The organism is Enterobacter sp. 118C5, from assembly GCF_034107645.1.
GTDB classification, from domain to species: Bacteria; Pseudomonadota; Gammaproteobacteria; order Enterobacterales; family Enterobacteriaceae; genus Enterobacter; species Enterobacter nematophilus.
This window is the reverse complement of sequence record NZ_JAWNEU010000018.1, coordinates 1-55785: the sequence shown is the minus strand read 5'-3', so window position 1 is coordinate 55785 and position 55785 is coordinate 1. Positions and strand designations below refer to the sequence as shown.

The following is a 55785-nucleotide window of genomic DNA, read 5'->3' as shown; positions in this document are numbered from 1 at the left end:
GTCCAGCTGCTGCCGGGCCGCGGTGAAACCGTCGGCGCGAAGCTGACCTCCGATAACCGCGTGCGCGGCGTGATGTTTACCGGTTCGACCGAAGTGGCTTCTCTGCTGCAGCGTAACATTGCTACCCGTCTGGATGCGCAGGGCCGCCCTACGCCGCTCATCGCCGAAACCGGCGGGATGAACGCCATGATCGTTGACTCCTCCGCGCTCACCGAGCAGGTGGTGGTCGACGTGCTGGCCTCCGCCTTCGACAGCGCCGGTCAGCGCTGCTCCGCCCTGCGCGTGCTGTGCCTGCAGGACGACGTGGCGGACCACACGCTGAAGATGCTGCGCGGCGCGATGGCGGAATGCCGCATGGGCAACCCGGGCCGTCTCACTACCGACATCGGGCCGGTGATCGACGCGGAGGCCAAAGCCAACATTGAAAACCACATTCAGGCCATGCGCGCCAAAGGCCGTCCGGTGTTCCAGGCGGTGCGCGAGAACAGCGAAGATGCCCGCGAGTGGCAGACCGGCACCTTCGTGCCGCCTACGCTTATCGAGCTGGCAAGCTTCGACGAGCTGAAAAAAGAGGTCTTCGGCCCGGTGCTGCACGTGGTGCGCTACAGCCGTAACAACCTCAACGAGCTTATCGACCAGATCAACGCCTCCGGCTACGGACTGACGCTCGGCGTGCATACCCGTATCGACGAAACCATTGCGCAGGTCACCGGCACGGCCAAAGTCGGCAACCTGTACGTCAACCGCAACATGGTGGGCGCGGTCGTGGGCGTGCAGCCGTTCGGCGGCGAAGGCCTCTCCGGCACCGGTCCGAAAGCGGGCGGCCCGCTCTACCTGTACCGCCTGCTGGCGAACCGTCCGGAAAACGCGCTGGGCGTAACGCTGGCGCGCCAGGACGCACACTATCCGGTGGATACGCAGGTGAAAACCGTGCTGACCCAGCCGCTGGAGGCGCTGATCGCCTGGGCGGAAAAACGTCCTGAGCTGCGTACGGTTGCCCGGCAGTACGGCGAGCTGGCTCAAGCGGGCACGCAGCGCCTGCTGCCGGGGCCAACCGGCGAGCGCAACACCTGGACGCTGATGCCGCGCGAGCGCGTGCTGTGCGTGGCGGATAACGAGCAGGACGCGCTGGTGCAGCTGGCCGCGGCGATGGCTACCGGCTGCGAAGTGCTGTGGCCGGAAGATGCGCTGCATCGCGATCTCGCCAAGCAGCTGCCGAAAGCGGTCTCGGCCCGCATTCGCTTTGCGAAGGCCGATGCCCTGCTGACCCAGCCGTTTGATGCGGTGATCTACCACGGTGATTCCGACCAGCTGCGCGAACTCTGCGAGCAGGTGGCTGCCCGCAGCGGGGCGATTGTTTCCGTGCAGGGCTTCGCCCGCGGTGAAACCAACCTGCTGCTGGAGCGCCTGTACGTGGAGCGCTCGCTCAGCGTCAACACCGCGGCGGCGGGCGGTAACGCCAGCCTGATGACAATCGGCTAACGCTGTGCTAATAAGGCTCCGGAGACGGAGCCTTATTTTATTGGGGAGTATATGAAACGATATCTTATCGCCGGTGCGGCACTGCTGTTCAGCGCCAGCGCGCTGGCCAACGAGTGCGACAAAGCGACCACCCAGCTTGAAATGAACACCTGTAGCGCGCAGCAGTACCAGGCTGCAGATAAAAAGCTCAACCAGACCTATCAGGCCGCCATTAAGCGTGCCGCGGCTCCCCAGCGCGATCTGCTGAAAAAGGCGCAGCAGGCGTGGATTGCCCTGCGCGACGCGGACTGCGCGTTTATCGGTTCGGGTACGGAGGGCGGCAGCGTTCAGCCCATGATTGTGAATCAGTGCCTGGCGGAGAAAACCGTGGAGCGCGAAGCGTTTCTGTCCTCGCTGATGCAGTGTGAAGAGGGCGACCTAAGCTGTCCCCTCTCCCCATAGGGGCGAGGGCGAAAAGACAGCACAGAACAGTCCCCTCGCCCCTCCGGGGAGAGGGTTAGGGTGAGGGGGAACTAGCGCACGCGGATCCCTTCAATAATCATCCGCTGCACGTTTTGCAGGGTACTGTGGAAAAACGCCTCGTCCTGGAGCGTTTTTCCGGTTACCGCCTCGACCTGGGCCGCAAAGTCAGCGTAATGCTGGGTAGCGGCCCAAATCATAAAGATCAGGTGCTGCGGGTCGACCGGGGCCAGCTTTCCGCTGGCAACCCATCCGGCGATAATCGCCGACTTATCGTCCACCAGCTGCTTTAAATCTCCGGTTAATACCCCCTGCAGCAGCGGCGCGCCCTGCAGCATCTCAAGACAGAACAGCCTTGACGCCTGCGGGTAATCGCGCGACACCTCCAGCTTCAGGCGAATGTACTCCTCTATAGCCACCAGCGGGGCCAGCTCTTCGCGGAACGCCTTAAGCGGCGCCAGCCAGATATCGAGGATCTGCTGCATCACCGCCACATAGAGCGCCTCTTTCGACGGGTAATAGTAGAGCAGATTAGTTTTGGATACCCCGGACTGCTCCGCCACCTGTTCCAGGCGCGTGCCGTGAATGCCAAACTGTGAAAAGGTCTCCAGCGCGGCGCTGAGGATCGCCTGTTTCTTGGCGCTCACCGCCTGCGAACGTTTACCTGGTGTTTTCACTGCGCCTTGTGTCATTCCCGCTCTCCTTATTCTGCGTTGCCCTCAGCATAGCAAAACCCCCGTCTCGCCACGACATTCTGCACTCCCATCGCGCATGAGTGCCTGTTTTCTGTGCAATGTTTTTGACCATTTAGTCCACATTTAGCAGCATCAATTCCCCAACCTCTGATTAACACATTAATAACACAGCCATTTTCAAAACTGGCATTGCCTTTGCAAAACCACCGTTACACCTGCGACGTAATGAAGAGAGGTTCGTGATGAAAATTGGCGTATTTGTACCCATCGGCAACAACGGCTGGCTTATCTCGACCACTGCACCGCAATACATGCCCACCTTTGAGCTGAATAAAGCCATCGTACAAAAAGCGGAGCACTACCATTTCGACTTTGCGCTTTCGATGATCAAGCTACGCGGCTTTGGCGGCAAAACTGAATTCTGGGACCACAACCTGGAGTCCTTCACCCTGATGGCCGGGCTGGCGGCGGTCACCTCGCGGATCCAGATCTACGCCACCGCGGCCACCCTCACCCTGCCGCCCGCAATCGTGGCGCGCATGGCCTCCACCATCGACTCCATCTCCGGCGGGCGCTTCGGCGTTAACCTGGTAACCGGCTGGCAAAAACCGGAGTACGAGCAGATGGGGCTCTGGCCGGGCGACGATTACTTCTCCCGCCGCTACGACTACCTGACCGAATACGTGCAGGTGCTGCGCGACCTGTGGGGCACCGGCAAAAGCGACTTTAAAGGCGACTTCTTCACCATGAACGACTGCCGCGTCAGCCCGCAGCCGTCTGTGCCGATGAAGGTGATTTGCGCCGGGCAGAGCGACGCGGGGATGGAATTCTCCGCCAAATACGCCGACTTCAACTTCTGCTTCGGCAAAGGCGTTAACACCCCAGCCGCCTTCGCCCCAACCGCCGCGCGGATGAAAGAGGCCGCCGACAAGACCGGGCGCGACGTGGGCTCCTACGTGCTGTTTATGGTGATTGCCGACGAAACCGACGACGCCGCACGCGCTAAATGGGAGCGGTATAAGGACGGCGCTGACGACGAAGCCCTGAGCTGGCTTACCGAGCAGAGCCAGAAAGACACCCGTTCCGGCGCGGACACCAACGTGCGCCAGATGGCCGACCCGACCTCCGCCGTCAATATCAACATGGGCACGCTGGTTGGCTCGTATGCCAGCGTCGCCAGAATGCTCGACGAAGTGGCGGCCGTACCCGGCGCGGAGGGCGTCCTGCTGACCTTCGATGATTTCCTCACCGGCGTGGAAACCTTCGGCGAGCGCATCCAGCCGCTGATGCAGTGTCGCGCCCATATTCCTGCCGTCACGAAGGAGGTGGCGTAATGACGACCCTAAACGCTCGCCCGGAAGCCATCACCTTTGCGCCGCAGCAGAGCGCGCTGATCGTGGTGGACATGCAAAACGCCTACGCCAGCAAGGGCGGCTATCTGGATCTGGCGGGGTTCGACGTCTCCGCCACAAGGCCTGTGATCGAGAACATCAAAACCGCCGTCGCCGCGGCGCGCGCGGCGGGCATGCTCATCATCTGGTTCCAGAACGGCTGGGATGACCAATACGTCGAGGCAGGCGGCCCCGGCTCGCCCAACTTCCACAAGTCCAACGCCCTGAAAACCATGCGTAAGAACCCAGACCTGCAGGGCAAGCTGCTGGCCAAAGGCGGCTGGGATTATCAGCTGGTGGACGAGCTGGTGCCGCAGGCGGGCGATATCGTCCTGCCGAAACCGCGCTACAGCGGCTTTTTCAATACCCCGCTCGACAGCCTGCTGCGCAGCCGGGGCATTCGCCATCTGGTCTTCACCGGTATCGCCACCAACGTCTGCGTGGAGTCGACCCTGCGCGACGGCTTTTTCCTTGAGTATTTCGGCGTGGTGCTGGAGGACGCGACCCATCAGGCCGGGCCGGAGTTCGCCCAGAAAGCCGCCCTGTTCAATATCGAAACCTTTTTTGGCTGGGTCAGTAACGTTGCCGATTTCTGCAACGCCCTGACCCCGCCGCTCGCCCGTATCGCCTGAGGAGACGCCTGATGCCGAAATCCGTGATTATTCCGCCGGGTACCAGCACGCCCATTGCCCCGTTTGTTCCCGGCACCCTCGCCGACGGCGTGGTGTATGTCTCCGGCACGCTGCCGTTTGATAAAGACAACAACGTGGTGTTTATCAACGACCCAAAGGCGCAAACCCGCCACGTGCTGGAGACGATCAAAACCGTCATCGAAACGGCGGGTGGCACCATGGAGGACGTGACCTTCAACAGCATCTTTATCACCGACTGGAAAAACTACGCCGCGATTAACGAAATCTACGCCGAGTTCTTCCCCGGCGATAAACCGGCGCGGTTCTGCATTCAGTGCGGGCTGGTAAAACCGGACGCGCTGGTTGAGATCGCCACCGTTGCGCACGTCGCGAAGTGAGGCAGGCATGAAACTTTCCGTCTCGCCGCCGCCGTACGAGGGTGCGCCCGTGGTGGTCTTTATTTCCGGTCTCGGCGGCAGCGGCAGCTACTGGCTGCCCCAGCAGGCCGCGCTGGAGCCGGAGTATCAGGTGGTGTGCTATGACCAGCGGGGAACGGGTAATAACCCCGCCACCCTGCCGGAGGGTTACAGCCTTGCGCAGATGGCAGACGAGCTCGCCCAGGCGCTGGCTGACACGGGCATTGCGCGCTACAGCGTCGTCGGGCACGCGCTCGGCGCGCTGGTCGGCCTGCAGCTGGCTCTAGACAGGCCCGACGCCCTCACCGCGCTCGTGTGCGTCAACGCCTGGCTGACCCTCAATGCCCACACCCGCCGCTGTTTTGACGTTCGCGAGCGGCTGCTGCATTCCGGCGGCGCGCAGGCGTGGGTCGAGGCGCAGCCGCTGTTTCTCTACCCGGCAGACTGGATGGCCGCCCGCGCGCCGCGACTGGAGGCCGAAGAAGCGCTGGCGCTGGCCCATTTCCAGGGCAAAACCAACCTGCTGCGCAGGCTCAGCGCCCTGAAAAAAGCCGACTTCCGCCGCCAGGCCGCACGCATTCGCTGCCCGGTTCACATTATCTGTTCCGCCGACGACGTGCTGGTGCCGTCCGTCTGTTCCGCTGAACTGCACGCCGCCCTCCCGCACGCCCACAAAACGGTCATGCGCCAGGGCGGGCATGCCTGCAACGTCACCGAGCCGGACACCTTTAACACTCTGCTGCTGAACGGGCTCGCCAGCCTGCTGCACAGCCCTGAACCCGCTTTATAAGGAGCTTTAATGAGCGAAGCCATTACCCCCGCCGCGCTGGAAACGCTGTTCACCGGCGCCCGCACCCACAACGGCTGGCTGGATATGCCGGTCAGCGACGAGACGCTGCGCGAGATCTACAACCTGATGAAATGGGGGCCGACCTCCGCCAACTGCTCCCCGGCGCGGATTGTGTTTGTGCGAAGCGCAGAGGTAAAAGAGAAGCTGCGCCCGGCGCTCTCCAGCGGCAACCTCGAGAAAACGCTTACCGCCCCGGTCACGGCCATTGTCGCCTGGGACGGGGAATTCTACGAGCGCCTGCCCGAGCTGTTCCCGCACGGCGATGCAAAGAGCTGGTTTACCGCAAGCCCCGCGCTGGCGGAAGAGACGGCCTTTCGCAACAGCTCAATGCAGGCCGCGTATCTGATCTTCGCCTGTCGCGCGCTCGGGCTGGATACCGGGCCGATGTCGGGCTTTGACCGACAAAAGGTCGACGAGGCCTTTTTCACCGGCACCACGCTTAAAAGCAACCTGCTGATCAACATTGGCTATGGCGATACGCGCAAACTTTACGGGCGCCTGCCGCGCCTGACCTTCGACGATGCCTGCGGGCTTGCGTAAGGAGCGATCATGACGACACCGGATAAACAGACCTTTCGCGACGCCATGGCCTGCGTTGGCGCGGCGGTCAACATCATCACCACCGACGGCCCGGCGGGGATGGCGGGCTTTACCGCCAGCGCGGTATGCAGCGTCACGGATTCCCCTCCCACCCTGCTGGTGTGCCTGAACCGCGGCGCGTCCGTCTGGCCCACGTTCAGCGAGAACCGCACCCTGTGCGTGAATACCCTGAGCGCCGGACAGGAGCGTTTATCCAATCTGTTTGGCGGCAAAACGCCGATGGAAGAACGCTTTGCCGCCGCCCGCTGGCAGACGGGCGACACGGGCTGCCCGCGTCTGGAGGATGCGCTGGCCTCGTTTGACTGCCGCATCAGCCAGGTGGTGAGCGTCGGTACTCACGACATTCTGTTTTGCGACATCGTTTCCATTATTCGCCACCCCGCGCCGCAAGGTCTGGTGTGGTTTGACCGCGGCTACCACGCGCTTATGCGACCCGCCTGCTAAGGCGCTTTAAGGAGACAGACCATGTTCGGATTTCCCCACTGGCAGTTGAAATCGACCTCCACAGAAGCAGGCGTGGTCGCGCCGGATGAACGGCTCCCGCTCGGGCAGACGATGGTGATGGGCGTCCAGCATGCGGTCGCGATGTTTGGCGCGACGGTGCTGATGCCGATGCTGATGGGGCTCGATCCCAACCTGTCTATTCTGATGTCGGGTATCGGCACCCTGCTGTTCTTTTTTGTTACCGGCGGGCGCGTGCCCAGCTATCTCGGCTCCAGCGCCGCCTTTGTCGGGGTGGTCATCGCTACTACCGGTTTTAACGGCCAGGGGATCAACCCCAACCTGAGCGTGGCCCTCGGGGGCATCATAGCCTGCGGTCTGGTGTACACCCTGATTGGTCTGGTGGTGATGAAGATCGGCACGCGCTGGATCGAACGGATGATGCCCCCCGTCGTCACCGGTGCAGTGGTGATGGCAATAGGCCTGAACCTCGCGCCGATTGCGGTGAAAAGCGTCTCCGCTTCGCCGTTTGAAAGCTGGATGGCGGTTATAACCGTGCTGTGCATCGGCCTGGTGGCGGTGTTCACGCGGGGGATGATCCAGCGGCTGCTGATCCTGGTCGGGCTGATTGTCGCCTGTCTGATATACGCCCTGCTGGCGAACGTGTTCGGCATGGGCAAGCCGGTGGATTTTACCCTGCTTCATCAGGCCGCCTGGTTCGGTCTGCCGCAGGTGACCTCGCCCACCTTTAACACGCAGGCGATGATGCTTATCGCCCCGGTGGCGGTGATCCTGGTGGCTGAGAACTTAGGTCACCTGAAGGCGGTCGCGGGGATGACCGGGCGCAGCATGGATCCGTACATGGGCCGCGCGTTCGTCGGCGACGGGCTGGCAACCATGCTCTCAGGCTCCGTGGGCGGCAGCGGCGTGACCACCTACGCGGAAAACATCGGCGTGATGGCGGTGACCAAAGTCTACTCGACGCTGGTCTTCGTCGCGGCGGCGGTCATGGCGATCCTTCTTGGTTTCTCACCGAAGTTCGGCGCGCTGATCCACACCATTCCGTCGCCGGTCATCGGCGGCGCGTCGATTGTGGTGTTCGGGCTGATCGCCGTGGCCGGAGCGCGCATCTGGGTGCAGCATCGGGTCGACCTCAGCCAGAACAGCAACCTGATCATGGTGGCCGTCACGCTGGTGCTGGGCGCGGGCGATTTTGCCCTGACGCTGGGCGGATTTACGATTGGCGGGATTGGTACGGCGACCTTCGGGGCGATCCTGCTTAACGCCCTGCTGAGCCGCCGGATGGCCGCTGCGCCGCAGGGTGCCGTGGTGCATCAGGATTCGTGAAACCGATATGTCGGGTGAAGGCTACGCCTTACCCGACCTGCATGCTCCTTAAGAGCGATCACGCCTGCTCAAACAGCCGTTCGATAGATTTTGTCGGGAAGAACAAAGAGTGGCTGTTTTCGCCTGCCAGCGGGATAAAACCCAGCTTCAGATAAAATCGTTTAGCCTGCTCGCTAAGGGCATCAACAAATATTCCGTGTACGCCCACAGCCTGCGACGCCAGGTAAACCACGCGCATAGCGTGTGCAACAAGCGTTATTCCCCACTCGTTTCCCTGTAGTTCTTTATGAATAGCCAGACGTCCCAGCGTCACGCTGGGTACGTTGCTATAAGGGATCCCTCGCTGCTGAGTCTTAGAAGGAAGCATCGCTCTCTCAAAGTAACTTCCCGATAGCGTGTAATAGCCCAGCACGCGCGGATGGTCGCGCTCTTTAAGCAGGTAGGCTCGTAGAATACGCCCATTGTGCTGGCGCACCAGGTGTTCTCTCAGAAAGGCATTTAGCGAGGGTTCACCACAATCAAAATCCCCGAAATCGTAATCGGTTCCCTCTGAAAACATTTCAATCGTGAGATTTTCCAGGACGCTTCACTCCATGTTTCGAAGACGTTTTGCCGCTCGCTTGAGGCGTTCATTTGGCTCTGGTGGATTGTCGATGGCATCCATCACCGCATTCCATGAGGCTTCGTTCAACACGAGACGACGGTGCTGCTCGATGACCTCTGCAGCACGCTCTGACGCACTGTTCACCATAAACTGGGTGATCGTTTGATTCGTCATCGCCGCCGCTTCTTCAATCATTGTTTTGTCTTCGTCCGTTAAGCGAAGATCGATACGCTGTTTTTTAAGTGCTGGCATGGTTTACATCACCGTGTACGGTTTTAATCCGTACGCACCCTAAGTAACGTTGCGCTTTTTTTCAATCTAAACCTTTCTCAGCAGTCAAATGACTCGCTTCACGCCGCCGCTTTCTGAGCTTTAGCTCGCTCACCAGCACCCCGGCGACAATAAACGCCGCGCCCACCAGCGCCAGCAGCGGCAAACGCTCGCCAGCGAGTCGTCCGAAAATCCCCGCCCACACCGGTTCGCCGGTATAAATCACCGTCGCGCGCGTTGGCGATACGCTGCGCTGCGCCCAGTTCATGGTCACCTGAATAATGGCGCTGAAGATGCCGAGCCCCAGCGCGACCACCACCAGCCCCGTGGATATCTGCGGCACGGATTCCCCGGCGGGCACCATCGTCGCGAACGCCACCAGCGACGCCGTCGCGAGCTGCACCACCGTCACGCGCTTGACGTCCACTTTCCCAGCCCAGGCGCTGATCAAAATAATTTCCGCCGCGATGGCAATGGCCCCTACGAGGGTAATGATCTCGCCCGGCCCCAGCGCCAGCAGGTTATTTTCCGGCCCGGCTAATAAAATCAGGCCGATAAACGCCAGCACAATGCCAATGCAGGACATCAGGCCCGGAATTCTGCCGAGACAGAGCCACTGCAATAGCGGAACCAGCGGTACGTACATGGCGGTAATAAATGCAGATTTGCTGCTGGAGATGGTCTGCAAACCCCACGTCTGCAGGCTGTACCCCATCGCTATCGCAATCCCAATCGCCACGCCGGCCTTGAGCTCCTTCAGCGTCAGACCCCGCAGCGTTTTAAGGGAGATCAGCCCCACGGCTATCGCCGCCGTCGCAAAGCGCAGGCCTACAAAAAAGAACGGATCGCTGAGGGTTACCGCGTACTGGACGGCAAGAAAGGTCCCGCCCCAGAACATGGTGATGAGAATAAGGATGGCTTCCTGCGGTTTTATGGAGAATTTAAAGCGTGAGACGGACATGCGACACCAGCAAGTGAGATCAATTCTGTAGTGTGCGTTGCCTTTGGTTACAGTTCAATGTTGCAGAAATAAAAAAACCGCCGGGAAACCCGGCGGCAGGGAGTCAACCCGGCGTACTACTTGTTGCTGCCGTGGCTATTTTTACCCCCTTTTTTACCAGCCTCTGACGCGCGCTGAGGGTCATTCTTGAAGTTACCCCCGCTAGACTGGCCACCTTTACGACCTGCTTCTGATGCTCTTTCACGGTCTTCAGCGAAATTACCTGAACCACCACGATGGTTTGCCATCTCTAACCTCCAGAGTGTGAAACATTAGACATCATATTGCATTCAGTAAAAGAGGATTCTTTCACCTCGCGGCTAAAGGACAGGGCCTTTATCTGTGCCGCGTGAAACTAAGCTTAGTGGACTGAGGCTATCCGGCAAGCCACGGGTAATATTCTGCAACATGATCTTCGCCATTCAGGTCAGATAACGCGACGGAAATCTATAAGCCTTTCTTATCATTTTAAAATTCGGCGACCAGAAAGTTGTTTCATTTTGCTACAGTAGCCTTATTGTAACCATATTGTTATAAATCAAAGAAATGCCGTTCATTTTTGCAGTCTGGCCGTGATGTCATATCTTTAAATGAACGCAGCGATCCGCTGTCAGAAAAAACCAACGAGGAGTGATGCAAAATGGCAAAAGTTCTGGTGCTCTATTATTCCATGTATGGACACATTGAAACCATGGCTCACGCGGTAGCAGAAGGCGCAAACAGAGTGGACGGCGTTGAGGTTGTGGTAAAACGCGTACCGGAAACCATGCAGGCGGAAGCGTTCGCCAAAGCCGGGGGAAAAACCCAAAATGCCCCGGTCGCCACCCCGCAGGAGCTGGCGGAGTATGATGCCATTATCTTCGGCACCCCGACCCGCTTCGGCAATATGTCAGGCCAGATGCGTACCTTCCTCGATCAAACCGGCGGGCTCTGGGCATCCGGGGCGCTGTACGGCAAGCTCGCCAGCGTATTCAGCTCTACCGGCACCGGCGGCGGGCAGGAGCAGACGATTACCTCAACCTGGACTACCCTTGCTCATCATGGGATGGTGATTGTGCCAATTGGCTACGGCGCGCAGGAGCTGTTTGACGTTTCTCAGGTGCGCGGCGGCACGCCGTACGGCGCAACCACCATTGCCGGTGGAGATGGCTCACGTCAGCCAAGCAATGAAGAACTCTCTATCGCCCGCTATCAGGGTGAATACGTTGCGGGTCTCGCTAAAAAACTGAACGGCTAACCCAACAGGAGGAAAAGTATGCCAACACAGGAATCCAAAGCTCACCACGTGGGCGAATGGGCAAGTTTACGCAACACCTCTCCGGAGATTGCCGAAGCCATCTTTGAAGTCGCGAAGTACGATGAAAAGCTGGCAGAGCAGATTTGGGAAGAAGGCAACGATGAAGTGCTGATTCGCGCTTTCGAAAAAACGGACAAAGACTCGCTCTTCTGGGGCGAGCAAACCATCGAACGTAAAAACGTCTAAGCGTTTCCCCCCGCCGCCGCGGGGGGTTCTCTTTTACTTCGCCGCGTTATTCATAACCGCATTGAATTTATCCACCGGACAGAAGCCGTTCGCGTCCACCGGACAGCCCTTCAGCTCCAGCGTCACGCGCTGCGCGGGCGACTGCAATGACAGCACGCTGGCGTTGCGCAGCTGCTCCGCGCTCTGGTAGACATACTCAATTTTCATCAGCTCCTTATTGCCGTTTTTGTCGTGCCAGCGCTGGAAGACAATTTTGCCGCCAATCGGGGTCCGTTCCTGCTGGTCGTGCAGCTGATACGGCCTGAAGTCCAGCGCGGTGAGCAGTGAAGCGATGTTCGAATCGTGCCCTACCAGCAGGGTGATCTTCGGCGCTTTCGCCTGTTCGGTGACCAGCGTTTTATCGATATATTTGACCAGCGGCTTCGCCACGTTCTGCGCCACCTCGGTGGAGGTAAACAGCGAGCCCTGATAGCCGTTCTTCAGCTTCGACAGCACGCGCCACTGCTGGTCGGTCTTGATTTCACCCCACGCGACCTGGTCGGCCGGGAAGCCTTCGTAATACTGCAGCGTAAACGCGTCCACCAGCGAGTTACCCACCTTCAGCGGGCCGGATACGCCAGGCTCCTTTTCATAGTCGGCGCTGAAGGTGTCTTTCGCGTCCGCCAGTGAGCAGACTTTTTTCTCTTTGCAGGAAGGGGAATCGGCGTAATTCGTCATCTGCTCCAGCAGCTTATAGCTTTCGCCAAGCTGCATTTTCTGCCGCTCGGTCTCCATCGCCTTCAGCGCTTTTTCGCGGAATTCCGGCGAGTTATCGGTAATCACCGGATTAAAAGTCGGATCCATGGTGCCCATTTTTTCCTGATGGTGCACGGGAACGTCGCACCCCGGGAACGCGCCGGTAATGAAGAACTGCGCGGTGGCGACGGTACGCTGCAGGCTGTTGGCGTAAGCATAGACGCTATCCGCCGCTGGGCACTCTCCCGTCTTCACCATCCCCTGCTCTGCCAGCCACTCGCGCATGTAATGGCCCATATAGACTTCCAGCACGCCGCCCTTGGTGGTGAGCTGACCGCCCGGCACGTCCCACTCCGGCCACTGCTTCGGCGTGGACTGCTCCAGCACGCTGCCATTGTTGGCGAGCGGCGCGCGCAGGTTGTGACGGCTCATGATTAACACCTGCTGCAGCTGATAGCCTTCCGGCGTCTCCTGCGCCTGTGCGCCAAAGGTCATTGAAAGGGTACCTGCCACGGCCACTGCGAGTAGTGCTTTTCTCATCCCTCGTTCCTCACGCTTTTTTAATGTTCCGCTGAGTGTGACAGATTCGTGACAGTTTTTTCGGGAAGCATTTCTCAAACTGATGATTAACGTGCTTACGGTGGGCGCTAATTAGTTTTATAATAAAACCACACCCCACCGGAGACCTTACCGTGAAACGTACCCGCCTTGAAGAGAGCCCCTGCCCCGTCGCCCGTTCGCTGGATATCATCGGCGACTGGTGGTCGCTGCTGATCGTTCGCGACGCGCTGCGCGGGATTAAACGCTTCGGCGAGTTTCAGAAAAGCCTCGGTATCGCGAAAAACATGCTCACCTCGCGGCTGAAGCTGCTGGTCGACGAAGGCATCCTCCGGCTTCAGCCCGCCTCCGACGGCAGCGCATGGCAGGAATACGTTCTGACCGACAAGGGACGCGCTCTCCAGACGGTGCTGGTCGCCCTCTCCCAGTGGGGCAATGAATTTTTGTTCGCGGAAAACGAATGCGGCACCGTGCTGGTCGATAGCGAACAGCGCAAACCGCTGCGTAAACTGGCGCTTATCGCCGACGATGGGCGCGAGCTGACGCCTGAAGAGATCGTGGCTAAACTCCCCTCCTGATCGTTCCCAACGGCAAAAGCACAAAATGCCCAGCAAAATGGTTGCATTATAAAACCAAATAGCAGAGAGTTAATTCAGTTTCATATTGAAACCAAACAACCCACTTTGCCTTGAGGTAACACACGATGACTACGCAAATCACCACCGCCCTGATCACGGGCGCCTCTTCCGGGATCGGTGCCGTCTATGCCGATCGCCTGGCCGCGCGCGGCGCAAACCTGGTCCTGGTCGCCCGCCGCGAGGATCGCCTGAAAACCCTCGCCGCCGCCCTGCGCGCGCGCTATGGCGTGGCCGTCGATATTCTGGTGGCCGATCTCAGCGATGAAGCCGGGATCCGCGCCGTGGAAGAGGAACTGCGCAGCAATACCGCCATCGATACGCTGGTAAACAACGCGGGCACCGCGCAGATGGCCCCGTTCCTCGCGGGCGACGTGGCGCAGCATCAGGCCATCAACACCCTCAACACCACGGCGCTGATGCGTCTGACCTACGCCATCCTGCCCCGCCTGGCGAAGAACAATCGCGGGACGCTGATCAATATCGCCTCGGTGCTATCGCTCCATGTCCGTGCGGGCAGCTCGCTGTACAGCGCCACCAAAGCCTGGGTGCTGAGCTTTACCCGCGGGCTGCAGGAAGAATTTGCCGACAGCAGCGTGCGCATTCAGGCGGTGCTGCCCGCCGCCACCGCGACGGAGATCTGGAGCCATTCAGGGGTTACGGTGAACGATTTGCCGGAAGGGTCGGTGATGACCACCGACGATATGGTCGATGCGTCACTGGCGGGTCTGGATCAGGGCGAACAGATCACTATTCCGCCGATGCATGACGCCACCTTGTGGACTCGCTACGAAGCGGCGCGCCTTGAGCTGTTTAACAGCGCGCGCACCGGTATTCCGGCACCGCGCTACGCTAAACTCTAGTCTGGCGTCAGACGAGTCGAGCTACACGCCAGGAACAGAGCTGCTGGTGGACGGCGGAATGGGGAGTCTGTAACTCAAAAGGCGCTGATGCCGGTGACCGCGCCGACATACAGCGCCGCCCACGCGCAGGCGGAAAGCAGGCTGACGGCGTAAACTTTGACGGCGTTCAGCCTGAGCATCCCCGCCGCCAGCGGCACGACATAACGCAACACCGCCAGAAAGCGCGACGTAAACAGTACGATGATGCCGTTCTTTTGCAGCTGATGCTGAACCCGTAAAAACGTAGCGGCATGCTTCGCCGTAAAGCGCGCGACCAGCCGGGTGTGCCCCATCAGCTGGCCGATATGGTAATTCAGCGCCGAACCGGCCGTTGCCCCCAGCACCACGGCGAGCCACGCCAGCGCGGGATGCATGCTCCCCTGGCTGACGCCGATGCCCGCCAGCAGCATCACCGAAGCGGGCGGCAGCACGGAGGAGATCAGCACCGTGGACTTGCTCAGCGCCATCACGAATAACAGCGCGAACAGATGTGCGGGATAATGCGCAAAATGATTCAGCAGATTATCAAACCACGCCATTTTTCTCCCCCCGTTAATTAATCCTCCATTTAAAAGGAATAACCTTAAATAAACCCTCAACATTTTATTATTAAGATTTACCTAAACCTTTCTTAAACATTATTTAATTTCCTGAGCGGTAAATTTAAACAGGCGTATTATTCCTCACGCTTTACAACGATCTCGTTATGGCGAGGCTCCTGTACAAATACACGTTATCGCTCTGGTGGGTTCGAGAGAACCGGCACAGGGTAAAACAGGCACTGTCGAATCAAGGCTTTGTCAGTATAACTTCCCTTGCGGGATACGGTGTACAGTGCTGAACCCAGGACGTGGGGATCTCCTTTCCGACATGCCCTGTCTTGCTCGCCCCTGAGAGATATTATTATTCAAAGGGAATTCACTATGTCTTACGCTATTCACAACCAAAACCTGGCATTCAACGACAGCGCGGTCGCGCAATATATGAATACCGATTTTATCGTCCTCGACGTTTCATTATGCGTGGCGCTGGCGCGCGAGCAATTCTTCGAAAAATTAAAAGACGATGATATTCCGTCGCATATTTTTATTGAAGACCATGGACGCCTGGCGGGGATGATTGCGGTGCGCAAATTATTGCAGGTCACGGATACCGTGCAGCCAGTTAAAAGCCTGATGATTTCTCAGTTTTTGCAGGTCAAACCGGAAGATGAACGCGCTGATGTCGCCGGGCTTCTGGCCCACGGCGAGGCGGACGTCGTGCCGGTTGTGACCCACGGCAAGCTCGTCGGCTGCCTGACCGAGCGCGAAATTGCCCATCTGCTGGAAGATGACGTCACCGAAGACGCCCAGCTCCAGGGGGCGACGCTGCCGCTGGAGAAGCCCTATCTGGAAACCAGCGCCTTCAGCCTGTGGAAGAAACGCTCCGTCTGGCTGCTGCTGCTGTTTGTCGCGGAAGCCTACACCAGCTCGGTGATCCAGCACTTTGAAGAGGCGCTGGAATCCGCCATCGCGCTCGCGTTCTTTATTCCGCTGCTGATCGGTACGGGCGGCAACAGCGGAACGCAGATCACCTCCACGCTGGTGCGCGCCATGGCGCTGGGTGAAGTGCATCTGCGCGACGTGGGCCGCGTGCTGCGCAAAGAGATGACCACCTCGCTGATGATTGCCGTCACGCTCGGTATTGCCGGGTGCATCCGCGCCTGGATGATGGGGATCGGGCTGGAAATCACGCTTATCGTCAGCCTGACGCTGGTGTGCATTACGCTCTGGAGCGCGATTGTGTCGTCAGTGATTCCGATGGTGCTCAAGCGCTGCGGTATCGACCCGGCGGTCGTCTCCGCGCCGTTTATCGCGACGCTTATCGACGGTACCGGGCTGATTATCTACTTCAAGATCGCGCAGTATACGCTGGGGCTGGAGTAGCGCGGTCCGCCAGCTGAATCACCGCACGTGAAAACGCCTCAACCGCCAGCGCGACATCCTCAGCCATCACCGATTCCGCCGGGTGGTGGCTGACACCGCCCCTGCAGCGCACGAACAGCATGCCCACCGGCCAGCGTTCCGCGATGGCAATCGCATCGTGGCCCGCGCCGCTGGGCAGCGACAGCGAGCGCCCCTGTACCGATTTGACGGCCTCCCCCAGCACGTTCTGCAGGTGGAGATCGCACGGCGTGGCGGCAATGCGGTAAAACTCCTCGGCGCTAAACGCCAGCCCGCGGCGCGATGCGATCGCCCGGGCATGTTCCAGCAGGTCGTTGAGCAACCTGTCCAGCGGTGCATCCTGCGGGCCGCGAATATCGAGGGAGAGCTGAACCTCGCCGGGGATCACGTTCACCGCCCCCGGCAGGCAGCGCAGCTCACCAACCGTCGCCACCAGGTTGCCGCCCTGCTGTCGGGTCGCGTTTTCAATGATAACCATCCACTCGGCGGCGGCGGCAAGGGCGTCCCTGCGGTGGTGCATTGGCACGGTTCCCGCGTGCCCGGCCTCGCCGGTGAAGCGGCAGTTCAGGCGACGAGCGCCGTTAATGGCCTCCACCACGCCAAGCGCGAGCGCCTCCTGCTCAAGGCACGGCCCCTGCTCAATATGCAGCTCCAGATAGGCGCTGAAATCCTCCTGACGGCGCGCGGCATGCGACACGCGGGCGGGATCGAGCCCCGCCTGGGTCATCGCCTGCGCCACGCTGATGCCGCTGGCGTCGGCTTTTTCCAGCCAGCCCTGCGGCCAGGTGCCCGTCAGCCCCCGGCTGCCCAACAGCGTAATGCCGAAGCGGGTGCCCTCTTCATCGCAAAAGCCGACAATCTCAATGGCCTGTGCCAGATGCACACCCTGCTGGTGCAGGCTGTCCACCACTTCAATGGCCGCGAGCACCCCGAGCATGCCGTCGTAGCGTCCCGCGTTGCGCACGGTATCCAGATGCGATCCGAGCAGCACCGCCTGCGCCCCTTCCTGCGCGCCCTCATAGCGGCCGCTGATATTGCCCACGCTGTCCTGCCAGACGGTCATTCCCGCCTGGCTCATCCACTGCCCCACCAGCTGGTTGGCCTGCAGATGCTGCGTGGAGAGGTAGACCCGGGTCAGCGCATCCGGGGTTTCGCTGATGGCGGCCAGCGCGTCGGCGCGGGCCATCACCCGTTCTGCCGCCGGGCTCATTGCGGCGTCTCGCGGCGATAGTGGTCCCACGCGGCCTGCATCGCCGCACCCTGCGTGGTGGTGAATTTCAGGTAGTTCAGCACCGACTCCAGCGCGCTCAGGGTGGTCATCACGCAGTCCTTACGCGCGTTATAGCCCATGGTGCCGATGCGCCACACCTTGCCGTGCAGCGGGCCAAACGAGGTGCCAATTTCAATCCCGAAATCCTCCAGCATCAGCTTACGCACCTGGTCGCCGTTGATGCCCTGCGGAATAACCACGCCCAGCACGTTGTTCATCTTGTGCTTCAGGTCGCCGAAGGTCTCCAGCCCCATCGCCTGAATGCCCTTCAGCAGCGCATCGCCGTGCAGCTTATGACGCGCGATGCCGTTATCCAGCCCTTCCTGCAGGATCAGCCGCGCGCACTCGCGGGCGCCAAACAGCGCGGTGGTGGCTTCGGTATGGTGGTTGAGGCGCTCCGGCCCCCAGTAGTCCATCACCATGCCGAGATCGAAATAGTTGGAGTAGATCATCTCCTCGTCGCCGTCGCGGTGGGCGTCGGTGCGTATGCCCTCCTCAACGCATTTACGGCGGCGGATCGCCTCCTCCATGCGCGCGCTGAGTGTGATCGGCGAGGTGCCCGACGGGCCGCCGAGGCACTTCTGCATTCCGGCCGAGACGGCATCCAGCCCCCAGGCGTCGGTCTCCAGCGCGTTACCCCCGAGCGACGCTGTGGCGTCGGTGTAGAACAGCACGTCGTAGCGGCGGCAGATGGCCCCGAGCTCGGCGAGCGGCTGTAGCATGGTAGTGGAGGTGTCGCCCTGTACGGTCAGCAGCAGGCGCGGACGAATACGCTTAATCGCGTCCTCGACCTGGTCCGGGGTGAACACCTCGCCCCACGGCACCTCGATGGTGTGCACCTCCGCGCGGCAGCGGCGGGCAATTTCGCACAGCAGGTGTCCAAAGCGGCCAAAGACCGGCACCAGCACTTTATCTCCGGGGCGGATGGCGGAGACCAGAATGGCTTCAATCCCCGCGCGGGAGGTGCCGTCCACCAGCATCGTCCAGCGGTTCTCGGTGCGGAACACCCCGCGGTAGAGCGCCATCACCTCGTTCATGTAGTGGGTCATGGCCGGATCGTACTGGCCGATCAGCTGGCTCGACATGGCGCGCAGCACGCGCGGGTCGGCGTTGATCGGCCCCGGCCCCATCAGCAGGCGCTGGGGCGGGTTAATTTGCGGAAAGCGTGCGATATCCATTTGTCAGTCCTTATCAGTTGAGGCCGCGCACGGAGGAGATGAACTGCTTCAGTTCCGTGGTCTGCGGGTTGGCGAACAGCGTTTTGCTGTCGCCCTGCTCCCAGACTTTCCCCTGGTGCATAAACACCACGCGGTCGCCCACTTCGCGGGCAAAATTCATTTCATGGGTCACGAGGATCAGGGTCATCCCGTCGGCCGCCAGCTGCTCCAGCACCTTGAGCACTTCGCCCACCAGCTCCGGGTCGAGCGCGGAGGTGATCTCGTCGCAGAGTAAAACCTTAGGCGACATCGCCAGCGCGCGGGCAATCGCCACGCGCTGCTGCTGGCCGCCGGAGAGGCTCGACGGGTAGTAATCCAGACGATCGCCAAGCCCCACTTTCTCCAGCATGCGCTGCGCCAGCTCGCGGCATTCGGCGGCGCTTTTCTTCAGCACCCGACGCGGGGCGAGCATCACGTTCTCCAGCGCCGTCATGTGCGGGAACAGGTTGAAGCTCTGGAACACCATCCCGACCGAGCGGCTGATTTCGCGCGCCTGGGAATCCCGGTCGGTAATGGTCATGCCGCCCAGCTTGATGCTCCCGTCCTGATACCCTTCCAGGCCGTTGATACAGCGCAGCAGCGTGCTTTTGCCCGAACCGCTGCGCCCGATAATGGAGATCACCTGGCCCATGTCGATATCCAGATCGACGCCCTTGAGCACGTGGTTATCGCCGTAGTACTTCTGCACCTGATTAATGGTGATGAGAGGCATTGAATTTGGTCTCCAGATAGCGGCTGTAGCGCGACAGCGGATAACACAGAATAAAGTAGCCGAGCGCCACCAGCGCAAAGACCTTAAACGGCTGATAGGTCACGTTGGTCAGCATGGTGCCGGCCTTGGTCAGCTCGATGAAGCCGATAATCGACGCCAGCGCGGTGCCCTTGATCACCTGCACGGCAAAGCCGACCGTCGGGGCGATGCCGATGCGCAGCGCCTGCGGGGCGACCACGCGAAACAGGGTCTGGCCGAAGGTCAGCCCCAGGCAGCGCGAGGCTTCCCACTGCCCTTTTGGCAGGGCGCGAATGCTGCCGTACCAGATATCGAGCAGAAACGCGCTGGTGTAGAAGGTTAACGCCAGCGAGGCGGCGGTCCACGGCGAGACGTCGATGCCGAACAGCGCCACGCCGAAGAAGGCCAGGAACAGCTGCATCAGCAGCGGGGTGCCCTGAAACAGCTCAATATAGCCGCGGATGATGCGCTTCACCGTGCGCCCGCCCGTCAGGCGCAGCAGCAGGAGCGGCAGCGTTACCGCCGCCCCGCCGACAAACGCCACCAGCGACAGCAGCACCGTCCAGCGCCCGGCCAGCAGCAGGTTGCGAATAATGTCCCAGTCGGTAAAGGTGGTCATCATGCCTGCACCCCCAGCCATTTACGTCCTGCCGCCATCATCAGCTGGCGCAGGGTAATCGACAGCGCTAAGTAAATCCCGGTTGTCACCAGATAGACCTCAAAGCTCAAAAACGTTCTGGACTGGATCAGGTTGGCGGCGAAGGTCAGCTCTTCATACGAGACCTGCGACACCACCGACGAGCCGAGCATCACGATGATGCACTGGCTCACCAGCGCCGGATAAATGCGCTGCAGCGCGGGCGGCAGCACCACGCGAATAAACGTCTGCAAACGAGTCAGCCCTAATACGCGCCCGGCCTCCCACTGCCCTTTCGGCGTGACCTGAATGCCCGCGCGGATTATCTCGGTGCTGTACGCGCCCAGGTTCACCACCATTGCCAACAGCGCCGCTTCCCCCGCCGTCATCTTCAGTCCCAGATTCGGCAGGCCGAAGACGATGAAAAACAGCTGCACCACAAACGGCGTGTTGCGGATGATTTCCACGTACGCGCCCCAGATCCGGCTGAACCAGGTGGCGCGTCCGCTGCGGATCGCCGCCCCGAAAATCCCGATTGCCAGCCCGCCGACGGTCGCCATCACCGTCAGCTGAATGGTGACCCACAGCCCCGCCAGCAGCTCCGGCCAGTGCGGCCAGAGGGCTGAAAAATCAAGTTGCTCCGTCATCGGCTCAGGCGCCAAGGTTTGCCGGCAGCGGGGCCTTCAGCCATTGCTCGGACAGGCCGTTCAGCGTGCCGTCCTTGATACCCTGCTCAATCAGCGCATCCACTTTTGCCTTCAGAGCCGGTTCGTTTTTCTTCAGCCCAATAAAGCACGGCGAATCTTTCAGCATAAAGCTCGGCACGGGAGCTTTGTCCGCGTTCTGGCGCGAAATGGCCGCCACCACGAGGTTGCCGGTCGCCACGTACTGCACCTGGCCGGAGAGGTAGGCGGAGAGCGTGGTGTTGTTGTCTTCGTAACGTTTCACGTTGGCGTCTTTTGGCGCCAGGCCGGTCAGCACCATGTCCTCCACCGCCCCGCGCGTCACGCCGATGGTTTTCCCGCTCAGCGCGGCGGCGTCCTTCAGCTCGGCCCCTTTCGGGCCAAACACGCCGAGGAAGAACGGCGCGTAGGCGCGGCTGAAGTCGATCACCTTCTCGCGCTCCGGGTTTTTACCGAGGCTGGAAATGACCAGATCCACCTTATCGGTTTGCAGGTACGGCACGCGGTTGGCGCTGGTCACCGGCACCAGCTGAAGCTTGAGCTTCATCTGTTTCGCCAGATAGCGCGCCATATCGATGTCGTAGCCCTGCGGCTGCAGATCGGTCCCCACCGAGCCAAACGGCGGGAAGTCCTGCGGAACGGCAATGCGGATGGTGCCGCGCTTCTCGATATCCTGAAGCTGGTCAGCCTTTGCCGGCAGCTGAGTGAAGAGACAGGCGGCCCCGGCCAGTGCAATTAACAGTTTTTTCATGGTGCTTCCCCGTAACGTTAACATGAAACAAAAGATTCTTTGAATGTGATTTTGCAACTAATGTGCCAGATAAGGCGAAGCGGGGAATATTCTTGTAAAGCCTGATAAAACGAGGACGGGTCGAAAAAAGCCTGCGTTTTCCCGACCCGTCAACTGCACCATTTTAATGCAAAGCACCAGCCTGATGCCCCATTATCGTTGTTCGAGTTCATCCAGCTGCTGGTAAAGGGAGGCAATTTCGTGAATGCGCGGACGGCCTTTATCGAGAATTTCATGCAGGAAGGCGTTTGCCAGCAGGTTAATCAGGCTGTTGACCGAGGAGTAGCTGTCGTAGGCGGAGACGCTGTCCAGCGGGGCGCAAAGCTGCCAGCTCGCCAGCGGAAACAGGCTGTGGGCCTGCGGCTCGCACATCAGCAGCACCGGAACACCGCTACTCTGAAGCTGCTGCATCAGCGGGCGGATGATGCGCGGGCGGCGGCGAAAGGCCATCATCACCACCAGATCGTCCGGCGTTAAGTCCACCAGCTCCTCGCTCAGGCTCTGCCCCGGCTGCGGCAGAACCAGCACCTGACCGCGCGCCTGCAGCAGCTGCTGGCGCAGGTGCAGCGCCGCCGGATAGGCGTTACGCATGCCGATAATCACGATGCGCCGCGCCTTGACCATGCAGGCCATGGCGTCGGCAAACTGCTGCGCGTCAAGGGCATTGACCCACTGGGTCAGGTTCGCCATCTCCTGCTTGTAGTGGCGCGCCAGCAGCGTATTGCCCTGCACCGCATCGCGGTTATCGGTGAGCGGCATCCCGCTCTGGCGCAGGGTGCGCAGCTCGTCGCGCATATCCTTATATTTCTCATAGCCCAGACGCTTAAACAGGCGGCTCACCGTGGCTTTCGACACCCCGCTCAGCTGCGCCAGCTCGGCGCTGTTGTAGCTAATCAGGTCGTCAAAATGGTCGAATATAAAATCCGCCACCCGCTGCTCCTGCGGCGACAGCGACGGGTACTGTGCTTTCAGACGTTCATCCAGTTGTTCCATAGCGCCTCTGTAACTTTTGTTTCATCACATTATGCCATTCTTTAATACGTATTCATTATACGTGCCAGTTTACTGAAACTTTTCTCTCAGAACTGGAACAGCTTTTGCAGCGCCTTGTGACTTTCAGGGTTACGAGGACTTCTCATGCAAAGCAATGTCTCCACGCACGGCATGGCCGTTGCGCCCCACCACCTTGCCAGCCAGAGCGCGCTGGCGGTGCTGCGCGAAGGCGGCAGCGCGATTGAAGCGATGGTCGCGGCAGCGGCCACCATCGCCGTGGTTTACCCCCACATGAACGGGCTGGGCGGCGATGGCTTCTGGCTTATCGTTCCGCCGGAAGGCGACCCCATCGCCATTGACGCCAGCGGCGCGGCGGGATCGCGGGCAACGCTTGCCGCCTACGACAGGCTCACGCACATTCCCCATCGCGGACCGCAGGCGGCGCTGACCGTCGCCGGTACGGTGAGCGGCTGGGACGAGGCGCTGAAGGTCTCGCGCGAGATGACCGGCAAGTCGCTGCCGCTGGCCCGCCTGCTGGGCGACGCCATCGACTATGCGCAGAACGGCACGCCGGTCACGGCCTCACAGGCCCATGCCACGGCCAGTAAATTCGACGAACTGAAGGCCATCCCCGGCTTCGCGGAAACCTGGCTGGTGGACGGTAAGCCGCCGCAGGTCGGGAGCCGTTTTTACCAGCCCGCCATGGCCACAACCCTGACGCGCCTGGCGGAAGACGGTCTGGACAGCTTTTATCGCGGCCCGCTGGCGAACGTGCTGGCGCACGGCATGGAGACGCTGGGCCTGCCCGTGACGCTGGCCGATCTTAACGCGCACGCAGCCCGGCGTACCGCGCCGCTGAAGCTGCAGCATCAGCAGGGGGAGATCTTTAACCACGCCCCGCCGACGCAGGGGCTGGTCTCGCTGGCGATACTCGGCATCACCGACCGCCTGAATATGGCGGAGGCCGACGACGCGGACACCATTCACCGCATCGTTGAAGCCACAAAGCTGGCCTTTGGCCTGCGCGATGCCCACATCACCGACCCGCGCGAGCTGAAAACCGATGTTCAGGGTCTGCTGGATCCCGCCGCCCTGCAGGCGCTTGCCGACAGGGTTGACGACGGCCGCGCCGCGCCGTGGGGCACCGGAAAAGGGCCCGGCGATACGGTGTGGATGGGGGTGATGGATAATAGCGGGTTTGCCGTGTCGTTTATCCAGAGTATTTATCACGAGTTCGGCAGCGGCGTGGTGCTGCCCGATACCGGCATCGTCTGGCAGAACCGGGGGGCGTCGTTCAGCCTCGACCCCGCTCATCTGCTGGCCCTCGCGCCGGGCAAACAGCCTTTCCATACCCTGAACCCGGCGGCGGCGCGTCTTAAGGACGGGCGCGTGATGGTCTACGGATCGATGGGCGGCGACGGACAGCCGCAAACCCAGGCCACGCTCTTTACCCGCTACGTGGTTCAGGGCATGCCGTTGCAGGAAAGCATTTCCCGCCCGCGCTGGCTGCTGGGACGCACCTGGGGACAAACCTCAGACACCTTAAAACTGGAAGGACGCTTTAGCGCTGAGACGGTCGCTCAGCTTCGCGGGCGGGGGCACGAGGTGGAAATGTTCCCTGACTTTAGCGAAGCGATGGGCCACGCGGGCGCGATTGTCCGCCACCCCAACGGGCTGTTCGAAGGGGCGTTTGACCCGCGCAGCAACGGCGCGGCCGCCGGATTCTGAGGAGAAAATAATGACGACACAACAACCCGACTGGCCAGCGTACCTGGCGCAAATGGAGTCCGTGCTCGGCGTGACGCTGGACGATGCCCGCCGCGCCGAGCTGCAATTACAATTCAGCCGCATTGCCGGCATGGCCGCCCCGCTGATGGCGCTGCCGCTCGACGACCGTCTGGAAATCGCAGGAGTGTATAAAGCATGACGCTACACGAGATGAGTATCAGCGACATTCAACAGGCGCTGAGCGCGGGCGAGCTGAGCGCCCATGAGATTGCCCGCCAGACGCTGGAGGCGATCGGGCGCGTTAATCCGCAGATCAACGCCTGGACCACCGTGACGGAAGCACGCATGCTCGCCGAGGCCGAGAACATCGACACCCTGCGCCGCGAAAAGCGCCCCCTGCCGCCGCTGGCGGGCGTGCCCTACGCGGTGAAAAACCTGTTCGACGTTGCCGGACATACCACCCTCGCGGGCGCAGAGCTGTTCAGCCAGCGCCCCGCCGCGGCTGCTGACAGCTTCGCGGTGCGCCAGCTGCGCAGCGCGGGCGGGCTGCTGTCCGGGATGGTGAATATGGACGCCTACGCCTACGGCTTTACCACCGAGAACAGCCACTACGGCGCGACGCGTAACCCGCACGACCTGACGCGCATTGCGGGCGGCTCCTCCGGCGGTTCAGCCGCCGCCGTGGCCGCCGGGCTGGTGCACTTTTCGCTCGGCACCGACACCAACGGGTCGATTCGCGTCCCGGCCTCCCTGTGCGGCATCTATGGCCTGAAGCCCACCTTCGGCCGCCTGTCGCGAACCGGCAGCCATCCGTTTGTCGCGAGCCTGGATCATATCGGCCCCTTTGCCCGCCGGGTGTGCGACCTGGCGTCCGCGTACGACGCGCTGCAGGGCCGGGACGGCAGCGACGGTTTTCAGGCAGAGAGCTCGCGCGAGCAGACGCGCCCCCTGCTCGATCGCGGGCTTGACGGCCTGCGCTGCGCGGTGCTCGGCGGCTACTTCACAACCTGGTGCGATGCGGACGCCAGAGACGCCGTGGCGCGGGTGGCGAAGGCGCTCGACGTGCAGGATGAATTACAGTTCCCGGACGCCGAGCTGGCGCGCTCCGCGGCGTTTATCATCAGCGCCTCCGAAGGGGGAAATCAGTACCTGCCCGCGCTTCGCCGCGAGACCGAGCGCTTTGAGCCGCACTCCCGTGAACGCCTGCTGGCCGGCGCGATGATCCCCTCCGCCTGGTATATTCAGGCCCAGCGGTTCCGCGCGCACGCCCGGCAGGCGTTTCACGCGCTGTTTGCCCAGGCCGACGTGCTGATCGCCCCCGCGACGCCGCGCAGCGCCACGCGGATCGGCGAACAAACCATGGAGATTAACGGTCAGCCGCTCCCCATCCGCGCCAGCATGGGGATGCTGACCCAGCCAATTTCATTTTTGGGCCTGCCCGTGACCACCGTTCCGCTGCGCACCGCTCATGGCGCGCCGATTGGCCTGCAGCTGATTGCCGCACCGTTTAACGAGCAGGCCTGCCTGCGCGTCGCGCGCGTGCTGGAAGAGAGCGGCATCACCGATGCCCGTCCGGCGGAGGTTGCAGCATGATAAATCACGATGACATTAACCTGCCGTGGGTGGTGGCCGAGGTGACCGCCGCGTTTTATCGCTACGAAGACGCGCTGGTGAGCAACAACATTGCCGTGCTGGACGAGCTGTTCTGGCACGACAAAAACACGGTGCGTCTGGGGGCGGGTGAAAACCTGTACGGGATCGATGAAATCCGCGCCTTTCGCGCGGCCCGCCCGTCTGCCGGATTGCAGCGGACGCTGCGCCACACCGTGATTACCACATTCGGGGAGGATTATGCCGTATGCAGCACCGAGTTTACCCGGGAGGGCACGGAACGCATTGGCCGCCAGCAGCAGACGTGGGTGCGGTTTGCGTTTGGGTGGCGGATCGTGGCGGCGCAGGTGAGTTTGATGGCGTAGGCCGGGTAAGGCGCAGCCGCCACCCGGCAAAACACCGCACACTTACTTCTGAAACGGATGCACCTCCCGCCAGTGGTCGGCAATCTGCTGGCGGGTACAGACCCACACCCGCTCGTGCTGCTGCACGTAGTCAAGGAACCGCTGCAGCGCGCGAAAACGCCCCGGCCGCCCCAGCAGGCGACAGTGCATGCCGATGGACATCATCTTCGGCGCGCTTTCCCCCTCCTCGTACAGCACGTCAAAGCTGTCCTTCAGGTAGGTATAAAACTGCTCGGCGGTGTTAAACCCCTGCGCGGTCGCAAAGCGCATGTCGTTCGCATCCAGCGTATAGGGCACGATCAGGTGCGGTTTGCGGGTGCCGTCGCCGCAGGCCACTTCCGTCCAGAAGGGCAGGTCGTCGCCGTAGTAGTCGCTGTCGTAGTCGAAGCCGCCGTGCTCCACCACCAGCTGGCGGGTATTGGGGCTGTCGCGCCCGGTGTACCAGCCCGTTGGCGGCTTGCCGAACAGGTCGGTCAGCACGTGCACCGCCTTATGCAGGTGTTCGCGCTCCTGGCTGATGTCCATGTTCTGATAGTGGATCCAGCGCCAGCCGTGGCTGACCACGTCGTAATCCGCCGCCCTGATCGCCTCAACGATCTCCGGGTGACGCGCCAGCGCCATCGCCACGCCAAAGACCGTCAGCGGCAGGCCGCGCTTTTGAAATTCACTGTGGATCCGCCAGAATCCGGCGCGGCTGCCGTATTCGTAGAGGGAGTCCATCGACATGTGTTTGTCCGGGTAGCTGGCCGCGCCGATGATGTCCGACAGGAACTGCTCGGATCCGGCATCGCCGTGCAGAACGTGGTTTTCCGCCCCTTCTTCATAATTGAGCACAAACTGCACGGCGACGCGCGCCTGATTCGGCCACCGCGCGTGCGGCGGGTTGCCCGCGTAGCCGCGCAGATCGCGCGGGTAATCCTGTTCAAAAAGCCCCATTGCCACCCCCAAAAAATTAAAATGGATTCAGTGCCTGAAAATGTCCGCTTAACGCTTTTTTCTCCGGGAAGGCCAGATCCCCGTGCTTGCTGGTCGAGAGCCCCAGCGCCACCAGCGACTCCACCATCTTCACCGCCGCGCTGACGCCGTCGATAACCGGCACGCGCAGCTCGCGGGTCAGCTCGTGCGCCAGGGTCGCCATGCCGCCGCAGCCCAGCACGATGGCGCCGCAGCCGTCCTCCTTCAGCGCCTGTATACAGCGCGCGCGCACCTTCTCCTGCGCCAGACCGCTGCCGTCTTCCAGCGCCAGCACGGGGAGATCGATGGCGTGCAGTGCCGCGCACTTGTCCTGAAAGCCGTACTGGTGCAGCAGATGGCGGGCAATAATCAGCGTGCGCGGCAGCGTGGTGACCACCGAAAAGCGCGTCGCCACCAGCGTCGCCATATGCATGGCGGCTTCCGCAATGCCGACTACCGGCCCCTGCGCCAGCTCGCGCGCCGCCAGCAGGCCCGGATCGCCAAAGCAGGCGATGACGTGACCGTGCACGCCCTGCTCTCTCCCGAGCCTGACCTGTTCGAGAACCCCCACGGCGGCGATGGCTTCATCAAAGTGGCCCTCGATAGACGGCACGCCAGCGCTGGGGCAGACCGCGAGGATCTCCGTGCCCGGCGCCGCCACCGCGCGGGCCGCCGCGCCGATGGTTTCCGTCATCGCGAGGCTGGTGTTGGGGTTAATGACTTGTATACAGACAGATGACATTACGACTCCTTGTGGCCGGCAAACAGCCGGGCAAAATCAGGCAGGCACTCGCCCGCCCGCTCGAAGCATAGGCTGGCGACGATATGTTCAAAATGGTGCATTAGGGCATCGCTCAGCGGCTGCAGCGCCTTCTGACGCAGCAGATCCACCAGCTGTTCGTGGTCGTTGCAGCGGCAGCCCTGACGCCACGGCGCGCCCCAGGTGGCAATCACCAGCGAGGAGCGCTGGCTCAGGCCTGTCACCATCTCCGTCAGCACCTGATTGCCGGAGATGGCCTGCAGCTGAATGTGGAAATTGGCGGAATGTCGGATCGCCGCCGGGCCGTCGTACGCCTCGTGCGCCTGCTGCTCCTGACGATTAATGGCCTCCAGCGCGGCAAGGTGCGGCGGCTGGCAGCGGGCCAGCACGTCCGGCAGGTTGGCGACCTCCAGCAGGGCGCGGGTGCGGAAGATGTGCCGCGCCTCTTCGACCGTCGGGCTGGCAACGTGTGCACCACGCTTGGGCGTTAAGGTGACCATTTGCACAGCGGCGAGTCGTTGAAGCACCTTGCGAATGCCCGTGCGGCTCACGCCAAACACCTCGGCCAGCGCCTCTTCCGGCAATTTGCTTCCCGGCAGCAGCTGATGTTCGACAATCGCGGTCATCAGCGCCTGAAAGATCGATTCGTCTTTGTCATGCAGGTCTGGCGCGGTCTGCAGGGCGTTTACGATGTTCATTTACCACTCCATCTTTTACCTTTCGTTAGCGAATCGTATACATAAAAATAAAATATTGCATACAAGATTTATTATTTTGGCCTGAATCCTGCAATACCGTTTGCACTCCCACTCAACGGGTTTTCATTAACAGGAGCAGGATTCATGCCAAACAGTCAAAACGCACAGCAGGGTACGGCCGCTGATTCCGGTGCGGTTTACAGCCCACGTCTTTGCAATGAGGATCTGGCACCAACGCGTGACCAGAACTGGAGCTGGTACAACATCTTTTCTTTCTGGATGTCCGACGTTCACAGCATGGGGGGTTACGTTGTTGCCGCGAGCTTCTTTACGCTCGGGCTGGCAAGCTGGCAGGTGCTGCTCTGCCTGCTGGTGGGGATCTGCATTGTGCAGCTGTGCGCCAACCTGGTCGCAAAACCTAGCCAGATGGCGGGCGTACCCTACGCGGTGATCAGCCGTCAGGCGTTTGGCGTCTTCGGGGCCAATATTCCGGCGGTGATCCGCGGGCTTATCGCCTTTGCGTGGTACGGCATCCAGACCTGGCTTGCCGCCAACGCGCTGATGCTGGTGGTGCTGAAGTTCTGGCCTTCTCTGGCGAGCCTTACCACCGGTGCCTTCCTGGGCCTGTCGCCGCTGGGCTGGATCTGCTTTGCCATCATGTGGGTCCTTCAGGCGATGGTCTTCTGGCACGGCATGAGCGCCATTAAGCGCTTTATTGATATCGCTGGTCCCGCGGTCTATGTGGTGATGCTGGCCCTCGCGGGCTGGATTGTATACAAGACCGGCTTTGACGGGATCTCCTTTACCCTCGCCAGCAAATCCCTGAGCGCGGGCGAGCAGACCTGGCAGATGATCACCGCGACCGCGCTGGTGGTCTCCTACTTCTCCGGCCCGCTGCTCAACTTTGGCGACTTCTCCCGCTACGGCAAAAGCATGGGCGAGATCCGCCGCGGTAACCGCTGGGGGCTGCCGTTTAACTTCCTGCTGTTCTCCATCGTCACCGTGGTGATTGTCTCCGGCACCCAGTCGCTGTTTGGCCGCATGATCACCGACCCGATCGAAACCGTCAGCCGCGTGGGTAACGATCTGGCCGTGGCGATTGGCCTGCTGACCATGATCACCGCCACCATCGGGATCAACATCGTCGCGAACTTTGTCTCACCGGCGTTTGATTTCTCTAACTGCTCGCCGCAGAAGATCAGCTTCCGCACCGGGGGGATGATTGCCGCCGTCGGCTCGATCCTGCTCACCCCGTGGAACCTGTTCAACTCGCCGGAGCTTATCCACTACACCCTGGACGTGCTCGGCGCGTTTATCGGGCCGCTGTTCGGCATTCTGATTGCCGATTTCTACCTGATTAAGCGCGGCAAGGTGTCGGTAGACGATCTGTTCGACGACACGCCAAAGGGCAAATACTGGTACCGCAACGGCTTTAACCCGAAGGCCATTGGCGCGCTGATCCCGTCCGTTGCCGTGGGGCTGGTGATTGGCTTTATCCCGGCCCTGCATGAGGTGGCAAACTTCAGCTGGTTTATCGGCGTCTTCCTCGGCGGCGTGACCTACCGCTGGCTGGCGCGGGAAGAGCGCGAGACGGCAGGCGCGGCCTCGTTCAGCTCCCGCGTGGCAACGCAAAAAGAGTAACCCCCTCCCTCCGGCCGCAGTTTATCTGCGGCCCGTTCAATCTGGCACCGTTCTTGCTGAGCCTTTTCACCCCGCTACGCAAACACTAAGGCAGGACCCACGATGGAATACCAGACTGCGATACGCGGTGCATTTTTCGATATCGCCCAGGTCTGCGACAGCGCAGACGCGATCGCCCAACACGCGCGCTACCTTGAGGACGGGCTGCTGTTTATCCAGAACGGTAAAATTCTGGCGCGCACGGCGTGGCAGGAGGGCGAGCAGTATCTTGACCCTCACAAAGGCTACACCGACCTGCGCGGCAGGCTGCTGCTGCCCGGTTTTGTCGACACCCACGTTCATTATCCGCAAACGGAGATGATCGGCGCCTTTGGCGAACAGCTGCTTGAGTGGCTAACCACCTACACCTTCCCGGTGGAGAGCCAGTTTGCCGATGAAGCCTACGCGAAGGAGATCGCCGAATTTTTCATTAACCAGCTGGTGAGCAACGGCACCACCACCGCGCTGGTGTTTTGCACGCTGCATCCGGAATCGGTCGAGGCGCTGTTTACCGAGGCCCTGCGCCTCAACATGCGCCTTATCGCCGGGAAGGTGATGATGGACCGGCACGCGCCGGACTACCTGAGCGAAGACGCAAAGCAGAGCTACCGGCAGACGCGGGAGCTTATCCAGCGCTGGCATCAACGGGGGCGGCTGGGGTATGCCATTACGCCGCGCTTTGCCCCAACGTCCTCACCCGAGCTGCTCGCCGCGGTCAGCCTGCTCAGAGAGGAGTTCCCGGATACCTGGCTGCAGACCCATCTCAGCGAAAACCCAAACGAAGTGGCCTGGGTGAACGATCTCTGGCCGGAGCACGAGCGCTATCTGGACGTGTATCACCACTACGGCCTGACCGGCGAGCGCAGCGTGTTTGCCCACGCGATTCATCTCCACCACAGCGAGTGGCAGTGCCTGCACGACACCGGTTCAGCGGTGGCGTTTTGCCCAACCTCGAACCTGTTTCTCGGCAGCGGGCTGTTTCGCCTGCCCGCCTGCTGGCAGCACAGGGTGCGGATGGGCATCGGCACCGACGTCGGCGCGGGCACCACCTTCAGCATGCTGCGCACCCTGGGAGAAGCCTACAAGGTCGGCCAGCTTCAGAGCTACCGCCTGCGCGCCAGCGAGGCGTTTTATCACGCCACGCTGGGCGGCGCGCACGCCCTCAGGCTGGACGATAAGATTGGCAACTTCGCCCCCGGCAAAGAGGCGGATTTTGTGGTTATCGATCCTGACGTGACGCCGCTGCAGCGCCTGCGCAATCGCCGCTGTCAGGATATCTACGAGCAGCTATTTGTGCTGATGACCCTGGGCGACGAGCGCAACATCAGCGAGACCTGGGTCAACGGCGAGCGGGTGTGGTCAACTGCCCCGGTAGGTTGACCACCCGCCGGGCGCAATCACAAACGGCAGATGGAAGTGCTCGTCTGCCGTTTCTCCCGTCACAAAATCAATTTGCGCGCAGGGGTAGATCGTCTCCCGGCCGGTTTCGTGAAACCACGCGCCGATCTCCGCCACCAGCCGATAGCGGCCTGCGGGCAGAGAGGAAACGAACGCGGCAATGCGCCCCTGCGCGTTGGTCACGCCCGTGGCCAGCGTGTTCCCGTCCTGCTGCAGATGGACCGTCACGCCCTCTGCGGGTTTGCCCGTTGAAATATCGAGAATATGGGTGCTGAGCGTGCTCATTCGCTAATCACTCCTTCCAGCCGCAGCAGCGTAATTTCCCGCAGCTGTTCCAGCGCCGCCTGCACTTCCTGCGCGTCGCTGTTCTCCAGCCGCGCGTTCAGTATCTGTAAAATGTCCTCGCCGCTGCGGCCCTTCGCGCGGATCAGAAAAACGCGCCCGAAGCGGGCCTCATAGCGGGCGTTGCCCTCGCGCAGCGCCTGCGCAAGCGCCGCGTCCCGGTCATTCACCGCGCCCTGCTCCTGACGCGACAGCGCCGCCTCCGCCTGTGCACCCGCGGGCTTTTCGCCGATGCGCGGGTGGGCGCTCAGGGCTTGCGCTAACGCCGCCTCATCCCAGCGCTGCATCAGCGCCTGCGCCGCGATCGTTAATTCACTCCGGCTCGGGTAAGGCCGACCGCAGACCAGCGCCTCAGCCCAGCCGGGGAGCGCCACGCAGGGATGGAGTAGAGCGAGAGCCTCTTTCTCAGGAAGATGATTGAAGTCGTGCAGCGCGATCATGGTGTCTCCTTTATTGTCATCCTCCGGGTTGTTGCACAAACCGCGCCACTCTTGTGACCGGCATGAAACAGTCGATTCTGTATGGCTGAACAGGAAATTATTGATTCATAAAAAGGCATGTTCACCGCGTTTGCGCACCTTAGCAGTGCAAACCCGCCTCCCACAACGCCGTTTTCGCCACTCTACAGCCTGGTACGCAAATTGCTGAATGTTTTTACACCCTGCAAAAGGAGAGAAGCATGAAAGCAATCGTCATTGGCGCGGGTATTGGCGGCCTGAGCGCCGCCGTCGCGCTAAAGAAAGCGGGCATCGACTGTACCGTGTTCGAAGCCGTAAAAGAGATCCGGCCCGTCGGGGCGGCCATCTCTATCTGGCCTAACGGCGTGAAGTGTATGCAGCACCTCGGCATGGGCGACATTATCGAGACCTGGGGCGGTCCGATGCGTTTTATGGCCTACAAGGATTACCGGCGCGGCGACACCCTGACCCGCTTCAGCCTCGCCCCGCTGGTGGAGCGTACCGGCGGGCGCCCCTGCCCCGTCTCGCGCGCTGAACTCCAGCGCGAAATGCTGGACTTCTGGGGGCGCGACAAGGTGCAGTTTGGCAAGCGCGTGGAACACGTCCACGAAGACGACGCGGGCGTGAGCGTCACCTTCACCGACGGCACCACGGCAGCCGGGGATTTCCTGATTGCCGCAGACGGCAGCCACTCGGCGGTTCGCCCGTATGTGCTGGGCTATACCCCGGAGCGCCGCTACGCCGGCTACGTGAACTGGAACGGGCTGGTGAAAATTGACGAAGAGATTGCCCCGGCGCACCAGTGGACCACCTTCGTTGGCGAGGGTAAACGCGTCTCGCTGATGCCCGTCTCCGGCGGACGCTTCTACTTCTTTTTTGACGTGCCGCTGCCCGCAGGCCTGGCGGAGGATCGCACCACCCTGCGCGCCGATCTCACGGGCTACTTCCGCGGCTGGGCGCCGCCGGTGCAGAAGCTTATCGCCGCGCTGGATCCCGATACCACCAACCGCATTGAAATCCATGACATCGAGCCGTTCGACAGCCTGGTGCGCGGCAACGTCGCGCTGCTCGGCGATGCCGGGCACAGCACCACGCCGGATATCGGCCAGGGCGGCTGCGCGGCCATGGAGGACGCCGTGGTGCTGGGCGAATGCCTGCGTGAAAACCACAACATTACGCTGGCGCTGCGGCAGTACGAAGCCCTGCGCTGCGACCGTGTGCGTGACCTGGTGCTGAAGGCGCGTAAACGCTGTGACGTCACCCACGGGAAAGACATGGCGTTGACGCAGGCCTGGTATCAGGAGCTCAAAGAGGAGACCGGAGAGCGCATTATCAACGGTCTGTGCGAGACCATTCAGGGCGGCCCGTTAGGCTGAACAAGAGGGACAACGATGAAAAGAGAACCGACTCCACCCGCCCACTGCACGTTTGATCCGGAAGACTGGCTGCGTCTGGCGAAATGCTGGCATCCGGTCGCGCGCGCCTGCGACGTCGGCCCGGCGCCCGTCAAAGCCACTCTGCTGGATGAACAGCTGGTAATTTACCGAATTAACGACCAGGTCGTGGTCGCCCGTGACGTCTGCCCGCACCGCGGCGTGCCGCTGACGCTCGGCTTTCACGATGAGCACGGAATTATCTGCCCTTACCACGGCCTCCGCTTTGGGGAGGACGGGCGCTGCAACCGTATTCCGTCCAGCCCCGACCAGCCCGTTCCGGCGAAGCTGAACCTGATTAACTACGCGGTGGAAGAGCGCTTCGGCCTGATCTGGACCTGCCTGGCGTTTGACCCGGACGATCCCGTGCCGCTGCCCACCATGCCGCACTGGGACGACGACGGATTTCAGCAGATCAACTGCCCGGCGTTTGAGGTGAACGGCTTCGCCGGGCGCCAGGTGGAGGGGTTTCTGGACGTGGCGCACTTTGCCTGGATCCATACCGATACCTTTGCCGACCCCAATAACCCGCTGGTGCCCCACTATCAGCCGCAGGAGACGCCCTTCGGTTTCGTGGCCGATTACTGGAGTTCCGTGAGCAACTATCCCGCCAGTTCACCCGTGCAGGCGCCAGAAGGGTTCCAGTGGCTGCGCCATTTTGAAATGCATCTGCCGTTTACCGCCACCCTGACGATTCACTTTCCGGGTGAATCGCGGCTGGTGATTATGAACGCCGCCTCGCCCGTCTCGTCACGGGTGACCCGCATGTTCGCGCCCATCGCGCGCAACTTTGACCTGCATATTCCGGTGGAAGACGTGCATGCCTTCAACCTGCGCATCTTCGAAGAGGATCGCCTGATGGTCGAAACCCAGCGCCCGGAAAGTCTGCCGCTGGATCTCACTCTGGAAGCCCATATTCCGGCAGATAAGAGTTCGATTGCCTACCGCCGTGGACTGAAGAAGATGGGCTTTGGCGAATTTTTCCTGGTATGACGGAGGCCAATATGCTGAACGCGATCGTTGACGGGCTGTGGCGCGAGGGGGATAAAAGCCTCGCCGTCAGGCTGGTGGCCGAAAACGGCGACGCGCTACCGGCGTGGCAGCCCGGCGCGCACATTGATGTCCACCTGCCCTGCGGCGTGGTCCGCCAGTACTCCCTGACCGGGGATTGTGGGGAGGAGAGCTATCTTATCTGCGTGGGGCGGGAAGCCGCCTCGCGCGGCGGGTCGCGCTACGTTCACGAAACGCTGCGTCCGGGCCAGAGGCTTTCGATCTCGGCCCCCCGCAATCTGTTTCCGCTGCATCAGGCAGAGCGGGTATTGCTGCTGGCAGCAGGGATTGGCATTACGCCGCTGTATGCGATGGCTCTGCATTTGAAAGCTATCGGGACGCCGTTTACGCTGCACTATTACGTCAGAAAACGGGAAAGCGCGGCGTTTGCGCGCGAACTCTCGCAGTGCGGTGACTGCATTATTCATACCACCAGCCCACGAACCACGCTGGCGGAGCATCTCCCGGCGCCTGAGGCGGGGCTGCACGCGTGGGTGTGCGGACCCGCGGGGTTTATGGAGAAAGCGCGCGACGTGGCGGCGGCGAAGGGTTGGGATGACGCCCATATCCACAGCGAGGCGTTCCAGCCTGTAGCCTCTCCTGCCGCGGGAGAGATTTTTACCGTCAAACTTGCCTCCACCGGCGAGCGCTGGCCGGTGCCTGCGGATAAGACCATCGCTCAGGTATTACAGGAAAACGGCGTGGACGTTCCGCTGTCCTGCGAAATGGGGATCTGCGGCGCCTGCCTGACGCCGGTGATTGACGGCGTGGTGGACCACAGGGATAGCGTGCAGTCGGATGCAGAAAAAAGCGCGGCTAACCAGCAGGTGGCGCTCTGCTGTTCGCGGAGTCACTCCGGGGAGCTGGTGATTGCGCTGTAAAACGAAATAACTATCCTCCGGCATAGCCGGAGGTTTTTCAGTTGTGCCAGCAACGCTTTGTTATCAGACGCGTCCCGGCGGCCACGCATAATCAATATGGCTGGCCTGCTCGCGCGCCAACGCTTCATCGCCCTGTAATCGCGCCGCCAGGGTAAAGGCGAAATCAAATACTTTACCCAGCCCACGGCCGCTCAGCAGATTGCCGTCTTCCACCACGTCGGCATCGACGTAAATGCCATCGCTGACCGTTTTCCACAAATCGCCAGAACAGACATAGCGGCGCCCTTTGAGCAGTCCGTTGCCGCCCAGCACGCGGGCGGCGGCGGAGCAGATCGGGCAGATATATTTGCCCGCTTCATCATGGCGGCGAACGAAGGCAATCACCTCCGTGCTTTTCGCCAGGTTGACGCTGCCTTCCGGGCCCCCCGGTAACACCACGGCGTCAAAGGTCCGATCGAGGCTGGCCTTCAGGGTGCTATCCGCCACCATTGGGATGGCGTGATAGCTCACCACCTCGCGACTCTCGCCGCAGGCTATCGTCTGTACCGTAATATTCAGGCGGCGCAGGATATCGATAGTGACAATCGCTTCCCCCTCTTCAAAACCGGGGGCTAATAGCACGGCTACGCTTTTCATCTTGCTCTCCATTGCTTAAGGGTTACCAGTACGGGTGCCAAATCTGTCGCAGCCGCACCAGCAGCTCAAGATAAAAATAGTCTCCCCAGCTACAGCACTGATCGACGCCCTTACCGCTGCCCATATGATAAACCGAGTGCTGCAGCAACCCTTCGGTCGGATCGTCGTCATGAGCAAGGTAGTTATCGGTCAGCGACTGCGCAATACGCAGTGCCATCTCTTCATAATACGCACGGTTTGCGTCGAGCGTTGGCAGCGCCTTGACCAGCTCCAGCAGGCCGCAGGCGGCAATCGCCGCCGCTGAACTGTCGCGCACGGCGTCGGTACCGAGCAGGGCCAGATCCCAGTGGCAAACATCATCTTCCGGCAGACGGTTAAGGAAGTAATGCGCCAGGCTGCGTGACAGCTCAACCATCTGCTTATCGCCGGTGTGCTGATAGCTGAGCAGGAAGCCGTAAATGCCCCATGCCTGGCCGCGCGACCAGCATGAGGTATCGCTGTAGCCCTGATGTGTGTTGCCAAAGCGCGGCTCACCCGTCTGCACATCCATATAGTAGGTGTGATACGTCGAGGCATCTTCACGCACGATATAGTTCGCGGCCTGTCCGGCGTGAGCCGTTGCCGCGTGCGCATAGCGCGGATCCCCGGTCTGTTCGCTGGCCCAGTACAGCAGCGGCAGGTTCATATTGCAGTCGATGATCATTCGCCCCTGCTGCTCCGGGTCGTTTAAATCACCCCACGCCTGAATAATGCTGGCCGTTGGGTTAAAACGCTCCATCAGGAGCCCGGCTGCCAGCAGCGCCGACCGGCGAGCGGCTTCGTTACCGGTGAGCCGCCAGGCGCTGATGCAGGAGAGCGAATAGAGAAACCCGAGATCGTGCGTGGCGGTGTCGATACGCTGCTCAATACGCCGGGCGAACGACGGTAAATAGCGCTCGGCGGCTTTGCGGTAATGCGCTTTGCCGGTCATCTCCCACGCCAGCCACAGCTGGCCAGGCCAAAAGCTGGTGGTCCACTCCACGTTATCGGTGCGCGGCCAGACCCCCTTCTCACAGGCTTCGCCGGGGAACTTATCGCCGAAGGCGACAATATTCTTGTCTAGCTTGCGTGTGACGCGGGTTAAGGCCGCTTCCAGCTTCTGGCTCAGCGCCAGGCGATCGACCTGATGCAGTTCGATCGGCCGCAGCGCTTCGGTGATAACAGATTTGGTCATAACAACTCCTGAGTTAATGTTTGGCTGGTTCAACCGGGGCGGTATCTAAAGCCGGAGCAAAGGGTCGTGAAACATCGCGATTCGACTGGCAGCGCGACAGCGTAAAGGCGGAAATCAGCGTAAACATCAGGGCGCAGCAGCCCATCAGCAGATAGGTATGCTCAAAGCCTATCCTGTCGTACAGGTAGCCGGCAGGCGGGGCGACCACAATCGAACCCACGTAAATCATCGCCTGGTAGCCCAGCAGGTACATCGTGGCGTTAACCCGACGATGGAAATGTTCGGCGATGTATTTGAAGACCGAAATCAGCAGCAGCGCGATCTCGACGCCATAAAACGGTTTGATGATGGAGATAACAATCGGGTCGCTGGTCAGCCCGGATGCGATCAGCCGTGCTCCGACCACGCAGCCGCAGAACAGCAGGCCGCGCTTCGCACCGTAGTGGTTCACCAGCCACGGGATAAACATCATCATCACGAACTCCATTCCCGACTGGACGGTGCTCAGGTAGCCGTACCAGGCATTACCCTGCTCTTTGGTGGCGAAGAACGACACGAAGTAGCGCGGGAACTGCTGCTCGGCGATAAACATCATCCACGCCACTCCGGCGACGTAGAGGCTGAACATCCAGAATTTGCGGTTTTTCAGCAGCATCAGCACGTCGGCAAAAACGATCTTATTGGCGGAGATGACGCTGTTGTTGCGCAGCTGTTCGTCGCCGATTTTGAGGCTCATCAGCACCAGCAGCATCAGTACCGAGGTACCGCTGCTGAGCAGAAAGTTGGCCAGCGGCGTGAAATTAAACAACAGCCCGGAGACCGAAGCCGCCATCGCCCAGCCCAGCGAACCCCACATTCTGATGCGGCCAAACTCCAGCCCGTACAGGCGGCTAAAGCGGTCGGCATAAGATTCAGACGCCGCCACGCCGGCGTACCAGCCCAGGCTCAGATACAGCGCGCCGATGATAATCCCCGCCATCGCATGGCTTTGCAGCAGCGGCTGGTACACCAGCGCGAAGAACGGCGCCATCAGCGCAGAGATGGCGCAGACAAAATAGAGCAGCCACTTGCTCATGCCGATTTTGTCCATGATGTAGCCGTACACCGGCTTCAGGACCACCGCGAAGACGCCGTTGATGGCGAACACGCTGCCGATGGTGACGCTATCGAGACCCACTTTCTGGCTCAGCCATAAGGCGTAAAGGCCAAAGCTGGATGACCAGGTGAAGAAGTAAAGAAAAATAAAGGTACTCATTTTGTACTGTGCGGCGCGTACGGACGATGATGTGCTCATAGCGATGCCTCCGGGGCCAGAACGAGCGTCGTTTCTTGTCGTGCCGTCACGAAGCGTACCGCGTCATCGCTAATGATGGCCTGTGGACAGCGTTGCGGGTCGAAGTCGGCGGCATTTCCCGCCCACACCGCGCTGATTAACACATGCTTGCCGGGGTCGAGTTCACCGCGCAGCACTGGCACCGCCGCGCGCTCGGCGAACAGCAGATTACTGTTTGGCGGCGTCACTACCGTCTCGCCGCGGCGGGCGTGCGGGTGTAAACAGAAAATGGCTGAGACATCCCGGGCATTGCGTAACCAGCAGGCGCCGTCGCTCTCGTGGACCTGCGGCTGCGGGCGGTTCGCCAGGCTAAAGCCTCCCTCCGCGCAGTCCAGCGCGCGCCGGGTATGGATACGATGGACGCGCAGCTGCCAGTCGCCCAGCGCCAGCAGCCAGCTCTCAATCACCGCGTCGCGCCACGGCAGCCAGCGGCTGTAAATGGTGCCGTCAGCGGTGACCACGTGCTGGCATTCGCGGCGCCCACGCCAGTAGTTATCCTTTTCGGCCAGCAGCAGCATCGAATCGGGCGCGGCATGGTTCAGGCCGTAGCGCCCGCGTTCGATGGTGAAGCCAAAGCGGGTGGAATAGGCAAATTTGCAGTATTTCGCTTCGGTATTGACGAAGTTGTTCAGCTCCAGCTGGCCGGACGTCAGCATCCACAGGTGGTCGGCCTGATGCACCACCACCTGATCCGCGTGGGCTATCGTGTGCTGCGCGGGCAACGGCGGCAGCGGCAGCTCAGCCGCCTGCCAGAAGGCATTGCCCTCATCTAATGCCAGCACCAGCAGGGTCTTTAGGCCCCAGTATGGCGAACCCGGCGCGTTGTAGTCTTCCGCCATCGCCAGGTTCGGATAGCTGTAGCCGACGCTCAGCACGCCGTCGCGGTCGAACATCGGTTGCTTCAGCCACCAGCGCAGATGGCGCAGAACGATGCCCTTCATCACGCCAGGCGAAAAGACCTCCAGCCCGGCGAAGGCCGCCGCACTCCAGAACGCCGCCTCGGCAAAGCGGTAGGTCAGGCTACGGCCAAACGGGATCGCCGCGCCGTCTTCGGCAAAGAAATGGATGAAGTCAGAGGAGAAACGCGCGGCCCGGTCATGCAGCGTTGCACAGCGCTGTGGATCGACCCCGGCCATGAGCTTCGCGTAAATCAGGCCATAGAAATGAAAGCCCATCGAGATGTAATAGTCGCGCGGCCGGCCCGGACCATCGGAGTACCAGCCATCGCCGAGGTAGTAATGCTCCATGGCAGCAAAATGATCTTCCAGCGCCTGCGGGTTAGTTGGCATGCCGCAATAATGGAAGCCGACCTGCACCAGAATCGGAAAGAAGTGCCAGTTGTTATCGGGGATTTCCCGGGTCTCGCACTGCTTTAGCCAGCGCCATAAATTCTCTTTCTCCGTCTCGGTGAAGTGCGCCAGTACGGTTTCACCCGCCAGCGCCAGCAGCAGCCCGTAGGCCGCCATCTCGACAATTCGCTGATCGTAAGGCGCCACGTCGCCCCAGTAATCGGCATGCTGCGGATTGGTGCCGTTTTTTATCGCCTGTATATAGAAAGAGAAGTGCTGCGGCTCGCTGCCGCCAGCCAACAGCGGCGTCACCCCCCACAGCAGGCGGGAAAAGGTTTCCATGCTCGCGACCTGCTGGCCGTAGTGAGCGGTAAAGTTCGCTAAATCAATGCGGCTGGCGTCTTTTTTAAAAAAGGGCGCCACCGCGTTCAGCATGTCGTTGACCAGCCGTTGCACCTCTTCCCGGCTTGTCAGTGAATTATCCAGATGAATGTTTTCAGGTTGCACAGGGTCCTCCCGCATTACACGAGGGTAGAGATAAGTTATTGTTATTAGGCTTTTTAAAGCCACGAGCGCGACGTCTGGATGAAGAGTAACTGCTTTTATTCCCGGCGCTGAGTGAGCAGACTCACAAAATTAAACCGCTATTTCATTTTTGCTGGATTTTGTCGATCGGGAGGGGGATAAATTACAAACGATGGCCTAAAAATTTAAATCTGTTGTCCTGGAGGCAAAATGGGTGAAACGCAACTGCTGGAACGCATAACGCTCGATCGGCAGGCCATTTCTTTTAACCGCATGTACACCACCAGCGCGATTTACTACCACTGGCATCAGTGCGTTGAATTGCTCTATATTTCCAGCGGCTACGGCATCGTGGTGGTGGATAATCAGCACTACACCGCCCGTCCGGGGCGATTATTTATCTTCCCGCCCTTCCGTTTGCACAAAGTGCAGGTCGATCATAGCGATAAGAATCCCTACCACCGCACTACCATGCACATTGAGCAATCGGTCGTCGAAAGTGCACTCGGCGCCTTCCCTCGCCATCAGGCCCGGTTCGCCGCGCTGGCCGCCAGCAATCTGCCAGCACAGATTTACGATCTCAGCGAACATGCGGCGTTTATCGAGAGGATCCTTGAACAGTTTCAGCGCCTGGAGGGCTACGAACAGACCGAGGCCTGTGAGGTGGCATTTCTGGTGATGCAGCTCATGACGTTTCTGCCCGAGCAGCCGCAGCCCTACCCGCCGCGCCAGCAGACCGTCGCCTCGCGAATTATGAGCTGGGTCGAAGCCCACTATGCCAGCAAGTTTTCGCTCGACCAGCTGGCCCACGACATGGGGCTTTCGCGCAGCTATACCTCACGAATTTTCCGCCAGCAGACCGGCGGTACCATCCACGAATATTTGCTGACCCGGCGAATAAAAAGCAGCTGCGAGCTGTTACGGTACAGCGATGAGCCTATTGACGCCATCGCCCTGGCCGTCGGGTTTAGTGAGGTAACCTATTACATTACCTGCTTTAAAAAGATGATGCGTCAGACGCCGCTGAAGTATCGACGAAGTCACCTCAGCGCCAGAACGTCCTGTTCCCGTATTTGAACGTCATTAACAGATCGAAAGGGGTTTTCTGCGCATAAAAAAACCCAGGTCGCATAACGACCTGGGTTTCAAATTTGGCGGAAGCGTAGAGATTCGAACTCTAGAACCCTTTCGGGTCGCCGGTTTTCAAGACCGGTGCCTTCAACCGCTCGGCCACGCTTCCAAAGTGAGGCGCACTATAAACATCTATTAGCGCCTTGTAAAGCAGGAATTTTTCGTTTTTTGCCTGCCGGCGTTTGACTGCGCAAAAAGTCGCCCGGACGCTTTCCTGCCCTCGCGCCTTCCCCCTTGTACATACCGTTACACAGCAACGCTCATCCTTTTAAATCACTGTGGTATAGAATGCCCAAAAAAATAGACGGCCATGTGTTTCGTAATGGTAATAAATCCGGGTAACGCGGGTTTAAACGCATTACTGTCATAACGCCTTACTGGTTGATGATGAAAATCAAAAATACGTTTTGCTTACATATCCTGATGGCCGCTTTGGCCATTTTAGTCCTGAGCTTTCACCCGCTGGTGACAAGCTTTGATCCGCCGCTTAAATTCCAGCCGCTGATCAAATCTATGGCGGGGACGACAAAAGAACAGGCGGAAAAAATAGCCACTATTTCCCATGCCTTAGAAGGGAACGCTATTTTCTTCCTCGGCGCGTCTGAGGTTGCTACCTCAGAAGATGAGCATTACGCGGTATATAATTATTTTAATAAGCAATTGCACCAGCCCGTCGTGGCCTATGGCGATGCGTTTGTCGATGACGAAACGCAATTTTTACTTCTCTCGCGTTTTAAAAATAGCCTTAACGCAAACAGTAAAGTCGTTTTGCTGCTGGCACCCGACGCCTTTTACTCAAAAGGCCTGCCGCCCGCTATTTATGCGGATAATTTTCCGGGCTCCATTTTTAACCCCCTGATGAAAGATCCGCAGGCGCGCCCGTTACTGGTTAATTACCTGAAGCATATTGATGCGAAAGAGATAAGCCATTTAACCTTCGGGCAAATGGGTGTCTATGGCTGGCATCCGGCGCTGATGTGGGACGAGCTGAGTTTTCAGTTTGCAAACTTCTGCACCCTGATTAAAAACGACTGGCTGTCGCTGCTCAACATCACGCCACAGCCGGCGCAGCCCTGGCCTCAGCAGCCAGTCGCCCGTCTTTCCCCTGACTGGGATAAAGCGCTGGCGAATGCCCGGGAGTTGAATAAAAAACGCCATCAGAGCGCGGCCACGCTGTGGATGGACAAAACGATTTACGACGAGGACGAAAAGCCGCAGCAGTGGGATGACACGCCGGTGGTGCCGGGGCAGTTCGCCGCGTTCAGGAAAACCGTTCAGCTTTTGAAAGCGCATCACGTGCAGGTGATTGCGATCGTCGACCCGGTTAACCCCTGGGCGCTTTACAATACCGACACCTTCCGCCCGTTCGATAAGCAGATTCAAACCATTCTGAAAGAGAACCAGATCCCGTATTTAGATATGTACGCCATGCCGTATCAAAATGGCTGGAACTGGGATCGTCTGCACCCTACCGAACTGGCCTGGGTGCCAATGCTTCGCTTTATTGCACAGAGTTTTAAATAATGAAAATCGCGATCCGTCTTTTTTGCCTTTATTTACTGCTGGCGATCACCATCGTCGCATGGACCGCTGTCGATGACAGCATGAGTATGCAGCTGCATTTTGAATATCAAAAATTCTGAGGCGAAATGATGTACAGCTCAGGAATGTTTTTTGTCTGTTTATTTTCATCCGCGCTGGCGTTTACGCTGGTCAATCGCGTATTACGTCATCGTCTGACTTATTTATCGGCCTTATCCGTCCTTGCTGCATTAGGCTGGGGCTATATTTTTCAGGGTGATTACATTATCCCCCTGGCCGTCTTTTGCTGTTTTTATCTCTTCGCTACGCTAAAAGAAAAAGGATGGTTAAAAACCTGGCAGGCGATCGTTTTAACGCTGGTGCCCCTGTTTTTGGTGAAATTACACCTTAATCATCATCTCGGCATGCTCGGTCTCTCTTTTATGACGTTCCGCGCGGTGGACGTGCTGCTCTATCGCATTAAAAAAGAGGGCCAGAATTTCCTGCACTATTTCTGCTATCTCTTTATGCCCTTTATTATTCTGGCCGGCCCGATGTACCGCTGGCGGACGTGGATGAGCGATGTAAATAAGCCGGCATTTGTCCTTAATCGCGAACAGTTTTTAACGGCGCTGGAGCAAATTATTACCGGCATCATCCAGAAGTTCCTGTTTGCCATGCTGATCGATTCGCTCGTCGTGCAGCCCTGGAGCCATAAGCCGTTTAACCTGACCGTGGGCGTAGTGATGTCGATTGCCTACAGCGCCTACCTCTACTTTGATTTTGCGGGCTACAGCAATATGGCCATCGGCGCGGGTCGCCTGTTTGGGCTGAATATTCCGGCAAACTTCAATATGCCGCTTCTTGCGAAGAACCCTCAGGATTTCTGGCGCCGCTTCCACATCAGCCTGTCCGAATGGCTGCGCGACGTGGTCTTTATGCCCGTCTATATGAACCTGATGAAGTTTAACTTTTTCCGCCAGAACAAAACGCTGGCGCAAAATATCGGCATTTTTTGCACCCTGTTCTGCATGGGGGCGTGGAATGGCCTGGAACGCCATTACGTCATCAGCGGCGCGCTGTTTGGCGCGATTTCCGTCGCGCACAACATGCTGCTGTGGTCAGCCAAACGTAGCCCAACGTTACACCGCGGATTGCAGTATCCGGCCGTTGCGTTTTTAGGGCGAATTCTGACGCTGGGAAGCGCCGCAGGATCCCTTTACATCTTCAGTGGAATGTCACCTCTATGAAAAATCATACCGATCCGCAGGAACTGCAGGATTTCTTACGTGCTGCACTGCGCGATCCCGCCTCCCCGCAGCAGCTGGCCATCAACGGCAGCGACGAAACCCTAAGCTGGCAGCAGCTTTCCTCTGCGGTTACGGACTGGGCAGAGCGCTATGGACGCTGCCAGCCCGCAGACGGTACGCCAGTCGTGCTGTACGGCCATCAGCAGGCCGAGTTCGCCGTGGCAATCTATAGCTGCCTGCTGCACAACATTCCGTACATCCCGGTGGACTGCATCTACCCGCAGGAGCGGCTTCGCGAGATCTGCAACCTTGCCAGTGCCCCTTACTACTACGACGTGGCGACGCGGCAGTTCATCGCCACCGGCGAGGCGGGCAAGGTGCTGGAGGAGCAGGATCTGGCCTATATCATGTTTACCTCAGGCAGCACCGGAAAACCGAAAGGCGTGCAGATTGGACGTGAAAGCGTGTGGCACTTCATGAAGTGGGTCAGCCGGGACTTTTCGCTGCCGGAAAAGCCGGTGCTGATGAACCACGCGGTGTTCAGCTTTGACCTCTCCCTGATCCCGCTGCTGGCGAACCTGGCGATGGGGGGACACATCGTGCTGAACGCTAAAGAGGATATTCAGAAAGCGAACTGGCTCGAGCGACTGCAAAAGAACACGGTCTCCGCCTGGGTTTCCACCCCCTCTTTTGCCTACCAGCAGCTGCTTTCCCCGCAGTTTAACAGCGAGTACTTGCCTGCACTCAACGTCTTTATCTTCATTGGCGAAGTGCTCAATAAAGCGCTGGTTAAGCAGCTCCGCCGCCGCTTCCCGCAGGCCAAAATCATCAACTCCTATGGCCCAACGGAAGCGACCATCGCGACAACCGTGGTTGAGATCACGGATGAGATCCTGAACAGCGACAGCGCGGTGCTGCCGGTGGGCGTGATGATGCCGGACAGCCGAATGGAAATTTCCGCCGAGGGCGAGCTGATTATCTGGGGTAAAAACGTCATGCGCGGCTATCTCGGCCTGCCGCAGGAGAACGCGGCAAAACTGCTGCGTCGGGAAAATGAAGCGTTTCGCGGCTACCGGACCGGCGATCTGGGTTATGAAGACGGGCTTATCTACTGCCAGGGCCGCAACGACAGCCAGGTCAAGCTGAATGGCTACCGCATCGAGATCAACGAGATTGAAAACCGCCTGCTGGCCATGTCCGGCATCAGCGAAGCGGTGGTGATGCCGCTGATGAAACCGTGCGGCAGCGTGCTGCGCATCGCCGCGTTCTGCGTGACGGAGCTGGCGCCGGATGCCATCAAAACCTCGCTGGCAAACGTGGTGCCCCACTACATGGTGCCTTCACAAATTATCGTAAAAGACGCTTTGCCGCTGAATCCTAACGGCAAAATTGACCGCAAGCTGCTGGACGCTTACGCCCGCACACATTAATTATCCCAGGAAAAATGATGGAACACGATATTCTCGCCCTGTTTGAAAAAGTGTTATCCCGCAAGGTGGGCTTTCACGATGAGCTGATTGAATCCGACATTCTCGACTCCATTCTGGCAGTCGACATGGTGCTGGAGGTGCAGGACGTTTACGGCTGTATGATCCCGCCTACCGACGTGGCGACTGTGCTAAAAACCCCGGCGGATCTGGCTCGCTATATTGAAGAAAACCGCTAAACGCCCCTGACGTTAACGTTATTGTGAAGGCTCTGGAGGATCGCTCCAGAGCCATGCCGAAACCTGAGTAACATGAAGATTCCGGGTATCATTGTCCGCTTACAGCCCGGAGCCCACGTTGAAATACACCGCCTGTTTATGGTCGCTGAAGGCAATATCTATCCCCGAATGCAAACCATATTCTTTGGCAATCACATAGCGAAACCCGATTTCCCAGGCGACTTCCGCCGTTCTATAGATATCACTGGCGCGGTCTGCTGCGCTCCCTGCGCCGACGAACCCCTGAATCACCCACTGCGGTGTTGCTTGCCAGGCAATTTGAGTCTGTACCGTGCTGACATCCTCTCCCTGCGTCATTAAATCGTAGCGATAATCACCCCCGAGGTAGTGACCATAAAACTGGTATTCACCGCTAAGAGAGATCCCCTGGCTGGGCCAGAAGAAATTACCGGTGGTATCATACTCCGCCACGATATCCATTATGCTATTCACCTCCTCCTGGCGACCGTGCCGGTGATATCATTGGCACCATAAACAAGCAGTTTAAATATATTAATTTTGCAGTGCCGTGTGTTGCGGGTCGTAGTTAATTTTCGATTTATTAACTTCCCGGATGATCATCGGACTTATATCGCGGTATTTATTATTTTCAGTTATGTTTTGATTATATACCACAAGAGATAATTTATTTTTGAGCCTGTAATTTTCAATGGCTTCATTAATGACCGACATACTTTTCATTCGGAGATGATTAGTCTCATTTCTGAACTGGTTATTTAAGTTTGTCATATCAACAAAACGGTTCTCACGCCGGAGCGGTTCGGGCATATTGGCGTAAGCATTTTCAAGGTTCTTCATATCATTCTCAAGACGTTTCTTGATAACCTCACGCTGAGCCTTTTCCTGCGTCAAAATAGTGGACTCCATGAGGACACGCTGCACATCAACATAAGCCAACGCATTATTATCCTGATGCCGCGTATGTATTTTTTGTACGAAATAGACTGCTAAGACAGAGAAGATGACGACGGCGAGCGTTTTCTTTTTTTCTGGAAGTTTCATAGTTCCTTACCGGCTCCTTAATACGCTTACCGCTTTCATTTACCCGGCTCAGGCTACAAAAAGTGAACCTGCATCAGGATGAATGCCTGCAACGAAATGGGATACAGCATCAGTATAGACATTTTTATATACCTCGCGAGTTACCGTGAAAAATCAGTCATACGTGTGCGAAGCAGTTCAAGAATCAGAGTATTTTTTCAGACGGGCAGCCGAACCGGACTCGGCCAGGGAAGAATACGTTGTAAAGAAATCGCCATGATTTCGGGGTGTCGAAAGACCTTCGCCAGCGAGCGACGATCATGGATATGGCAAGGGAAAGTAGTGCAAAGTGGAAGGAGGCCAATATGCTATTTCGTGCCAACCCCATTAAAATTCAAAATTTCTATTTTTTTAAATTTATATATCAACACTATCAACAAGCAGTCTTCTTGGTATAACCATACAAATCATGTAAGTTATATTTCAGACAAACAAGGAGTGACGTCAAAAAAGGGATAATAGCAGACAAACACGCAGCAACAATCAAACCTCTGAAAGAAGAGCGATAAAAAGTGACATTTATTTACCAGTAACTGCCACAAAGAATTGTCAATATTTCAACTTAACCACCCTAATTTATTAGGATAAAAGGAAAAATAAGGAAAACTATGAAATTAATTAAAACGACCCTGGCTTTCGTTGTAACGGCAGCAATTTCTTCTGGCGTAGTGCACGCAGCAGAAACGACCTTATCAGGCGGTACTATTAACTTCACAGGCCAGGTTGTCGATGGCGCATGCGCCGTCTCTGCTGACAGCCTGAACCAGACCGTAACATTGGATCAGGTTCGTGCTTCTCGCCTGCAAACTGCCGGCCAGGCCGCGGGTCAGGCGAAATCCTTCAACATCACGCTGGAAGATTGTGATACCACCGCATGGTCAAACGTTGCTGTGACTTTTAACGGTCAGTCAGACGCGAACACAGTTGGAGCCTTAGCCAACACCGCCGGTGCCGGTGCAGCCACAAACGTTGCTCTGCAGCTGTACGGTCAGGATGGTAATGCCATGACCCTGGGCACGACAGGTAATGCTACCACCATGACTACCGGCGAAAACATCCTGCCATTTAGTGTGGACTATGTTGCCACTGCCGGTGCTGCTACCGCAGGTGGCGTAGCCGCTGTTGCCACCTTCACCACGACCTATTCCTGAGTAAATGGTAAGCCCCGTTGGCGGGGCTTTTTCTCTGAAGATGTATATCCATATGAAAATGTTCAAAATAGCCATCACGGCAAGCCTGCTTAACATCGCAGGTATCAGTGCTGCTCATGCGGGTGGAATTGCACTCGGCGCGACGCGAGTAATCTATAGCGAAAATGAAAAGCAAATTTCATTACCGTTAAATAATACGTCAGAAAACATGAGTTTTCTTGTACAAACCTGGATTTCACGCGCAGATGGTTCAAAGGCGGCTAACTTTATCGTCACTCCGCCATTATTTGTCCTTAAGCCTAAAAAAGAGAATAAGTTACGTATTATTTACACTGGTCCAATGCTGCCTCAGGATCGGGAATCCGTTTTTTATATCAATAGCAAAGCCATACCTTCAGTCCCGAAAGAATCGCTTAAGGGTAATACCCTGCAGATTGCTACACAAAGTGTCATCAAATTGTTCATGCGTCCGGAAGGTTTACCGTCACGTTCTGTCGATGCTCCTGCAACAATAACCTGCCATGTCGAGTCCGCGAAAACAGTGTTCAATAACCCTTCCCCTTATTACGTGACGTTAGTACAGCTCAGCATCGGCGGAAAAAAAATGGCGAATAATATGGTTGCCCCAAAATCCTCATTAACAGTGGCAGGCCAGGGCGCCGTCAAATTCAGCACCCTTAATGATTTCGGTGCGAATACACCGCTTCAGCACTGTCGCACCTGACAGGTGTTCCGCTTTGCCATACACGTTAAAAGGAAACTTGTCGACGATGGTTAATAAACATTATAAAAAAACTACACTTGCGTTTTTTATATCGCTTGCCACCATCAATTGCTACGCAGAAAATATTTTCAACCCGGCATTTCTCTCTGCCGACCCTGATGCCGTAGCCGACCTTTCCCGATTTCAAAATGGTAATCAGGCTCCCGGTCAATATCGCGTGGACATATGGGTAAATGATATTTTTCAGTCCTCGCAAGATGTTACCTTTGTAGTGGATACCACCGATCAATCCTCACTGGACGATACCGGTCTTCGGCCTCAACTTCCCCTGAAAATGGTTAAATCGATGGGATTGAATGTCACCGCGATCCCTGAGCTTACTGCATCGAATCCGGACGCAACCATCGATATAGCCCGGGTTATCCCTGGTGCTCACACGGAATTTGCCTTCGACCAACAACGCCTGAACATTACCGTTCCCCAGGTTGCCATGCTGAATACCGCCCGTGGCTATATTCCTCCCTCTCGCTGGGATGAAGGCATTACAGCACTGATGTTTAATTACACGTTCTCGGGATCGGATACGCATGATGACGAGTCAAACCGAAATTATTTCCTGGGGCTAAATAGCGGATTTAACTATGGCCCCTGGCGTCTGCGGGATTACGCTACCTGGAACTACAGCGACGGGTCGTCTGGTGAAAACCACTGGAACCATATTAATACCTATCTGGAGCGCGCGATCATTCCATTGCGTAGTGAACTGGTGATCGGCGACAGCACGACCCCATCAGATGTGTTCGACAGCATTGGTTTCAGGGGCGTCCAGCTAGCGTCCGACGATACTATGCTGCCCGATAGCCTGCGCGGTTTTGCGCCGGTTGTGAGAGGTATTGCCAAAAGTCACGCACAGGTCACCATTAAACAGAACGGTTATACCCTTTATCAGACTTACGTTCCGCCCGGTGCTTTCGAAATTAATGACCTCTTCCCCACTTCGTCAAGTGGCGATCTTGTCGTGCAGGTAAAAGAAGCTGATGGAAGCGTGAACGTTTACAGCGTGCCTTATTCCAGTGTGCCGGTTTTACAGCGAGAAGGTCACATAAAATATGCTCTGACCGCCGGGGATTACCGCAGTAATAACGATCGGCAAGACAGCGTTGGGTTTGTGCAATCTACGTTAATCTACGGTTTACCCGCCGGTGTGACAGCCTATGGTGGAACACAGCTTGCCAGCCAGTACAAGGCGTTCGCATTAGGTCTTGGAATCAATGTCGGCCAATTTGGCGCCATTTCAGCTGACGTGACACAGGCCAAAAGTAGGCTTATCGACGGAAGCGACCACAGCGGTGCTTCTCTTCGTTTTTTATATGCGAAGTCCCTGAATGAACTGGGTACAAACTTCCAGTTACTGGGTTATCGCTATTCGACAGAAGGTTTTTATACCCTCGAAGAAACGACCTGGAAAAAGATGTTCGGGTTTATCGAGGATGAAAGTAATACAGATAATAACGACGCGTCGCCGTATGTCGACTATTACAATTTAAAAAACAATAAGCGTGCAAAGTTCCAGGTTAACGTGTCGCAACAATTAGGTCAGTACGGGTCAATTTATCTCAGTGGTAGCCGTCAGAGCTACTGGAAAACGAATGAATCTAATACGTTGCTACAGGCGGGTTACAGCGGAAACCTCAAGGGTATCTCCTGGAATGTCAGCTACAGTTACAACAAAATTCCGAGATTAGGCGATGCCGACAAGCGTATTGCGTTCGGTTTCTCCGTTCCTCTGAGTTTGTGGCTCTCATCAGGTGACGATATTACCCAGCAGCATCACGAAGCCTACGCCAGCTATAACTTCAGCCATGATCAACACGGTAATGCCTCTCACAGCGCAGGAATTAACGGGACGCTGCTGGAGGACAATAATCTCAACTATAGCGTACAGCAAGGATATCAAACCGGCAGTGAAAGCAACGCAAACGGTGCGGTGAACATCGGCTACGACACCTCCTGGGGAAGCTCCAGCGTGGGATATAACTACAGCGATAACGGCGACTACCAACAGCTTAATTACAGCTTGCGTGGCGGAATTGTCATCCATGACGAGGGTATCACCTTCAGCCAGCCGTTGGGTGACACCAATGTTCTTATCGCCGCACCAGGGGCGAAAAATGTCAAAGTCGATGATGTTGAGGGCCTTAAAACGGACTGGCGGGGTTATGCCGTCGTGCCTTTTGCCACGACATATCGTCGCAACCGGATGTCCCTGGATACCACTAATATGCCAGCTAACGTTGAGCTGGAAGAGAACGTGGTCAACGTTGTTCCTACCCGTGGTGCGCTGGTGCGTGCCGAATTCAATCCTCATGTGGGTGCCCGCGCGTTAATTAACCTCACCCACAATGGTAAACCGCTTCCCTTCGGAACAATGGTTAGCACAGACCAAAACAGCAGCATTGTTGGCGATGCCGGCCAGGCCTATCTGTCAGGACTGTCGCCTGAGGGGGATATCGTTGCCAAATGGGGCGCCGGAGCCCAACAGGCGTGTACTGGTCATTACCGTCTTCCTGGGGATGCGGCCGGAAAAACAATAAATACATTGAACATAGAGTGTCGATAATGAAAGCACTGAAACATACTCTCATAGCAAGCGGACTCTTGTTCGTCGCCTTATCACTGCAAAATGCCTGGGGTTATACCTATACCTGTCATTCCCGTACGGGAACGCCTAACCCTATCATCGCCAATTTTGGGACTTACACGATTACAGACCCCTCCGCGAACGTGCCGGGTCAGACCTTTATGTCGGCAGCCACCTGGAGCCAGAGCGTCAGTAGCCAGATTCGATGCGATGAACCGACTACAGGCTACCGTTATCGTTACTTCTCTGCAGACTCCACGCTCACACCGACCACCAATGATGGGCACCAGTGGTACTATATCAATGAGTACCTGGACAGTACCGTCGCACTGAATATTAAGGGGGCTGCACGCTACGTCCCCTTCAGGAATGTTCGCGGTGGTTTGGCGAATGATGCTAGCTCAAATACTCAGGTCAACGGCGGAGGGTCAGGTAAACTCGATCTCCGTTTCAAGAAAGCCGTTATGGGTAGCAGCGATTTTGACAATATCCATGTGGCCGATTTTTATGTCACCAAGAGTACAACTGCCACCAGCCCTGAGCCCGTCGCACAGATTTTCTTAAGCGGTACGGTGGTGGTACCCCAGAATTGCGTCATCAATGCCGGAACGGTGATTTCACTGGATCTGGGGGAAATGTACAGTTCGGATTTTATCTCCGCTGGCGAGAAGCCACGCAATGTAAATGCCAAATCCTTTAACGTTCCCGTGTCATGTAACTATGGGGCGTCGCTGGCGAATCTGACCTTGCGTGTGGACGGAACGCCTGCCACCAGTGTACCCGATGCCCTGGAGACCACAAACCCGGATGTCGGCGTCAAAATCATCGCTTCTGATGGCATGACGCTACGCCCCACAGATACCAGCAGCGCCATTCCGATTACGTTGGACATGGTCGACAGTGATACTTACACCACCAACGTCTCGCTGCAGGCCTACCCTGTCAGCACCACTGGCCTGCCTCCTGCCGAGGGGACATTTACGGCCCTCGCGATACTGCACATTGATTTCGCCTGAGGATAAAAAATGCAACTTAAACATTATTCCATGGCAGTTCTGGCCTGCATGATAGCAACAGGGTTAAGCGTACAAGCCCTTGCCAGCTCGCCTAATTTGCAGATCACTGGCACGATATTGTCGCGGACCTGCGATGTTGCCAGCGATAGCCAGAATATGGATGTCGATATGGGCCAATTCAACGCCAGCTCGTTCACCTCTACCGGTGCCACCTCGTCAGCCACTCAGTTCAACATCCATTTAACTGGCTGTGGCTCGAAAGCATCTGGGGCAAAAATGGTGTTTTCCGGCACGTCCGATGCCACTAACCCATCATTACTGGCACTCTCGGATACGTCTGGTCAGGGCGGCATGGCATCAGGCGTCGCCATAGAGATACTTGATAATACACAGCAACCTATCGCAGTAAATACGGTAACGTCGGGTCACGTTCCTCTGACATCCGGGGACGTCATGCTGCCGTTTTATCTGCGTTATAAATCCACACAAAACAGCGTCACTCCCGGAAATGCCTCGGCAGTGATGTATTTCGATATTCAATATCAATAGGACGATCGCGTGACACGCTTTTCTGTGGGTTTATCCGTCTCTGCAACATTGCTACTCTTTACACTGACCACGCATGCCTATGACGGCACGGTAAATATCACCGGCAGGATCACAGATAACACCTGTGTTGTTTCGGCAGATTCGACCGCCCTGACCGTAGATATGGGAAATATTGCAAAAGCGCAGTTTACGCGTGCCGGAGAAGGGGGGCCCTATCAACCTTTTACACTTCATCTTGAACGATGCGGGGATGCCGCGAAGCGGGTAAGTGTTACTTTTTCAGGTATCCAGGACACGGTTGCACCGGATTTTCTGAGGCTGGACACGAATACATCTGGCGCACAGGGCATTGCCCTCGCCCTCTATAATAGCGATCAGACCCTTATTCCGCTAAATTCGCCATCCGCGGCGACCGATCTGGTGACGAACCAGGCAAACGTCACCCTCTCTTTCTATGCTCGCTTCCTCGCAAATGGCAGCCCGGTTCGCTCTGGTTCTGCAACGGCCTCCACGACATTCACCCTGAATTATGATTAAACTTCTCGCCGCGGTATTTTTGACTGCTTATACCACTACCGCCCTTGCTGGCGTCAGCATTGGTGGAACACGTTTTATATACAGTGAGAAAGCCCGTGCATTGACAGTACTTGTCATGAACAGCAGTGCTGAAATCTGGTTAATTAACACCCATATTACCTCGGGTGGGACATGGAACGGTGTTCGCCCCTCACCACAACCCGCGCCATTTATTATTGCCCCTCCCCTGTTTGCGTTAAAAGGGAAGAAACAAGGCACGCTGAGAATACTGAAAACCGCGCAGACGTTGCGGCAAGATCGGGAAACGCTTTTTACACTCAGCATTGCAGCTATTCCTGCCGGAAACGCCACAGGCAATAGTGTGCAGGTTGCGCCCCGTTCCTTGCTGAAATTGTTTTACCGCCCGATGGGTCTACAAGGGAAGCCCCAGGACGCCAGTAAACAGCTACGCTGGAGACAAGTGGCTCGAAAGGTTGAGGTCAACAACCCTACGCCCTATTACGTCACACTGGTTAATCTTAACGTTAATGGGCTGAATGTTCGTGACCCAGGCATGGTCGCCCCCTTCAGTACCCGCCAGTTGGCAGAGTGCGACCCGGCTTCACGTTGTATTTTGAGCTGGCAAAGTATTAATGATTATGGCCGCATGATGCCCAAAACTACCGTTGAGCTATCAGATAAATAACAAGGAAACTAGCGGTAGGTCATGGTAAAGGTCGCGGTTGCGTCGGCCTTGCCGGCAGTGACTGGCGTACTGATCTGAACATACCGCGCCTTCAGATTAATGTATTCGGTGCCGCCGTTGGTGGAGGTCAAATAATCCTGAACGATTTCACCTGGGTAGATACGCGTGTCGTCAGCAAAAAACATTTGAACGCCCACCCCCTGCGCGGTAGAACTGCTGCCCGCGTCGTCCAGAGGCATTGTCGAAACAAGGCGCCCTGGAGCTATGCTAAAGTCAAACTGCACTGAGACAATGGTACCCTGAACGCAGTCCAGTCCTATCGCGAACTTTTGCCATGCGGTGACCGTATTCTCAGCAAATTCACCTGGACGATGAAAGCCAAGATTGACATTCACATCGGGGGTCGTAACGGTACAGGTGGCTGCGGCCAGAGCATTGACCCCACTCAGTTTCAATGACCGTACCGGCTCAGCCTCTCGTGTTTTCTGTTCCGCAATGATGCCATTTTCCAGCACCCCACCGGAAATCTCGCCCGTCTTGATTAATTCAATTTTTAATGGCCCTTGTATGGCTGCGTCCGGTGAACGCGTTGTGGTGGAGATGACCTTCCCGCCTTGTGTCATGCGGATCCCCACCCCCTTCAGGTTCGTCTGATAG

60 protein-coding genes, 1 tRNA gene, 1 pseudogene and 1 riboswitch (1 of these 63 only partly in view) are annotated in these 55785 nt (G+C 58.4%); of the genes and pseudogenes, 35 read left to right on the top strand and 27 right to left on the bottom strand.

The window, feature by feature from the left end:
- Positions 1-1482, top strand: partial view of a trifunctional transcriptional regulator/proline dehydrogenase/L-glutamate gamma-semialdehyde dehydrogenase gene (putA, locus tag UTO39_RS20545; RefSeq protein WP_320727950.1) — the 3' portion only. 2481 nt of this gene lie to the left of the window's left edge; the window shows 1482 of its 3963 coding nt (coding positions 2482-3963); the start codon falls outside the window, past its left edge; the stop codon is at positions 1480-1482.
- A 51-nt stretch (positions 1483-1533) separates the two neighbouring features.
- Complete coding sequence (locus tag UTO39_RS20540; RefSeq protein WP_266178326.1) at positions 1534-1923, top strand: lysozyme inhibitor LprI family protein; 390 nt, start codon at positions 1534-1536, stop codon at positions 1921-1923.
- 71 nt (positions 1924-1994) lie between these two features.
- On the opposite strand, the gene rutR is transcribed toward UTO39_RS20540, so the two are convergent.
- On the bottom strand, positions 1995-2633 hold the full coding sequence (rutR, locus tag UTO39_RS20535; protein WP_320727949.1) for an HTH-type transcriptional regulator RutR: 639 nt from the start codon (positions 2631-2633) through the stop codon (positions 1995-1997).
- A gap of 245 nt (positions 2634-2878) precedes the next feature.
- Here rutR and rutA point away from each other — a divergent pair, with 245 nt between their 5' ends.
- The 7 genes from rutA to rutG are packed head-to-tail and all read left to right on the top strand — an operon-like array spanning position 2879 to position 8313.
- The gene (rutA, locus tag UTO39_RS20530) at positions 2879-3970 is read left to right on the top strand and encodes a pyrimidine utilization protein A (protein ID WP_041910549.1); all 1092 of its coding nucleotides are present in this window, start codon (positions 2879-2881) and stop codon (positions 3968-3970) included.
- A complete protein-coding gene (rutB, locus tag UTO39_RS20525; protein ID WP_266178327.1) occupies positions 3970-4659 on the top strand; it encodes a pyrimidine utilization protein B in 690 nt (229 codons plus the stop codon). The genes rutA and rutB overlap by 1 nt, the downstream gene beginning before the upstream one ends.
- An 11-nt stretch (positions 4660-4670) precedes the next feature.
- A complete protein-coding gene (gene rutC / locus UTO39_RS20520; RefSeq protein ID WP_061098621.1) occupies positions 4671-5057 on the top strand; it encodes a pyrimidine utilization protein C in 387 nt (128 codons plus the stop codon).
- Positions 5058-5064: 7 nt separating this feature from the next.
- On the top strand, positions 5065-5865 hold the full coding sequence (gene rutD, locus UTO39_RS20515) for a pyrimidine utilization protein D (RefSeq protein WP_320727948.1): 801 nt from the start codon (positions 5065-5067) through the stop codon (positions 5863-5865).
- 9 nt (positions 5866-5874) lie between these two features.
- Positions 5875-6465, top strand: a complete 591-nt coding sequence (locus UTO39_RS20510) for a malonic semialdehyde reductase (RefSeq protein ID WP_320727947.1) — start codon at positions 5875-5877, stop codon at positions 6463-6465.
- Between the two features lie 9 nt (positions 6466-6474).
- Positions 6475-6969: an NADH-dependent FMN reductase RutF gene (rutF, locus tag UTO39_RS20505; protein ID WP_320727946.1), complete on the top strand. Its 495-nt coding sequence runs from the start codon at positions 6475-6477 to the stop codon at positions 6967-6969.
- A gap of 21 nt (positions 6970-6990) precedes the next feature.
- Positions 6991-8313 (top strand): pyrimidine utilization transport protein G, encoded by a 1323-nt coding sequence (rutG, locus tag UTO39_RS20500; RefSeq protein ID WP_266178329.1) that lies wholly within the window; start codon positions 6991-6993, stop codon positions 8311-8313.
- Between the two features lie 58 nt (positions 8314-8371).
- Here the strand turns inward: rutG and UTO39_RS20495 are convergent, their stop codons facing one another.
- The 4 genes from UTO39_RS20495 to UTO39_RS20480 form a co-directional block, all read right to left on the bottom strand.
- The gene (locus UTO39_RS20495) at positions 8372-8872 is read right to left on the bottom strand and encodes a GNAT family N-acetyltransferase (protein ID WP_320727945.1); all 501 of its coding nucleotides are present in this window, start codon (positions 8870-8872) and stop codon (positions 8372-8374) included.
- Between the two features lie 27 nt (positions 8873-8899).
- Positions 8900-9169: a DUF1778 domain-containing protein gene (locus UTO39_RS20490; protein ID WP_008499829.1), complete on the bottom strand. Its 270-nt coding sequence runs from the start codon at positions 9167-9169 to the stop codon at positions 8900-8902.
- 61 nt (positions 9170-9230) lie between these two features.
- Complete coding sequence (locus UTO39_RS20485; RefSeq protein ID WP_320727944.1) at positions 9231-10148, bottom strand: DMT family transporter; 918 nt, start codon at positions 10146-10148, stop codon at positions 9231-9233.
- Positions 10149-10264: 116 nt separating this feature from the next.
- Positions 10265-10435, bottom strand: coding sequence for a general stress protein (locus UTO39_RS20480; protein ID WP_001273664.1), 171 nt, complete (start codon positions 10433-10435; stop codon positions 10265-10267).
- A gap of 392 nt (positions 10436-10827) precedes the next feature.
- Between UTO39_RS20480 and wrbA the strand changes: the two genes are divergently transcribed.
- Positions 10828-11424, top strand: a complete 597-nt coding sequence (wrbA, locus tag UTO39_RS20475; RefSeq protein WP_041910554.1) for an NAD(P)H:quinone oxidoreductase — start codon at positions 10828-10830, stop codon at positions 11422-11424.
- Positions 11425-11442: 18 nt separating this feature from the next.
- Positions 11443-11670, top strand: a complete 228-nt coding sequence (locus tag UTO39_RS20470; protein WP_151412861.1) for a YccJ family protein — start codon at positions 11443-11445, stop codon at positions 11668-11670.
- Between the two features lie 33 nt (positions 11671-11703).
- Here UTO39_RS20470 and agp read toward each other — a convergent pair whose 3' ends face one another.
- Positions 11704-12945, bottom strand: a complete 1242-nt coding sequence (gene agp / locus UTO39_RS20465; protein WP_320727943.1) for a bifunctional glucose-1-phosphatase/inositol phosphatase — start codon at positions 12943-12945, stop codon at positions 11704-11706.
- Positions 12946-13097: 152 nt separating this feature from the next.
- Here agp and UTO39_RS20460 point away from each other — a divergent pair, with 152 nt between their 5' ends.
- Together UTO39_RS20460 and UTO39_RS20455 are read left to right on the top strand one after the other, a co-directional pair.
- A complete protein-coding gene (locus UTO39_RS20460; RefSeq protein ID WP_266178333.1) occupies positions 13098-13541 on the top strand; it encodes a helix-turn-helix domain-containing protein in 444 nt (147 codons plus the stop codon).
- Positions 13542-13666: 125 nt separating this feature from the next.
- Positions 13667-14461: an SDR family oxidoreductase gene (locus UTO39_RS20455; RefSeq protein ID WP_320727942.1), complete on the top strand. Its 795-nt coding sequence runs from the start codon at positions 13667-13669 to the stop codon at positions 14459-14461.
- Positions 14462-14535: 74 nt separating this feature from the next.
- On the opposite strand, the gene UTO39_RS20450 is transcribed toward UTO39_RS20455, so the two are convergent.
- Positions 14536-15039 (bottom strand): DedA family protein, encoded by a 504-nt coding sequence (locus tag UTO39_RS20450; RefSeq protein WP_320727941.1) that lies wholly within the window; start codon positions 15037-15039, stop codon positions 14536-14538.
- Between the two features lie 154 nt (positions 15040-15193).
- Positions 15194-15363, top strand: a riboswitch (M-box (ykoK) riboswitch).
- 60 nt (positions 15364-15423) lie between these two features.
- Here UTO39_RS20450 and UTO39_RS20445 point away from each other — a divergent pair.
- Positions 15424-16425 carry a magnesium transporter gene (locus UTO39_RS20445; RefSeq protein ID WP_320727940.1) on the top strand — a complete coding sequence of 334 codons (1002 nt, stop codon included), beginning with the start codon at positions 15424-15426 and terminating at the stop codon, positions 16423-16425.
- Here UTO39_RS20445 and hpxK read toward each other — a convergent pair.
- From hpxK to hpxU, 7 genes are all read right to left on the bottom strand, one after another.
- Positions 16391-17653, bottom strand: a complete 1263-nt coding sequence (gene hpxK / locus UTO39_RS20440; RefSeq protein WP_320727939.1) for an allantoate amidohydrolase — start codon at positions 17651-17653, stop codon at positions 16391-16393. The genes UTO39_RS20445 and hpxK overlap by 35 nt on opposite strands.
- Positions 17650-18891, bottom strand: a complete 1242-nt coding sequence (locus UTO39_RS20435; protein ID WP_253541475.1) for an alanine--glyoxylate aminotransferase family protein — start codon at positions 18889-18891, stop codon at positions 17650-17652. The genes hpxK and UTO39_RS20435 overlap by 4 nt, the downstream gene beginning before the upstream one ends.
- A gap of 13 nt (positions 18892-18904) precedes the next feature.
- Positions 18905-19642, bottom strand: a complete 738-nt coding sequence (locus UTO39_RS20430; RefSeq protein WP_320727938.1) for an amino acid ABC transporter ATP-binding protein — start codon at positions 19640-19642, stop codon at positions 18905-18907.
- Positions 19623-20279 (bottom strand): amino acid ABC transporter permease, encoded by a 657-nt coding sequence (locus UTO39_RS20425; RefSeq protein WP_080328162.1) that lies wholly within the window; start codon positions 20277-20279, stop codon positions 19623-19625. Before UTO39_RS20425 ends, UTO39_RS20430 begins: the two co-directional genes overlap by 20 nt.
- On the bottom strand, positions 20279-20944 hold the full coding sequence (locus tag UTO39_RS20420; protein WP_061099687.1) for an amino acid ABC transporter permease: 666 nt from the start codon (positions 20942-20944) through the stop codon (positions 20279-20281). Before UTO39_RS20420 ends, UTO39_RS20425 begins: the two co-directional genes overlap by 1 nt.
- Positions 20945-20948: 4 nt before the next feature.
- A complete protein-coding gene (locus UTO39_RS20415) occupies positions 20949-21731 on the bottom strand; it encodes a transporter substrate-binding domain-containing protein (protein WP_041910577.1) in 783 nt (260 codons plus the stop codon).
- Positions 21732-21923: 192 nt separating this feature from the next.
- Positions 21924-22763, bottom strand: coding sequence for a MurR/RpiR family transcriptional regulator HpxU (hpxU, locus tag UTO39_RS20410; RefSeq protein ID WP_320727937.1), 840 nt, complete (start codon positions 22761-22763; stop codon positions 21924-21926).
- Positions 22764-22907: 144 nt separating this feature from the next.
- Here hpxU and hpxW point away from each other — a divergent pair, with 144 nt between their 5' ends.
- The 4 genes from hpxW to hpxZ are packed head-to-tail and all read left to right on the top strand — an operon-like array spanning position 22908 to position 26467.
- Complete coding sequence (gene hpxW / locus UTO39_RS20405) at positions 22908-24491, top strand: oxamate amidohydrolase (protein WP_320727936.1); 1584 nt, start codon at positions 22908-22910, stop codon at positions 24489-24491.
- Positions 24492-24501: 10 nt separating this feature from the next.
- Positions 24502-24690, top strand: a complete 189-nt coding sequence (hpxX, locus tag UTO39_RS20400) for an oxalurate catabolism protein HpxX (RefSeq protein ID WP_320727935.1) — start codon at positions 24502-24504, stop codon at positions 24688-24690.
- Positions 24687-26084, top strand: coding sequence for an AtzE family amidohydrolase (locus UTO39_RS20395; protein ID WP_320727934.1), 1398 nt, complete (start codon positions 24687-24689; stop codon positions 26082-26084). The genes hpxX and UTO39_RS20395 overlap by 4 nt, the downstream gene beginning before the upstream one ends.
- Positions 26081-26467 (top strand): oxalurate catabolism protein HpxZ, encoded by a 387-nt coding sequence (hpxZ, locus tag UTO39_RS20390; protein WP_320727933.1) that lies wholly within the window; start codon positions 26081-26083, stop codon positions 26465-26467. Before UTO39_RS20395 ends, hpxZ begins: the two co-directional genes overlap by 4 nt.
- Positions 26468-26509: 42 nt before the next feature.
- Here hpxZ and puuE read toward each other — a convergent pair whose 3' ends face one another.
- The 3 genes and pseudogenes from puuE to UTO39_RS20375 form a co-directional block, all read right to left on the bottom strand.
- Positions 26510-27409 (bottom strand): allantoinase PuuE, encoded by a 900-nt coding sequence (gene puuE, locus UTO39_RS20385; RefSeq protein WP_320727961.1) that lies wholly within the window; start codon positions 27407-27409, stop codon positions 26510-26512.
- Positions 27327-28202, bottom strand: a pseudogene (hpxA, locus tag UTO39_RS20380) (allantoin racemase). The gene puuE and the pseudogene hpxA overlap by 83 nt, the downstream one beginning before the upstream one ends.
- Complete coding sequence (locus UTO39_RS20375; RefSeq protein ID WP_253541469.1) at positions 28202-28918, bottom strand: GntR family transcriptional regulator; 717 nt, start codon at positions 28916-28918, stop codon at positions 28202-28204. Before UTO39_RS20375 ends, hpxA begins: the two are co-directional and overlap by 1 nt.
- Before the next feature lie 144 nt (positions 28919-29062).
- Here UTO39_RS20375 and UTO39_RS20370 point away from each other — a divergent pair, with 144 nt between their 5' ends.
- Positions 29063-30559 carry an NCS1 family nucleobase:cation symporter-1 gene (locus tag UTO39_RS20370; RefSeq protein ID WP_151412853.1) on the top strand — a complete coding sequence of 499 codons (1497 nt, stop codon included), beginning with the start codon at positions 29063-29065 and terminating at the stop codon, positions 30557-30559.
- Positions 30560-30661: 102 nt separating this feature from the next.
- A complete protein-coding gene (guaD, locus tag UTO39_RS20365; RefSeq protein WP_253541466.1) occupies positions 30662-31978 on the top strand; it encodes a guanine deaminase in 1317 nt (438 codons plus the stop codon).
- Here the strand turns inward: guaD and uraH are convergent.
- Together uraH and uraD are read right to left on the bottom strand one after the other, a co-directional pair.
- On the bottom strand, positions 31958-32281 hold the full coding sequence (gene uraH, locus UTO39_RS20360) for a hydroxyisourate hydrolase (RefSeq protein ID WP_061098646.1): 324 nt from the start codon (positions 32279-32281) through the stop codon (positions 31958-31960). The two genes, guaD and uraH, sit on opposite strands and share 21 nt — an antisense overlap.
- Complete coding sequence (gene uraD, locus UTO39_RS20355; RefSeq protein ID WP_320727932.1) at positions 32278-32778, bottom strand: 2-oxo-4-hydroxy-4-carboxy-5-ureidoimidazoline decarboxylase; 501 nt, start codon at positions 32776-32778, stop codon at positions 32278-32280. The genes uraH and uraD overlap by 4 nt, the downstream gene beginning before the upstream one ends.
- A 239-nt stretch (positions 32779-33017) precedes the next feature.
- On the opposite strand from uraD, the gene hpxO reads away from it, so the two are divergent.
- From hpxO to UTO39_RS20340, 3 genes are read left to right on the top strand one after another with little or no spacing between them, the layout of a single operon-like run.
- Entirely contained in the window at positions 33018-34172 is a 1155-nt protein-coding gene (gene hpxO / locus UTO39_RS20350; RefSeq protein ID WP_320727931.1) for an FAD-dependent urate hydroxylase HpxO, read from the top strand.
- A gap of 15 nt (positions 34173-34187) precedes the next feature.
- On the top strand, positions 34188-35222 hold the full coding sequence (gene hpxD / locus UTO39_RS20345; protein WP_320727930.1) for a molybdenum cofactor-independent xanthine hydroxylase subunit HpxD: 1035 nt from the start codon (positions 34188-34190) through the stop codon (positions 35220-35222).
- A gap of 11 nt (positions 35223-35233) precedes the next feature.
- The gene (locus tag UTO39_RS20340; RefSeq protein ID WP_320727929.1) at positions 35234-36160 is read left to right on the top strand and encodes a PDR/VanB family oxidoreductase; all 927 of its coding nucleotides are present in this window, start codon (positions 35234-35236) and stop codon (positions 36158-36160) included.
- A gap of 63 nt (positions 36161-36223) precedes the next feature.
- On the opposite strand, the gene UTO39_RS20335 is transcribed toward UTO39_RS20340, so the two are convergent.
- Genes UTO39_RS20335 through UTO39_RS20320 form a run of 4 tightly spaced genes read right to left on the bottom strand, consistent with a single transcriptional unit; the run spans position 36224 to position 41138 of the window.
- On the bottom strand, positions 36224-36796 hold the full coding sequence (locus tag UTO39_RS20335) for a DJ-1/PfpI family protein (RefSeq protein ID WP_151412851.1): 573 nt from the start codon (positions 36794-36796) through the stop codon (positions 36224-36226).
- A gap of 22 nt (positions 36797-36818) precedes the next feature.
- Positions 36819-38009, bottom strand: coding sequence for a glycoside hydrolase family 88 protein (locus UTO39_RS20330; RefSeq protein ID WP_320727928.1), 1191 nt, complete (start codon positions 38007-38009; stop codon positions 36819-36821).
- 13 nt (positions 38010-38022) lie between these two features.
- Positions 38023-39303: an oligosaccharide MFS transporter gene (locus UTO39_RS20325; protein ID WP_320727927.1), complete on the bottom strand. Its 1281-nt coding sequence runs from the start codon at positions 39301-39303 to the stop codon at positions 38023-38025.
- On the bottom strand, positions 39300-41138 hold the full coding sequence (locus UTO39_RS20320; RefSeq protein WP_253541455.1) for a DUF2264 domain-containing protein: 1839 nt from the start codon (positions 41136-41138) through the stop codon (positions 39300-39302). Before UTO39_RS20320 ends, UTO39_RS20325 begins: the two co-directional genes overlap by 4 nt.
- 228 nt (positions 41139-41366) lie before the next feature.
- On the opposite strand from UTO39_RS20320, the gene UTO39_RS20315 reads away from it, so the two are divergent.
- On the top strand, positions 41367-42233 hold the full coding sequence (locus UTO39_RS20315; RefSeq protein WP_320727926.1) for an AraC family transcriptional regulator: 867 nt from the start codon (positions 41367-41369) through the stop codon (positions 42231-42233).
- A 75-nt stretch (positions 42234-42308) separates the two neighbouring features.
- Here the strand turns inward: UTO39_RS20315 and UTO39_RS20310 are convergent.
- Positions 42309-42396: transfer RNA gene (locus UTO39_RS20310), tRNA-Ser, on the bottom strand.
- Between the two features lie 278 nt (positions 42397-42674).
- On the opposite strand from UTO39_RS20310, the gene UTO39_RS20305 reads away from it, so the two are divergent.
- The 4 genes from UTO39_RS20305 (at position 42675) to UTO39_RS20290 (ending at position 46724) form a co-directional block, all read left to right on the top strand.
- Positions 42675-43811: a D-alanyl-lipoteichoic acid biosynthesis protein DltD gene (locus UTO39_RS20305; protein ID WP_320727960.1), complete on the top strand. Its 1137-nt coding sequence runs from the start codon at positions 42675-42677 to the stop codon at positions 43809-43811.
- 128 nt (positions 43812-43939) lie between these two features.
- Positions 43940-45058, top strand: a complete 1119-nt coding sequence (locus UTO39_RS20300) for an MBOAT family O-acyltransferase (RefSeq protein ID WP_320727959.1) — start codon at positions 43940-43942, stop codon at positions 45056-45058.
- The gene (locus UTO39_RS20295; RefSeq protein WP_320727925.1) at positions 45055-46488 is read left to right on the top strand and encodes an AMP-binding protein; all 1434 of its coding nucleotides are present in this window, start codon (positions 45055-45057) and stop codon (positions 46486-46488) included. The genes UTO39_RS20300 and UTO39_RS20295 overlap by 4 nt, the downstream gene beginning before the upstream one ends.
- Before the next feature lie 17 nt (positions 46489-46505).
- A complete protein-coding gene (locus UTO39_RS20290) occupies positions 46506-46724 on the top strand; it encodes an acyl carrier protein (protein ID WP_028012621.1) in 219 nt (72 codons plus the stop codon).
- Between the two features lie 99 nt (positions 46725-46823).
- Here UTO39_RS20290 and UTO39_RS20285 read toward each other — a convergent pair whose 3' ends face one another.
- Both UTO39_RS20285 and UTO39_RS20280 read right to left on the bottom strand, forming a co-directional pair.
- A complete protein-coding gene (locus tag UTO39_RS20285; RefSeq protein ID WP_266178356.1) occupies positions 46824-47216 on the bottom strand; it encodes a hypothetical protein in 393 nt (130 codons plus the stop codon).
- Between the two features lie 60 nt (positions 47217-47276).
- Complete coding sequence (locus UTO39_RS20280) at positions 47277-47786, bottom strand: hypothetical protein (protein ID WP_320727924.1); 510 nt, start codon at positions 47784-47786, stop codon at positions 47277-47279.
- A gap of 647 nt (positions 47787-48433) precedes the next feature.
- Between UTO39_RS20280 and UTO39_RS20275 the strand changes: the two genes are divergently transcribed.
- The 7 genes from UTO39_RS20275 to UTO39_RS20245 are packed head-to-tail and all read left to right on the top strand — an operon-like array spanning position 48434 to position 55128.
- Positions 48434-48976, top strand: coding sequence for a fimbrial protein (locus UTO39_RS20275; protein WP_266178358.1), 543 nt, complete (start codon positions 48434-48436; stop codon positions 48974-48976).
- Between the two features lie 52 nt (positions 48977-49028).
- Positions 49029-49700 (top strand): fimbria/pilus periplasmic chaperone, encoded by a 672-nt coding sequence (locus UTO39_RS20270; protein WP_277614548.1) that lies wholly within the window; start codon positions 49029-49031, stop codon positions 49698-49700.
- Between the two features lie 46 nt (positions 49701-49746).
- Positions 49747-52320, top strand: a complete 2574-nt coding sequence (locus tag UTO39_RS20265) for a fimbrial biogenesis usher protein (protein ID WP_320727923.1) — start codon at positions 49747-49749, stop codon at positions 52318-52320.
- Positions 52320-53357, top strand: coding sequence for a fimbrial protein (locus tag UTO39_RS20260; RefSeq protein ID WP_320727922.1), 1038 nt, complete (start codon positions 52320-52322; stop codon positions 53355-53357). Before UTO39_RS20265 ends, UTO39_RS20260 begins: the two co-directional genes overlap by 1 nt.
- A gap of 9 nt (positions 53358-53366) precedes the next feature.
- Entirely contained in the window at positions 53367-53906 is a 540-nt protein-coding gene (locus tag UTO39_RS20255) for a fimbrial protein (RefSeq protein WP_320727921.1), read from the top strand.
- Positions 53907-53915: 9 nt separating this feature from the next.
- A complete protein-coding gene (locus UTO39_RS20250) occupies positions 53916-54443 on the top strand; it encodes a fimbrial protein (protein WP_320727920.1) in 528 nt (175 codons plus the stop codon).
- A complete protein-coding gene (locus UTO39_RS20245; protein WP_320727919.1) occupies positions 54436-55128 on the top strand; it encodes a fimbria/pilus periplasmic chaperone in 693 nt (230 codons plus the stop codon). Before UTO39_RS20250 ends, UTO39_RS20245 begins: the two co-directional genes overlap by 8 nt.
- Before the next feature lie 8 nt (positions 55129-55136).
- On the opposite strand, the gene UTO39_RS20240 is transcribed toward UTO39_RS20245, so the two are convergent.
- On the bottom strand, positions 55137-55785 hold a 649-nt coding region (locus UTO39_RS20240; RefSeq protein ID WP_320727918.1), incomplete at its 5' end, for a fimbrial protein.

Coding starts and splice junctions, on each gene's coding strand:
- UTO39_RS20540 (WP_266178326.1), top strand. CDS start 1,534: ATGAAACGATATCTTATCGCCGGTGCGGCACTGCTGTTCAGCGCCAGC.
- rutR (WP_320727949.1), bottom strand. CDS start 2,633: ATGACACAAGGCGCAGTGAAAACACCAGGTAAACGTTCGCAGGCGGTG.
- rutA (WP_041910549.1), top strand. CDS start 2,879: ATGAAAATTGGCGTATTTGTACCCATCGGCAACAACGGCTGGCTTATC.
- rutB (WP_266178327.1), top strand. CDS start 3,970: ATGACGACCCTAAACGCTCGCCCGGAAGCCATCACCTTTGCGCCGCAG.
- rutC (WP_061098621.1), top strand. CDS start 4,671: ATGCCGAAATCCGTGATTATTCCGCCGGGTACCAGCACGCCCATTGCC.
- rutD (WP_320727948.1), top strand. CDS start 5,065: ATGAAACTTTCCGTCTCGCCGCCGCCGTACGAGGGTGCGCCCGTGGTG.
- UTO39_RS20510 (WP_320727947.1), top strand. CDS start 5,875: ATGAGCGAAGCCATTACCCCCGCCGCGCTGGAAACGCTGTTCACCGGC.
- rutF (WP_320727946.1), top strand. CDS start 6,475: ATGACGACACCGGATAAACAGACCTTTCGCGACGCCATGGCCTGCGTT.
- rutG (WP_266178329.1), top strand. CDS start 6,991: ATGTTCGGATTTCCCCACTGGCAGTTGAAATCGACCTCCACAGAAGCA.
- UTO39_RS20495 (WP_320727945.1), bottom strand. CDS start 8,872: ATGTTTTCAGAGGGAACCGATTACGATTTCGGGGATTTTGATTGTGGT.
- UTO39_RS20490 (WP_008499829.1), bottom strand. CDS start 9,169: ATGCCAGCACTTAAAAAACAGCGTATCGATCTTCGCTTAACGGACGAA.
- UTO39_RS20485 (WP_320727944.1), bottom strand. CDS start 10,148: ATGTCCGTCTCACGCTTTAAATTCTCCATAAAACCGCAGGAAGCCATC.
- UTO39_RS20480 (WP_001273664.1), bottom strand. CDS start 10,435: ATGGCAAACCATCGTGGTGGTTCAGGTAATTTCGCTGAAGACCGTGAA.
- wrbA (WP_041910554.1), top strand. CDS start 10,828: ATGGCAAAAGTTCTGGTGCTCTATTATTCCATGTATGGACACATTGAA.
- UTO39_RS20470 (WP_151412861.1), top strand. CDS start 11,443: ATGCCAACACAGGAATCCAAAGCTCACCACGTGGGCGAATGGGCAAGT.
- agp (WP_320727943.1), bottom strand. CDS start 12,945: ATGAGAAAAGCACTACTCGCAGTGGCCGTGGCAGGTACCCTTTCAATG.
- UTO39_RS20455 (WP_320727942.1), top strand. CDS start 13,667: ATGACTACGCAAATCACCACCGCCCTGATCACGGGCGCCTCTTCCGGG.
- UTO39_RS20450 (WP_320727941.1), bottom strand. CDS start 15,039: ATGGCGTGGTTTGATAATCTGCTGAATCATTTTGCGCATTATCCCGCA.
- UTO39_RS20445 (WP_320727940.1), top strand. CDS start 15,424: ATGTCTTACGCTATTCACAACCAAAACCTGGCATTCAACGACAGCGCG.
- hpxK (WP_320727939.1), bottom strand. CDS start 17,653: ATGAGCCCGGCGGCAGAACGGGTGATGGCCCGCGCCGACGCGCTGGCC.
- UTO39_RS20435 (WP_253541475.1), bottom strand. CDS start 18,891: ATGGATATCGCACGCTTTCCGCAAATTAACCCGCCCCAGCGCCTGCTG.
- UTO39_RS20430 (WP_320727938.1), bottom strand. CDS start 19,642: ATGCCTCTCATCACCATTAATCAGGTGCAGAAGTACTACGGCGATAAC.
- UTO39_RS20425 (WP_080328162.1), bottom strand. CDS start 20,279: ATGACCACCTTTACCGACTGGGACATTATTCGCAACCTGCTGCTGGCC.
- UTO39_RS20420 (WP_061099687.1), bottom strand. CDS start 20,944: ATGACGGAGCAACTTGATTTTTCAGCCCTCTGGCCGCACTGGCCGGAG.
- UTO39_RS20415 (WP_041910577.1), bottom strand. CDS start 21,731: ATGAAAAAACTGTTAATTGCACTGGCCGGGGCCGCCTGTCTCTTCACT.
- hpxU (WP_320727937.1), bottom strand. CDS start 22,763: ATGGAACAACTGGATGAACGTCTGAAAGCACAGTACCCGTCGCTGTCG.
- hpxW (WP_320727936.1), top strand. CDS start 22,908: ATGCAAAGCAATGTCTCCACGCACGGCATGGCCGTTGCGCCCCACCAC.
- hpxX (WP_320727935.1), top strand. CDS start 24,502: ATGACGACACAACAACCCGACTGGCCAGCGTACCTGGCGCAAATGGAG.
- UTO39_RS20395 (WP_320727934.1), top strand. CDS start 24,687: ATGACGCTACACGAGATGAGTATCAGCGACATTCAACAGGCGCTGAGC.
- hpxZ (WP_320727933.1), top strand. CDS start 26,081: ATGATAAATCACGATGACATTAACCTGCCGTGGGTGGTGGCCGAGGTG.
- UTO39_RS20375 (WP_253541469.1), bottom strand. CDS start 28,918: ATGAACATCGTAAACGCCCTGCAGACCGCGCCAGACCTGCATGACAAA.
- UTO39_RS20370 (WP_151412853.1), top strand. CDS start 29,063: ATGCCAAACAGTCAAAACGCACAGCAGGGTACGGCCGCTGATTCCGGT.
- guaD (WP_253541466.1), top strand. CDS start 30,662: ATGGAATACCAGACTGCGATACGCGGTGCATTTTTCGATATCGCCCAG.
- uraH (WP_061098646.1), bottom strand. CDS start 32,281: ATGAGCACGCTCAGCACCCATATTCTCGATATTTCAACGGGCAAACCC.
- uraD (WP_320727932.1), bottom strand. CDS start 32,778: ATGATCGCGCTGCACGACTTCAATCATCTTCCTGAGAAAGAGGCTCTC.
- hpxO (WP_320727931.1), top strand. CDS start 33,018: ATGAAAGCAATCGTCATTGGCGCGGGTATTGGCGGCCTGAGCGCCGCC.
- hpxD (WP_320727930.1), top strand. CDS start 34,188: ATGAAAAGAGAACCGACTCCACCCGCCCACTGCACGTTTGATCCGGAA.
- UTO39_RS20340 (WP_320727929.1), top strand. CDS start 35,234: ATGCTGAACGCGATCGTTGACGGGCTGTGGCGCGAGGGGGATAAAAGC.
- UTO39_RS20335 (WP_151412851.1), bottom strand. CDS start 36,796: ATGAAAAGCGTAGCCGTGCTATTAGCCCCCGGTTTTGAAGAGGGGGAA.
- UTO39_RS20330 (WP_320727928.1), bottom strand. CDS start 38,009: ATGACCAAATCTGTTATCACCGAAGCGCTGCGGCCGATCGAACTGCAT.
- UTO39_RS20325 (WP_320727927.1), bottom strand. CDS start 39,303: ATGAGCACATCATCGTCCGTACGCGCCGCACAGTACAAAATGAGTACC.
- UTO39_RS20315 (WP_320727926.1), top strand. CDS start 41,367: ATGGGTGAAACGCAACTGCTGGAACGCATAACGCTCGATCGGCAGGCC.
- UTO39_RS20305 (WP_320727960.1), top strand. CDS start 42,675: ATGAAAATCAAAAATACGTTTTGCTTACATATCCTGATGGCCGCTTTG.
- UTO39_RS20300 (WP_320727959.1), top strand. CDS start 43,940: ATGTACAGCTCAGGAATGTTTTTTGTCTGTTTATTTTCATCCGCGCTG.
- UTO39_RS20295 (WP_320727925.1), top strand. CDS start 45,055: ATGAAAAATCATACCGATCCGCAGGAACTGCAGGATTTCTTACGTGCT.
- UTO39_RS20290 (WP_028012621.1), top strand. CDS start 46,506: ATGGAACACGATATTCTCGCCCTGTTTGAAAAAGTGTTATCCCGCAAG.
- UTO39_RS20280 (WP_320727924.1), bottom strand. CDS start 47,786: ATGAAACTTCCAGAAAAAAAGAAAACGCTCGCCGTCGTCATCTTCTCT.
- UTO39_RS20275 (WP_266178358.1), top strand. CDS start 48,434: ATGAAATTAATTAAAACGACCCTGGCTTTCGTTGTAACGGCAGCAATT.
- UTO39_RS20270 (WP_277614548.1), top strand. CDS start 49,029: ATGAAAATGTTCAAAATAGCCATCACGGCAAGCCTGCTTAACATCGCA.
- UTO39_RS20265 (WP_320727923.1), top strand. CDS start 49,747: ATGGTTAATAAACATTATAAAAAAACTACACTTGCGTTTTTTATATCG.
- UTO39_RS20260 (WP_320727922.1), top strand. CDS start 52,320: ATGAAAGCACTGAAACATACTCTCATAGCAAGCGGACTCTTGTTCGTC.
- UTO39_RS20255 (WP_320727921.1), top strand. CDS start 53,367: ATGCAACTTAAACATTATTCCATGGCAGTTCTGGCCTGCATGATAGCA.
- UTO39_RS20245 (WP_320727919.1), top strand. CDS start 54,436: ATGATTAAACTTCTCGCCGCGGTATTTTTGACTGCTTATACCACTACC.